Genomic DNA, 57,671 nt, shown 5'->3' on the forward strand with positions numbered 1-57,671 from the left:
ATACTCTTCTTAAATTTAAAAATACCCTTCTTAATTTCAAAATATTCTTCATCACTTTTCAAGCTCAAGTGTATTGCACCGATTTTTAGATCCTCAGTTCGGGCTCAACTCTTATAAATCTGCAAAGGTCGTTGGTTCAAATCCAGCTCCCGCAACCAATTTAAATCACTTTCAAATAGTAATACTCTTCTTAAATTTAAAAATACCCTTCTTAATTTCAAAATATTCTTCATCACTTTTCAAGCTCAAGTGTATTGCGTCGATTTTTAGATCCTCAGTTCGGGCTCAACCCTAATAAATCTGCAAAGGTCGTCGGTTCAAATCCAGCTCCCGCAACCAATATAAATCACTTTCAAATAGTAATACTCTTCCTCAATTTCAAAATATCCTTCTTAAACTTCCAAATATCCTCATTAAATTTCAAAAAACTTCTAATAATTTTACTTGCTAAAGCCGTATTTAAATCGCTTTCAAAAGTTTTATTACCTAAAGTGCTTGTTCAATATCGATAATCAAATCTTCTACGTTTTCTAACCCAACTGAAATCCGTAATAAATTATCGGTTATCCCCGCTTCTGCTCTCGCTTCGGGGGTGTAGGGTGAATGAGTCATTGATGCAGGATGCTGAATAAGTGACTCCGCATCGCCCAAACTCACGGCTATCGTGAACAGTTTTAATTTATTTACAAAGTTAATCGCATCTTGTTCGGACCCTATTAATTCAAAAGCGATTACCCCACCCGCTCGACGCATTTGTTTGCCGACATATTTAAAGCCTTGATGATTTTCAAGCCCGGGATAAAAAACACTGCTTACTTTTGTATGTTGATTAAGGTAAACAGCCAACTTTTCAGCATTGTCACAATGACGGCTTAACCTGACATCTAAGGTTTTTAATCCTCTTAAAATTAGCCATGCATCATGGGGCGAAATAACACCGCCAAAGTCTTTAAGAATTTGGTATTTTAATTGATGAATATGCGCTTCACTTCCACAAACAATGCCTGCAATGACATCCCCATGACCATTTAAGTATTTGGTTGCACTGTGGATCACCATATCAATACCCAAAGTCAGCGGCTGTTGCAATAAAGGCGTCATAAAGGTGTTATCAACAATACTTATCAAATTATTGCGCTTTGCAATAGCTGCTATTGCGGTTAAATCAAATACTTGTAAATGCGGATTGACAGGGCTCTCACAAAATACCAATTTAGTATTAGGCTGAATTGCCGCTTCAATTGCTAAGGGATCAGAAAAGTCTACAAATGTTGTATCCACGCCATACCGTTTTAGTTGGCTACTCAACAAAGCAAAAGTGCAACCATACACCGCATTTGATGAAATTAAATGATCGCCAGCCTCCAGATGAGTCATTAACGCCGCTGAAACAGCAGCCATGCCTGAGGCACATGCAGCGGCAGATTCTGCCCCTTCAAGTAAGGCCATTTTACGTTCTAACTCTGCGGTAGTAGGGTTACCAAGACGCGTATAAATGTAGCCTTGTTCGTCACCGGCAAACCTGGCTCCGCCCTGCTGGGCATTGTCAAACACGAAGGTGGCACTTTGATAAAGTGGCGTGACTAATGCGCCAAACGCTTCCTTTATATGACCACCATGAATCGCTACTGTGGCTGGTTTCCATTGATCTGGCATCTCGCTCTCCCAGGCCCACATATGAATTTAAATTATTTTACTATGTGTGTGGACAGGAATTTAAGATAGCGCGCTGAAAATTTTAACCAATAGTTTAGCGATTATTCATATTGAACACATTGTAAACACAATGTTACATCACAACCAAGAATGGCGCGCAAGATGTTGTTTTTACATATTTAAAGTTTTAGATTGTGACTGCGGTTATAAACAATGAGTCAACGAGGATTCTAGTGGTTATAGTGATTAGTGATTTGCACAGTGCTTTAATAATAATGACAGATAACATACAACTGATGTGATGAAACAAGATCACCAGCAACAACATGTATACTGGTAATCCCTTGCTGATAATTTAAATTTCAACTTAAATTAGCGATTTAAATTATCGGCTTAATTTAGTGATGCTTTTAAGCGCAACATACCTTCGTCAATACTGATCAGCGCTTCATAACCTAAATCGTTTTTAGCGGCGCTAATATCAAAATAATGACAGGTGGATAATTGTCTTGCGACAAACCTTGTCATAATCGGCTCTTGCTGTTTACCAAGTATTTTATAGATGGTTTCTAATACCACACCCGCGCTATACGCCACACCAGCAGGAACTCGTTTCGTCACTGGAGCAATATCAACACAGGCTAAAATGTTATTGAGCATGGCCGCCATAGTGATAGGTTCATCGTTACTTAAAAAATATGCCTTACCTGCACTCTTAGCTTGTTGCGTTAAGTCTACTGCCGCAAGAATATGCGCATAAGCGGCATTATCAACATAAATGGTATCAACCAGTTTATCTTGTTTACCCACCAACTTTAGCTTGCCGATTTTCGCCCGCGCTATCACTCTAGGCACCAAGTGTGGATCTTCAGGTCCCCAAATTAAATGCGGTCTTAATGCGGTGGTTTTCAACTGCGGCCCATTGGCTTCTAGCACCATTTTTTCGGCAATGGCTTTAGAGTGACCATAAAAGTTTAAAAAGCTAGCGGCATAAGGGGAAGATTCATCAATACCGGCTTCATCTTCACCCGCAAAGGTGACACTTGGAGTACTGGTGTAAACCACATGATTGATCTTTAATGCTTTACACGCACGCAGGATATTAGCGGTTCCATTAACGTTAGGGGCAAAATAGCTATCTCTATCGCCCCAAACACCCGCTTTTGACGCCACATGAAACACTAAATCACAATCTTGCATCGCCGCTGCTAGCGCATCTGAATCGCTAATATCACCTTGATACATGTTAACGCCCATCGCCGTTAATGCAGGATATTCACCACGAGCAAAACCATTAACTTCAATGCCTGCTGCTCGCAGACGAGTACAAATCGCTTTACCTAAAAAACCACCTGCCCCGGTGACAAATACTTTGTTAACCCGACTTTTAAGCGCAGCTAAGGCTGCCTGTTCTGGCTTTAATAACATTTCGAGTTCAAGCATGTATTTACCTAATTGAGAACGCTAATAAAAATTGATTGTTGGCAAACATTTCAGCAACGATTTGCACTATTCTTTCCACTGTTTTTGAGCCCAAACAGCTAATTTTTCTCTGAATATTTTCGCGTTGTGTCTGACATCCACAGGAAAATCTGGATGAATTAAAAAACGTGAAATACCCATTGTATGTGTATGTTTTTCAGCGATATCAACTAACTCTTGGTATAGCGCTTTACTGTTTGAGCAAGTCATGGCTTTATCAAGTTCGACACATAACAGTGGTTCAATATTGCCATTAATGACAATATTCACCAGTGCTGAACGTTTTACTTGTTTATGGGTGTTAAATACCCGCTCACAGGGAATTGAAAAATAACGTTTACTAAGGCTACCTTTTAGAGTTTGATCAACTCGATGGGCCTTGCGGCCACACATCCATAATTGCCCTAATTCATCCAAGTAACCGACATCACCCATGCGGTGTCGAATACCGTCAGCATCAGTAATTTTGGCCAGCTTAGTTGCACTATCGCGATGATAATACTCACGACTTACCATCGGCCCTTTTACGACGATTTCACCAATCTTTCCTACAGGTAAAATATCGGCTTCATCCCAATGGCTGATAACTGACTCAGTAATATCGATAATGCTAATCTCAACACCATCAATGGCTTTACCCACACAAATACCTTTACCAGCATCAGTTGCGGCGGTGGTATCAAACAGCTCGCTGCTTGGCATCATGCTAATCGGCAAAGACTCTGTCGCCCCATAAGAGTTGAGCACCTCAACTCCTGTTGCTAACATTTTGCTAAAACGCTTTATTGATGAGATGGTTGCTGGCGCCCCTGCTGAAATAACTCTTTGCACGCTTGGTAATGTAAATGCTTGGTTTTGGGCTGCGGTTTTAGTTTCAGCAGCGGCGCCTAAGCGCTCCAGCAATGCCGGATTAACAAACATATTAGTACATTGATATTTCTCAATCGCTGCGAATAAATACTCAGGATTAGCGGTTATGGGTTTACTGGCGTCCATCGCTGGCACAATAGATGCCATACCCAGTGCAGGGCCAAATAATGAAAATAATGGAAAAGTCGCTAAGTCGCGCTCACCGGGCTTAATGCCGTAATCATGTTTAAGGGCGCTAATTTGCGCTTCAAACATGCCATGGGAATACACCACACCTTTTGGGGTGCCTGTACTGCCACTGGTAAATAAAATTGCCGCCATTTGATCATCACACAGTGTGACCATGGGGTAAGCTTTGGCAAATGATCCACTAACCTGTGGCAAGGCGTCAATACTCACTGCGCCTGATAACCAACGCTGAATACTACTGCCGCCCACATTTAAGCAAAGCTTAACCGAAGATTTACCCCAACCTAATATTCTTCTGGCAATATGGGCTTTAGGGATACCAATAAACACATCGGGTTGTGACTCTTCAAAACATTGTTTTAAGTTTTTAACCCCCATACCGGGATCGACCAGAATAGGAATTACGCCCGCTTTAAATAACGCAAACGTTAGCACGAAAAAATCAATGCTTGGGGTCACCATCAACACAGCTTTCATGCCAGCTTGAAGGCCAAAGGCATTTAAACGATAGGCAATATCATCAGATTGTTGGTTTAGGGAGCCAAAATCGACGTCTTGATAAGTTAAAGCGTGAGAGGCTTGATTGGCAGATGTCGCTGTTTGCACCGCGACAGCTAATTGAGAAGGAAAGTTATTTGCCGCATCTTGTAAATGCCGACAGATGTTAGCCGTTTTTAATGTCATAAGCCTGATGTCATTGGTTTATAACTTGGGCGTGAATAATGAGTATTTCATCACGCCCAAGGTCGCTGTTTAGCTTTGCTGGTTGTTAGCCATAAAGTTCTGAATAAGCCCGATGACATCTTCGCTAGCATCTTCAAGAATATAATGACCACAGTCATCAAACTCTCTTACTTGCGCATGGGGCATATATTGACGCCACTTTGCTAAAAAGTGCTTATCAAATACAAAATCCTGTAGTCCCCAACAAATCAGTGTTGGCACTTCAGAGAATTTAGATAAACTATCAGCAATATTTGAAACTAACTCATAGTTACGATCTTCAGGCTTTAACGGAATATCCTGCACAAAACGTAAGGTTGAAATACGGTTTTTCCAGCTATTAAATGGCGCAACGTAGGCTTCGCGCACTGCTTTGACCATTGGCTGACGTTTAACACCCACATAGGATGCAATGGATGAAAAGGCATTAAAGCCTCTGACCAAAAACGTCCCTAAAATAGTTTCGCGGCAAACCCATAATGCCCAAGGAAAAGGCTTAGATTCAGGTAAGTGAAATGCTGCTGTGTTTAAAAATACTAAGCGCTTAATGCGCTCAGGATAACGGGCAGCATAGCCCATACCAATCATTCCGCCCCAGTCATGAACCACTAAGGTGATGTTTTCTTTGACATCTAAATGATCTAACAGCGCTTCTAAATCATCAATACGATTTTCTAATGTGTAATCGTATTGTGGGTCATCAGGTTTATCCGATAAACCACAACCAATATGATCAGGCACAATACACTGATAATTGGTGCTTAATGCACTGACTAAGTTACGGTAGTAATAACTCCAGCTTGGATTTCCATGAACCATAACCACTGGCTCACCCTGGCCTTCATTAACATAATGCAGTTTGTTACCACTGCGGTCTAAATAATGGCTATCAAAAGGCAACAGATTTTCTAACATGATGCTTCCTACAATTTTATAATACTTATTCTATAACCAGCGAAATGATTACCACTTGATGCCTAGCATCATACAGTTCAACCCGCTGCCTATGCCTAGAAAGCTCACTTGATCGCCTAATTTTAAAAAGCCTTGGTCGTGGGCCATCGCCGCTGTTACTGGCAGCGAAACCGTGCCCATATTGCCCAAGGTTTCATAAGTTGGAAATTCTTTTTCATGAGGAATATTGAGAGCATTTAACACTTGTTTGCGGTTTGATGCGCCCACTTGATGACAAATCACTTTATCAACTTGATCCACTAACCACTCACGCTGAGTTAAGAAGTGTTCCCAAGTATGCTTAGCCAGATCAACCCCTTCTTTAAGTAAGGTGACGGCATCGGTACGCATAAACTCACGATATAACTTTTGACTGGTTTCTTGTAGGCCCCACTGACATAACTCGTGATGCTCAGGCGCCGATAAGTGGCTGGCACCTAATAGCTGATGATTACGAGTATTTTTAAGCGGTAAGCTACCGTCAGTTAAGATAACCGCAATCGCACCAGAGCCACCGGTTAAGGTCGCTAGCGATTGGGCAAAATTCTGCATTGTCGGCTCATTGAGCATATTGTCGATAGTGACTTCAACAATATCGCGCGCCGATTCACAAGATACCACCATACCGGCTTTAATTTGTCCAAGCTCAATACGGTTAGCGATATCTAAAATGCCAGAAAGCACACCTAAACAAGCGTTACTGATATCGTAAATCGCGGTATCTTTAGACACACCAAGCTCTGCAGCCACGCGGCACGCGGTTGCGGGCTCATGTTGGTCACGGCACACGCCTGTGTAAACAACTGCCCCTAAATCACTGACATTGATACCTGTTTCAGCAACCGCTTTACGGGCAGCACTGATAGCGCCGTCAGATAAACGATAACCTTTTGGCCACCAGCGACGTTCCTTAATACCGGTTAAAGCGGCTAATTGCCCCATTGGAATACGAAACTTTTGATAAAGCGGCGCAAGACGAGATTCTAGGTCTAGACTAGACACCACTTGGGGTGCTAACTCATAGGCCATACTATTAATAAAAACGCGGGAATATTTCATGAAACCGTATCAATCGCTCACTTTAAGGCCGCCTTAGGCAACCGAATTTATTGGTATTTGCTACTAACCCGCCATTTGAACAAGAAAAGCTTCAATATTCAATACAAAACCACAATTAGTAATATATAAATCTACCAAAGCCGCAGTTTATCGCTGGGGTATTAACTGTATCACTAAAGGGGTTAATCAAGAGGATTTAAAATAAAAACTATTAAACAGTACCTTAGAAAACTATTCGAACAGAATTATTTAATTAGGTTAATTTTTCAGCTTGAATTAACCAATTCCTTGGTGTGATTTCGTTTGCACAAAATTCAACCATGGTAACTTGATAACCCTGCTGTTGTAAAAAGCACATTCTATCCAGTAATAACCACTGCTCTAAAGCGTGCCTAAACAGGTGCGCGACTAGATCGATACGCTGAGTTAGCCTTTGCCTAGCTACCCCTTGAGCAAGATAGGCATCAAAGTCGGTTACAGCGCCGATATTGACTTGTTTTTGCGCCCCAGCCCAATAACAAAAATCACTAAATGATGCCGATAACTGGCTTCGTTTAACACTGGGGATCGGCAGATAGCGATCATTACCGCTAATATCTCGCTGCAAGCTATCAAAGCCTAAGCGCCAAGCAATTTCTTGATGTCGTAATGCTTGCTGCTTGTCATTGGCAATCACACTTTGCTGCAGCGGCAACTGTAAATCATGTCGCGATAGCTTAAGGCCACTGTTTTTTGCAGCATGGGATAGCGGCTGATAGTAATTAGCTTGAATAAGATGATAACAACAAGGTGAAAACGAGATTTGTTTGGTGTTTGCTTGAGCGGCTAACTCCAGCAGCCTAACATGTAAATCACCACAGGCATGTAACGCAATGGCATGTTGCTCTGAACTTAGCGGGTTGGCCCCTAATGTACTATTGGCTAAGTTAAACACATCAACACAATGAAACTGCTGCGACAATTGCCACTTGTCTGCAAACTGCTGGCCTTGCTCACACAAGCTTTGTTGCCACTCTAAACTGCTAACCTTAACTTGATGGGTTTTAGCAATATAACGTCCCAAATGGCCTTTACCTGCACACCATTCAACAATCGGGTTTCCTTTAGGAATATGCGCTGAAAAAGCAGTAATTTGCTGCCACTTTCGGCCTTTGATATGGGCGCTGAAATGGCTAAGCTCAGTGTCAGACAGGCCTATTTCTACAGCGTGTGCTTCAAACGATTTGGGTTCTGGTCTCGTTAACGATACATCACCATTTGTCGATGTGCTTAACATCGCGGCTAAGCCATCAATTTTCATCCCCAACTGCTGCATATCTTGCATCAATGACGGCAGTAACGCCGATACCAATGCCCCTTGAGCTACATCTAGTGCCTCTATGTCAGTATCAGCAATGGCCCAAACCTTTGCGGCTAAGCAAGGAAACTGCTCAGACCAAGGTAATTGCTGACAATCAAAGGCTTTCACTTGCCACAAACTATTTAGCTTTAGTAAGCACTCGCTAAGCTGGCCTAGCTTGGCGCTATTGTCGCTACAATTGTTAGCGTCTGTCGCGCAGTTCATGGCAATCTGTGTGCTCATTGGCATCCTATGGTTTATTGGTGTGATTGATGGTTTACACCATCATTAAGCACTCTCACTACTCACTACCTGCGACTTTGATAGCTGATTTAGGGTTAGATTTGGGTTCAGACTTTCGAACCGCCATGCGTTTACCTAACCAAACCCCCATAGCTAGAGGCGCAAAAAATATCGCAATTAAGAATAAAATGAAATACACAATCACACTTTTAATTAACTCAATCACTTGGGCAAACACTAATTCAACGGTTTTTTGGGTTAGTGCATCTAAATCTTGAATAGCAGCGCTGCGTTCATCAGCAATCATTTGCGCTAACGCTTCTCGCTCGTGAACAATAATTAAGGCTAGTGATTCACGCTCTTTTGATAACTGCTGCAGTTTATCATCTGTGACATCACTCAGTTGATCTAATAATGGCGCCAGCTCCACTCGCATATCACCGGCAAGCATGGTCATCATTTCAGGGGTTTGCTGCATTAACTGCTGAAATTTTTTGGTGGTTTCACTGATATTTTTAAGGGCTAATTCTATATCAGCGGCGCTAACATCAGCATGAAGTGCATATAACTCGGCTTTCCAGCCAAGAATTTTTGGCATCTGCTCAGTGGTCATCGCCATACGATCAGACATATCACTCATCACCTCAGGCATTGAACCAAAAGTGGTAATGGCTTCAAACTCTGAAATATTGCTAAAAGCCAACCAAGCATTAAAGGCAGTAGTGCGGGTAAAGGTAATATCCTCAAGCGGATTTTCAGCCACATATTGGCTCACAAACGCTTGATTATTTTTGAACTTTTGGTTGCTAATAAAGCCTTTTACTGTCGAGACGAATTGATCCGCTAATTTTTCACTGCTATCTATCGCGAGCTGCTGTTGTTCACCGAATAACTCACTGCCAGCACCAGTTTCATAAAACTGCTTCATTTGCTCGGTCAACACCCAAGTATCGAGCATTGCCGCTACTGGAGAGGCTTGGAATATAGCCCGCTGCAGGCTTTGCTCAGCGTAAATTTTCCACATTAAGGTGTTAGCTCTAACGTTGTCATCATCGCTATTAGCTGCAATGCGGTCTGCGGTGGCTTCAATTTCAGCATAAAAGCTATAACTAAATTCACGGCTAAACATACGCATGTTTATCTGCTCTTTAGGTAAGGGTTCAACGCCACTTTCAAGCTTAACTTCTAGCAGTGAACAAGCCGTTAAACTTAAAGATAACAAGCCGATACTCATAAGGCTAAGCAGTTTTTTACAGGTGATAATAAGGGGGTGAAACTGAGCAAACCAGCAACGACTACTCAGGCTAGCAAGATTTTTTACAGCTAAATTAAACCATGATTTCATGGTACTCTCCACGCAATAGCGACACAATAAAGCAGCAAGTTGGCTATTTATTATAGCAAAAAACCAACGAAACACTGACAACAAAGCCATAGTTACAACCAATTAAACTTGCAAATAACTTAATTAATTCAATAAACTATAGCTAGTCGCAGCCTAGTTTTATTTATTTAATTTGTCTATATGGTTTAATCAATAAATGCCAAGACTTTAGAACGGTAAAGGATTAACAATGCACTCACCTTGCGTCGCCAAATGCGGCTTAAATGAAGCAGATTACTGCATGGGCTGTTTTCGCCACATCAATGAAATTGTTGGCTGGGGACAAGCCAGTGAAGAGAAAAAACAAGCGGTATGGCAACAACTGCCACAACGAAAAGAACGAATGAAAGGCGGTAATAATAGCCAGGTCATCAGCCGTGAGAAGTGGTTAAAAGCCCAAGCGGAAATTGAACAGCCTTGAATTGTAAAGCTGAGCAATAAAGCTTTCAGCCAAGCACAAAAAAGCCCATAAATATGGGCTTTTCATCTGAATATCTGTAAACAAAGCTACTTTTTCATCATTGCTTTTAAATCTGCAAATGGATTATAGGTAGCGGCTTCTTGCTTGGTTTCAGTGGTATTGCCATAACGGATCAACTCTTCAAATCGAGAATGTTCATTATCGTGGCAATACAAGCATAACAATTCCCAGTTCGAGCCATCTGACGGGTTGTTATCATGGTTATGATCAACATGGTGTACCGTCAGCTCAGATAAATTCTTATGAGTAAACTCACGTGTACAACGGCCACATATCCAAGGATAGAGTTTTAAGGCTTGTTCACGGTAGCCTTTTTCACGAGTGGCTTTGTAATCTCTGGCTTCTGCTAATACTTTATCTAATTTACTTTGAGTAGCTGACATCGACTTTCCAATTTACTTTCATTACAAAATTACCCCAAGGATAAGCGCTGTTATCGGTTGGGGCAATGTTTTCTATCACAATTGCACTGCTCGAGTAATACTAACATCACTTAAAACAAGCACCACTTAAAACAAGCACCGCTTAAAACAAGCAGCCGCTAGTAAGTCACTAACTCTGAATTAGACAAATGCTGGTAGTGTAAATAGCGTTCATATTGATTAACGATATCTGCAATAATTTGCTCTTGAGTATAACCCATCACATCGTAATGCTGACCGCCGTGCTCTAAGAACACTTCCACCCGATAATAGTCTTGCTCACTAGCAAAGCCTTCGACATCGGCACCATTCATGGTAAATGCTCGAATACGCAGCCCATAAGCAAACTGCAGGGTTTCGTTGTTACCGATCAATAAACGTACCCTTTCATCATCTTGGGTGATGACAGCAGGCATATTTTTAGCTAAAAATATTTGTCTGACTTGTTCAAGTCCCGGTTTGGCGATGTTATCTAAAAATCGCTGCGCATCTTCTTGACTGGGGTGAGAGACCAGTACATCAATACGATCTTCCCAGCTCATGTTGGCTTTAGCAAATTGCACACTGGTATTGTGTTGCTGCACACTTTCTAATTTCAAGCGATCATCTTGTAAGGCTTTATACAAGCCAAGGCACATCAATAGCATCACAATCATGATTGGCATTGCACTGGCAATCGCTGCTGTTTGTAACGCTTGTAAGCCACCAGCGAGTAATAATACGCTCGCGACAACACCTTGCAGTATCGCCCAAAAAACTCGCTGGCCTACTGGCGCTTGTTCATTACCGCCTGAGGTCAAGTTATCAATCACTAACGAGCCGGAATCTGATGAAGTAACAAAAAATGTTACCACTAAGAATATGGCAATGATGGACAATACTGATGAAAATGGTAGATGCTCAAAAAATCGAAACAAGGCCACCGATACATCATTAGAAACCGCATCCGATAGATAACTCGCCCCATGGTTTCTAATCATATCAATGGCGCTATTACCAAATACTGTCATCCATAGGAAAGTGATGCCAGTTGGGAAAAATAACACCCCGACTAAGAATTCTCGAATAGTGCGCCCACGACTGACACGAGCAATAAAAGTACCTACAAATGGCGACCATGAGATCCACCAGCCCCAATACAATAATGTCCAGCCACCAAGCCAATCATCTTTTTGCTCGTAGGCGTATAAGTTAAAGGTTTTACCCACAATATCACTTAAATAACCACCGGTATTTTGAACAAATGCTTGCAGTAACAGCACTGTTGGTCCAAGAACTAAAACTGCCACAAGCAATAGAAGTGCTAACGCAAGGTTAAGCTCACTTAAACGTTTAACGCCTCTATCTAAGCCTGCAAAAACAGAAACCGTTGCTATCGCGGTAATCGCCATAATGATAATAATTTGCACAGTGATGTTATTTGGCAAACCATCAATTAAATAACTTAAGCCTGAATTGACCTGTAGCACCCCAAAGCCCAATGAGGTTGCTACGCCAAACATGGTGCCGATCACCGCAAACGTATCAACCGCGTGCCCTATAGGGCCATAGATACGCTCGCCAATGAGTGGATATAAGGCAGAACGTGGCAGTAAAGGCAGTTTATGACGATATGAGAAATACGCTAAGCTTAAAGCCACTACGGCATAGATTGACCAAATATGGATGCCATAATGGTAAAAAGTAATCTTCATGGCATCTTTTGCAGCCTCCAGTGACTCAGGCGTTGCATCAGGTGGGGCTAAATAATGCATCACTGGCTCTGCCACGCCAAAGAACATTAATCCAATACCCATCCCTGCAGAAAACAGCATAGATACCCAGCTTTTAAAGCTGTAGTCAGGCACGGAATGATCTGGGCCTAGTTTGATGTCACCAAAACGGCTCATCATGACAAAAATAATAAAGATGAGAAAAATAGCCACCCCAACAATATACAACCAGCCCGCTTTAACTTCTAACCAACTTTGAATGGCTTTAAAAAATTGGCTAGCTTCATTTGGCCAAACGGCACAAATAAATACCATGACAAAAATAAGCAATACTGAAGGGAAGAAAACCGGAGGGTTAACACTCGCTTTCTTAAACATGATTGAGACCTGTAAATAGGATAATGAACACAGCTACATAGGTAACAATTGCGCTGACAATTGCATAAGTATAGGCTGGTTCTATTGGATTGCGTTTAACGTAATCATTGAGGGGTAAATTTGTACTCGCGCGCATTGGGATTAAAAAGCACTATTTCTTAGTTGCTGAAGTGCTATTATCTGACGCCAAAGTTTCATTAGCTGACGCTTCATCGCTAGTTGCATTGCCGCTAGCATTTGCGTTTATATCACTATTGGCATTAGCGTTTATATCACTATTGGCATTAGCGTTTATATCACTATTGGCATTAGCGTTTGTATTAGTATTGGCATTAGCAATCGAGATCCCCGCAGTTAAGTTAAAGCGCATGGCATCTTCAAATGACCAATCGACTTCAATTAAATCTTCACGCTTGACTAAACTCGTCACCCCAGCCATTTGGTAGCTAAGCTGAAACAATACTGGCACCCAATCACCTTCAGGTAGGGCTTCAGTAAGCGGTTTAGGCGCCTGTTGATTCATGATAAAGCCAACCACATAACCGCCATTGGCTTGCTTGATCAATACGGTTTTTTGATTCTTTGGCTTACCGTCTCGTTTCATTAAGTTCGCAATATCACGAATACTGCCATAGACAGATTTAAACAGCGGGAACTTCATTAATTGACGCTCAAGCCAAGCGTATAACCAAGCAAATGGGCTAAATGAAAATAACAGCCCTGAAATAAACACTAACACTGCCACCAAAATAAACCCGGCGCCGACAAAGCTGTTTTCTAAATTAACAATATCCAGTAGTAAATGGCCTAAACCATCTAAAGAAATAAATAATGACCAGAATAACCACAGACTCAGTGCCATTGGCAGTAAGTTAGTTAAACCACGAGAAAGGGTGTTTTTCATTGAGCCTACAAAACGAACGAGGAATTACAGAAATTTTAACACAGTTTGCTAATGCTCCAGCCTATTTAGCCCCCTTGTTGAGCAAAGGCTAATTAACTTTTGTGAGTTGGCTCACAGCATTAGCACTACCAGCATAAAAGTGACAGCAATAAAAAAGTCCCATTAACCATAATGAGACTGTTATTTTTTGCTTGCAGGCAAACATAGCTTACATATTTAGATCTTTTTCCATCTCTTCATAGGAAGTATGGCGAACATCTTTACCTTTAACGAAATAGATAATGTACTCACAAATGTTTTTACAGCGGTCCCCCACACGCTCAACCGCCCGCGCAGCCCAAAGTACATCTAACACACCAGGAATTGAGCGAGGATCTTCCATCATATAGGTCATTAACTGACGAATAATCCCTTCATATTCTTTGTCTAGTTTGGCATCTTCTTTGTGTAACTCTAAGGCATTATCAGCATCCATACGTGCAAGCGCGTCCAGTGTCGAATGCAAGGTACGGGTTGCATGGCGACCCATGTTTTCAATACTCACCAATAATGGCTGTTGATTGTTTAAACGTTTATCTAATGCTGCTTTTGCGATACGTACACAAGCATCACCAATACGCTCTAAATCAGTAATAGTTTTAGTTATGGTGATAATTAAACGTAAGTCACTTGCCGCTGGTTGGCGCTTAGCAATAATGCGGGTGCATTCTTCATCAATTGACACTTCCATGCCATTTACGCGGTGATCGCCATTAATCACTTTTTGGGCAAGCTCGGCATCTAAGCTACCAAGAGCATCAAGGGCTTGTTCAAGTTGGCGCTCAACTAAACCGCCCATGGCCAAAACACGGTTACGAATATCTTCTAATTCAGCATTAAACTGTCCAGAAATATGCTTATTTAAACTTTTGTTTTCCATTACTTTATTACCTTAATTATCTCTGACTTTCTCACCAATGACTTGCCATAAGCGCCAGCTTACTCACTTCGTTATTATTAACCGTAACGACCTGTGATGTAATCTTCGGTTTTACGCTTTTGCGGCGTGGTGAAAATGGTATTGGTATCCGCATATTCAATCAACTCGCCCATGTACATAAAGGCGGTTTGATCAGAAACCCGCGCCGCTTGTTGCATGTTATGGGTCACTATCACTACTGTGTATTTCGATTTAAGCTCAGTGATCAGCTCTTCGATGGTTAAGGTTGAAATAGGATCCAGTGCTGATGTGGGCTCATCAAGCAATAACACTTCAGGCTCAATAGCAATAGCGCGAGCAATAACCAAACGTTGTTGCTGACCACCCGATAGGCCAAAAGCATTATCGTGTAAGCGATCTTTCACTTCATCCCAAATCGCAGCGCCACGTAATGACATTTCAGCAGCTTCGTCTAGTTCGCGGCGATTACTCACCCCTTGTAGGCGTAAGCCATAAACCACATTCTCATAAATTGATTTAGGAAATGGGTTTGGGCGCTGGAAAACCATACCGACATTTCGACGCAACTGAGCGACATCAACATTTTTGTCATAAATATTTTGCCCGTTCAGTAAGATTTCACCACTGATTTTACAGGTTTCAACCAAGTCATTCATGCGGTTAATACAACGCAGTAAGGTTGATTTACCACAACCACTTGGGCCAATAAAGGCGGTGACTTGTTTTTTAGGAATTTTCATTCCAACGTTATATAACGCCTGCTTATCACCATAACGTAAATCAAGGTTACGAATTTCTAGGGCAGTATCCTGTGCGGGTAAGTTTGCTAAATCAATAATGTTAGATTTAGTTGCGCGTTGATCAATTGAAATCATTTTTGTATTTTCCTCAGGATATCGCTAATTAATGTTCTAGCGAACGGAATTTTTCACGTAAGTGATTACGTACACTAATTGCTGTTAAGTTAAGTGTCACAATCACAGATACTAATAAGAATGAAGTCGCGTAAACCAATGGTCTCGCCGCTTCAACGTTAGGGCTTTGAAAGCCAACGTCATAAATATGGAACCCAAGATGCATAAACTTACGTTCTAAATGCACAAACGGGAAGTTCATATCAATCGGTAATGTCGGCGCCAGTTTTACCACGCCCACTAACATCAGTGGTGCTACCTCACCTGCTGCTCGGGCGACCGCAAGAATAAGTCCGGTCATAATCGCAGGGCTTGCCATTGGAATAACAATGCGCCATAAGGTTTCAAATTTGGTTGCCCCTAAGGCTAAGCTGCCTTGACGCACGGCACTTGGAATACGGCTTAAGCCCTCTTCCGTAGATACAATCACCACAGGTAAAGTTAAGATAGCCAAGGTTAAGGCTGACCAAATCACCCCTGGTGAACCAAACGTTGGCGCAGGCAATGCTTCAGGGTAAAACAGCTGATCTAACGAACCACCAAGCATATACACAAAGAAGCCCAAACCAAATACACCATAAACGATTGATGGCACACCGGCTAAGTTAATCACCGCAATACGGATCATCTTAGTAATTGGCCCTTTTTTGGCGTACTCATGTAAATAAATTGCCGCGATTACGCCAAATGGGGTCACGATAACCGCCATGAGCATCACCATAAATACCGTACCAAAAATAGCAGGGAACACGCCGCCTTCGGTGTTAGCTTCACGTGGGTCTTGGCTAATAAAACGCCCCATACCCACAAACCAATGACCGAGTTTATCGACGATGTTCATGTGATTGACATAGCTAACATCAAGCACGCTATCAAGTTTTAAGGTGACCTCTTCACCGCGCATATCACGCACAACCACTGAATCTCGCGCCGCTTTGTCGCGCAGGGCAAATAAGTCTTTTTCCATGACTAAGTAGTCTTGGTTTAACTGCTCTGCTTGGGCGTCCATCTCAGCTTTAATCGCTGGAGTGAGTTTGCCATCGAGTTCATATTTACGCTCTTTTAGGCGCAAACGCTCTAAGGCATAGTTCACTGAACCAATTTCAGACTTTTGCAGTGCCAGCGCCTCATCAGCAATATCAACTGCACGCTTGATATGTGCTACTAACGAAGTTTCAATGGCCTCGCCGGTAATATTTAAGCGCTTACCGTCTTCAATGACCGCAATTGGATAACCGTAAAAGTTACCATTTTTAGCCCTTTCGAGCATGGCCACATCAGCTGGCTTTTCACGGCTGACGATATCGGTGCCGAGGATCCAGCGAAAATCTAAGCCAACGAATTCACGGTTACCGGTTTTAACTAAGTAACGAGTCACAAACTCGCCAGGATGTTCATCAAACTGATGACCCGCTGCAATTAAACGTTCAGTGGGCACTTCTTCACGGTCGTAGATTTCACCAATTAGGGTTGTTTTAACGCCATTATTGTCTTCTAGCTGCCACTGATAAATATCGGCAGGCCAGAAGTAACTTAAGCCGCGCCACGCAATCAATAACAACAAACCCAGTACTGCAATCAAACAAATGCTCACCGCACCGCCAGTCATCCAAATCCATGGAGAACCTGATTTAAACCACTTACCCATTGCACAAACCTCTCAAGGCGATTGGCGAAATATTAAAAACTCTGTTCATCTTCATTCCTTAAAGTGAGCTATAACGTTCACGTAGACGTTGGCGTACCACTTCAGCAATGGTGTTAAAGACAAAGGTGAATACAAACAACACAAATGCCGCAAGGAATAGCACACGGTAATGGGAACTACCAATGGCAGACTCTGGCATCTCGACGGCGATATTTGCCGCTAGAGTACGCATCCCTTCAAACACACTCCACTCAAGGATTGCGGTGTTACCTGTTGCCATTAATACAATCATGGTCTCCCCCACTGCGCGGCCTAAACCCATCATGATGGCAGAGAAAATACCTGGGCTTGCCGTAAGCAGCACCACGCGGGTTAAGGTCTGCCAGTTAGTCGCGCCCAGTGCCAGTGAACCATTTGATAAATGACGTGGCACTGAGAAAATCGCATCTTCAGCAATGGAGAAAATTGTTGGAATAACCGCAAAACCCATCGCAATACCCACAACAAAGGCGTTGCGTTGATCGAATGTAATGCCTAAATCATTGGTAATGAACTGACGGGTATTACCATCAAAGAAGGCGATTTCGATTACAGGGCTAATCTCAAATGAGAACCAACCCACAAACAAAATCACTGGAATTAACATGATCTCTTGATAGGTTTCAGGTAGGCGTTGCTTCCATTTCGCTGGCAATTTACTCCAGGTAAATGCACTGACTAAAATACTGGTGGGCAGTAATGTGAGTAACACTAAAATGCCCGGTAAGTGATCTTCAATCAATGGCGCTAACCAAAGGCCAGCTAAGAAGCCTAAAATTACTGTCGGCAGTGCTTCCATGATTTCAATGGTCGGCTTAACCACGCCGCGCACTTTTGGCGACATAAAGTAGGCGGTATAAATCGCCCCTGCAATGGCCAGTGGCACGGCAAATAACATTGCATAAAATGCCGCTTTCATGGTGCCAAAAGCTAACGGCATTAAGCTTAATTTTGCTTCAAAATCATCTGAGCCCGAGGTTGACTGCCATACATATTGTGGCTCTGGGTAACCTTCGTACCAGACCTTTTCCCACAAAGCACTCCAAGACACTTCAGGGTGAGCATTATCAACCGCGAAAATGTTGAGCTTATTATTAGCTTCAACCACTAAGGCGTTTGAACGAGGGCTAAATGCCATCGCGCCCGGGTTGGCGATATCAAATGTTTCAGTGAATAAGTTGCGCTGACTGGTGGTATAAAGCAGTGATAGCTCACCTTCAGGGCTGACTACCGCAAAACTTTTACGGTAAAACTCTGTCGTCATGGCTCCGACTTTAGCGTCATTGTCAAAGTGTCTTATTTTTTGATACAAACGACCACTGCGACCACTGACTTGGAAATACTGGTCAATTAAGCCATTATCATAACTGACTAAAATTGAACTAGCACCTGCTAGCAGCATCACTTTCGACACCACTGACTTACCATTTTTCACATCGATAACTTGCAACAAGCTAGGTTCGTCACTATTGCGAATATCATAAATAAACAGTTTATTCGATGTTGGCAGGATCAATTGACGATGATCCGGTGTCATTAAGGCCGTAAAGGCATTATTGGGTGCATCTTTGATATAGGTTAAATCTGAATACCATTCGATTTCTTCAGTCATCATGTTTTCTTCGCCTTCAAGGCGACTTAGCTTCCACGAGCCATTGTCATCTTGATAAGCAAAACCAACACGATTATCGATATAATCAAAAACCAGATTGTTAAGGGCTTGGCCTTCATCCACCATAATCGGTGTTTCACCCAGTGGATAACGTAATCTTGGGGTAATGGTGCGCTTGTTATCTGGGTAAGTTACTCCAAAATCCACCCCGACGATTAATGCTTCACCAGTGCTTAAGCCTAAGGCAAAACGTTGCTCGTTAGGTTTAGCTTTAGCGCTACTAACAACCGTTGCGCCCTTAGGAAGCTTAGGTTTGAAGCTGGTGATTAACTGACGCCCTGCAACTGAATAAAAATCAACTTGGCCATCGACTAATACCCGATAAGCAATTTCATTTTGCTCATCACTGCCGACCATTAAGGTCGCGACCTCAGTTTGTTGATAGCTGATGGTTGAAATAGGCTCAACATCGGCGCCATCAAATATAGGTTTAATCACATACAATAAATAAAAGAAAATCAGCAACAAAGCGACAAATACCATGGTGCCACCCACAGTGACACCCACTTCAGCTGCCTTATCCATAAACGCTCTACGGCTGGTTTGTCTGTTTACTAACAAACTCTTCGCCGCAGAACCAGGCTGACTTACCTGACTTTCCATTAAGAACCTCTATAATTAATCGTTAACGATATTTCGCTATGATTGTTTGATTCGCTGTGTTACTAACTAAACGGTGCTTTTTACTTAAGCGAACTGTTTTTTCTTTAAGCAAATTGCCAGTTTTAAAACAGCTATTTAGCTTGTGTTTATGGCAGACTATAAATGCCATATTTTATTGAGCTGAATTATATGACGTCTTTATGACAGTAGTGTTACAGCAGATTTATTTGTTAAAATTTTGGGAGTTTATTTTATGCTTCATTACCTGATAACCCTTCAAGCACCTGATAGAAAAGGATTAGTTGAACAAATCGCCAATGTAATAAGTCGTCATAACGGTAACTGGCTGGACTCAGAAATGCGTCATATTGATGGCATTTTTGCGGCAATATTACAGTTAGAAGTATCAGCCCTTAAATGGGACGCATTATTAGATGCTTTAGAGTGCATTGACGGCCTAACCTGCAGCTTTAATAAAACCAGCCAAACCCCTGTACCAATAAAACGTCTCAGCTTCAATTTAGTCGCTTATGACCGTGAAGGCTTAGTGCTGGAAATCTCAAATAAGATCAATGCCCTTGGGATCAACATCGAGCAATTTAGTAGCAAACAAGAAACTGCTGGTCACACAGGCATCGCCTTGTTCAGGGCTACAATGGGCTTGGGGTTATCAGATCCATGCCAAGAAGAGCAACTTACTGACTCTTTGTATGAGTTAGGTGATGATGTGGTATTAGATAAGCTCAGTAAAAGCGCTTAATAGTCAATATTTTTCAAGGCACTTGAACAGCATATTCAGAAGTATTGAAAGCTTGAGATGCAAAATAATCAGTCATGGCCAAGTCCATGACTTTTTATCCCCTACTTGAGCGTATTTAAGGAGTATTTCTCCCTAAAGCCAATCTAAAAAAGCGGTTAATCTAACGGGCATTCATCTGGTAGACTGCATGACATAATCAACAATAACACCACAATATAAGAGAATACCGATGTTAGGCACCTTATCAAAAATGCGCACTCACCTTAATGAACAAGATGAAGTGCAGTACGAACTGCCGGTTGGCGATAATAGCGTTGCGCTAAACCCATTAATAGGTAAAACCCTAACCCTTAGCCATACAGGCAATATTTTCTGTTGTAATTGCGGTAAAAAAACCAAGAAGAGCTACTCTCAGGGCCACTGCTATGTGTGCATGCAAAAGCTGGCAAGCTGTGATTTATGCATCATGAAACCTGAAACCTGCCATTTTGATCAAGGTACTTGCCGTGAGCCAGAATGGGCGCAAACTCATTGTTTTGTGCCTCACTTTGTTTACCTATCAAATACTTCAGGCATCAAAGTCGGCATTACCCGTTACACCCAAATCCCCACGCGTTGGATTGACCAAGGTGCCACCCAAGGGCTACCTATTTTCAAGGTCTCAACTCGCCAATTGTCAGGTTTAGTGGAAGTTGAGTTTGCTAAACTCATCAATGATAAAACTAATTGGCAAGCCATGTTAAAGGGCAATGCTGATGATGTTGATTTAGTAGAAATGGCTCAGCAATTAATGCCTGAAGTAGAGCAGAGACTCGTTGAACTGCAGCAAGAAAACCCTGATTTTGTTATCGAAAGGCTCGATAATTCGATACAAAGCATTCATTTCCCTATCACTGAATTTCCTAAAAAAGTTAAGTCGCATAACTTTGATAAAACACCTGAGGTCACCGGGGTTTTACAAGGTATCAAAGGCCAGTACTTAATCTTTGACACTGGGGTGATTAACATCAGAAAGTTTTCATCTTACGAAGTAGAAATCGCGCAATAGCCAGTCACCTTGCGTTAATTCTTCATATAAATGTGATTGTTTAGATTAATACTAACAGCTTGCTTTAACAAAAAAGCCGCCGACATCACTGTCGGCGGTTTTTAGTTTTTGGACGCAATTGCTTAATTAAAGCCTTGTTAATTATTAAATAATTCAGTAGCTGTCATTATGTGGGATAGCTCTTAGCATCATGGTGGTTAATTTATCAAAGCGTTGTTCTCGATTTTGAACCGGTTTATCTGTTTCAGTGAAACCTTGAGCAAGTACACGCCAAATAGGTTGTTGACTATTAGGAATAAATATCGCTACAAGTACAGAACCCTTTTCAAACTCGTCATCTATCCCTGCTGTTGATAGTCCAGCGACTAAGCCAGCCTTGTCCATAATTTCTTTATCGCTCATTTCAGACTCTAACGCCATGCCAAAACCTATGACCATACTTGGCGACTGCGCTTCACTCACCAATGAATAGCCTTTTTTATCCATAATTTTAGTAATAGATTGGCGCATATGGCGGATCAGTTCTTCATCATCTAGCTTATTAGCAGTATGAACACTAAACATCGTTGGATGCCAAGCAAAGGTTTTGCCATAAGGCGATATTGCGCCTAAATCACCAGTGGTAACCATAGTAACACTTGTTGGCACATGGACTTCTGTGGCCTCTTTACTGGTGCAGCCAGTTAAGAAAATCAATAATAAACTCACCCATAAAAAATGTTGTTTCTTTATCATTTACGCCTCAACTATCTATTTGAACCAGATTGGTAGTTTAGAAGGTTACAAAACCTCTTATTAATATAAATCTACCATATAAACCATAACCTAACCTGACTGAAATTCAACGAGATCACAAACTTAATAGCCAGTATTCACCATCCAAGCACTTATAAAACAAAACACAGGCGTAACACCAGCGCCACTCAAACCCATCATTTAGCAAACCAATGTAACTCACAAAAAATGCTGGCATTGTCATTCGCATCATTCAGGGATTAATTTTCACTAGGTTACTGTTTAAATTAAGGCTAATATGCAGTTCAAAAATCTTTTATCCTAACCCCCAAAACAAAACCTTATATGGAATTAATTTTTACTATTGCATTATTCGCCTTTTCAGCCGGTATAACCCCTGGGCCAAACAATATTATGTTGATGACCTCAGGAGTGAACTTTGGTGTTAAACGTAGTATTCCCCACTTGATGGGTATTTCTTTGGGCTTTCCGACCATGATACTGGCCATTGGTCTGGGGTTAAGTAGCTTATTTCAAACCTACCCCATCATGCACCAAATTATAAAAGTCGTTGGGATCACTTACTTACTTTACCTTTCTTGGCTAATTGCTAACAACAACAGTAATTTAGAAGGTAAACAAACCAGTAAACCCTTTAGCTTTATACAAGCTGCAGCCTTTCAATGGGTCAATCCTAAAGGCTGGATAATTGCAATTGGTACCATTGCGACTTTCACGAACATTGAGCAACCGTTAACACCTCAAGTGCTCACTATTGCCATGGTCTTTTTATGTATCGCACTGCCCTGTGGCTCTGTGTGGCTAAGTTTTGGGGTTGGGCTGAAAAAGTTATTAAAAAATCAACGACAGCAACGCATTTTCAATGTTTCGATGGCAGTGTTATTAGTGCTGTCGATCATTCCGATGATCCTACCCAATAGTTAACCCAAGTAGTAACAATAGGTTTATATGTCTGAAATTAGCCAAGTCGAATTAGAAACTGCCAACTGGGTTTCTAAAGTGATTATGAAATACAATATTTGTCCTTTTGCCCGCCGTGAAATCGAACGCAATAGCATTCGCTATTTCACTTGTGAACAAACCAAAGTAAAGCAGGTAATGAAGGATTTTTTAACTGAATGTCAGTATTTGGATGAAAATCCACAAGCAGAAACCACACTGTTTATCTTGCCTCGTGGCTTTGAAGGGTTTTACAGCTATCTTGATATTGTTGACTTGGCCAATGACAAGTTACTTGAGCATGACTATGAAGGGGTATATCAGTTAGCAAGTTTTCACCCTGACTATTGTTTTGAGGGAGAGCCCCAAGACAGCGCAGCAAACTATACCAATCGTGCGCCTTATCCAACCATCCATATTATTCGCGAAGCCAGTATGGAAGCCGCCTTAGCCGAATATAACGAACCTGAAACCATACCAGAGCGTAATATTGCTTTTGCAGAAAGAAAAGGCAGCGACTTTTTTGAAGCGTTATTAAAGCAGTGCAAACAGAGTTAGCACTGCTAAGGGCCGCTAGAAGGCTTCATTGACGTTAAAGTAAAAGCCGCTGTCACCATCACCAAACGCTAAATCTAGGCGTAAATTGACTTTAGGCTTAACCTCTAAACGATAACCGATACCAATATTAGGCAGTAACTCATCAAAGGACAGTTCGCCCACTTTGTCTGCAATACTGCCTGCACCAACCCAATAAACCATGCCGTGCCTGCCAGTTAAATGTTGTCGATACTCCACCTGAGCCAGCAGCATTTGTTTGTCACGATAGCGACCAGTGGTGTAGCCCCGTAATGAATTACCTCCACCGATTTTAGATAGCTGATCCCAAGGTACATCGCCGTGGGTGAAGCGTCCGCGTACTTGCCATGCTATGGTGTCATCATCAAGGATTGGATAATAGGCACTGTATAAAGCGTTATAGACTTCAAAGTCGTGCTTGCCGCCAAAATCTTCGCGATACACGCCAATCTCAAACTGACTAATGCTCCCCTGCTGCGGGTTAAGCACATGATCGCGGGTATCATAGTTAATTAATAAATTGACCCCAACATTACGAGAAACTTCTTGTAAAGGGTCAACATCCACATCAATTGAGACCACATCAACATCCGTGGCCTTTGCATAGGTAAAATCAAAACCTGCTCCCACAAAACTATGGGCGGATATGCGCTGCAGGAACATAGGGTTAACTTGAAATGTTTGACTATTAAATTCAACCCGATTTAAGTCTTGCTGGTTAAATTCATAACCTACGCCGTAGTACACATCCGGTATGTCATACACATTGGCATTTAAATAAAGACGTTGGTTATCGCCATTAAAAAAGGTTTTATTTTCAATCCCGACCCCTAGCGCGCCATTGATTGAGGCTAAACCATTAATAACCAAAGAAGATAAATCACTTACAGTATCCTCTGGGTCGACTTGATATAGCCCAACCACAGATATCCCAACACCTAAACTCATTTCAGGGTTATAAAATGGCCCAGGTAAATAGCTAAAATCAATGCCCTTATCTGGATCAAACTCACCATCGGCACCGAGGTTAGTCAGTAGGTTTTCAAACCAGCCTTGATCTTCAGCTTCATCGGTTATGGTTTCAAGCTGATCAGCGCCAACCAATACCGCCTCTCCTTCGCTTGTTGTTATTGGCGCTGACGTTTCTGGCTTTATTGTTGAATTTACTTGTGAATTTATTTCTGCGTTGGCAGAAATAGCCGCATTCGCCTCCGTTAATGGGGCAGCAATAGCGGCATTGATGGCAAAAAAGCTGGCACAATTTACAATCAGTAGGCGAGTAACAAACGGACTAATTATTTTCATTTAACAGCGCACCTATTGCTGGTTCAATTGTGGCAGCGTCATTAATAGCTGCACCAGTGTCTGCAGCATTTTGAGGCTCTGTTTGTTCGCGAGTGTCTGGCAAGTCATCTAGCGGCGTTTGTTGATGGGTCAAATGAGGGTTTTCAGCTAAATGCTGCTTTAACAACTTATAATCCTCACGTTCATCATATTTAGCAATCTCTACAAACTGCAAATGGGTAAAGCCATCAAGCCATAATTCTTCTGGTACGTGGCTAAATGAACCTGCAAACTTTTTATCTACACTAATGTGCTGCACAGCCACTTCATCAAAGTTAATCCCAAAAAGCTCAACGGCTAATGATAAGTGTTGTGGTGATGCAGGCGCGTCGTAAACTGCTGCTACCTTGTCCCATTGATCACTCGCCTGAGCTTGCTCTTTACTGACCAAATAAGGTGATTGTTTGTCGCCGAGTAGGTAATGACGTTTAAGTAATACGAATTTATTTGGTAGTGGCTCGTTTGAGTCCCACCAGTCACCATCGATTGCCCTAAAGAGCGCATTGGTTTGCTCTTTAGATAAAGGCTCCAACCAAGCCAATGTGGCCGCTAACCAACCCGTCATATGATAATCATATTGCTGCTTGGTCATGGCTAAATTGTTGGTCAGGATTGCTAACGCAATTTTGGCTCCCAGCATGTTTGAATATAAATCTTCTAACGAATAAGCCGATACCGCTTCTGTCCATAAGGCAAAACTGCGATAACCATGCCACTGGGATATTTCATGGGCTTCAGCCATAGTAAAGGCTAAGCGTACCGCCATGGCCGCCGCTAACTCCCAACGGTCATCTGCCGATAAATAACTCACATCAAAAGCGGCAAGTTCAAAGGTTCTATGGCCAATTTCTAATGGTAATTCAATTGACTGTGCCTGACCCAGTTTAGGCTGAATAAGATAAAACAGGGCAATAGCATTATCAGCGGTATCACGCACATGGGCTAAATCAATAAAGCCGCCTTTACGGGTATAAAGCATGCCATTGTTTTCCATGCTCTTACCGCTATCAGGTGAGCCTTTTTCATAACTAAATGTACCGGCATCAAATGCATGTGCGCCAATATCCTCAAGCGCTACTGTGTTAGCGTGACGATAAAAAGGGATCGGTAATAACCCCATAGCGACTTTTTGGTCAAAACCAAAAGCACAACAAGGTCTGACACTGGCGGGCATTGAAAGTGCTGCATTTTCAGGAAGGGTAATATCTCTGACTAAGGCATTATCAGGTATATCATCTAAAGCGGCACTGACCGCAATATCTGTGGGTAATGCGCGCACTTGCCACTCATTACTAGAGCAAGCGCCTAAGGTCATAACTAAGCCTAAAAATGATATCGCTACGGGAATTTTTATGATTTTCATTGAATAAAAGCCCTGATTTCTTTATTAATTTGTTTAGGAAAGTCATTACTCAATCCGTGAACACCGTCAGGTATAACTATGATAGGTGCATTTAAAAACTCAGCAAAACGACGACCGTTATCTAATGGGAACACCACATCCTTTTCCCCCCAAATTAAGATGGTTGACGGTAAAGAGTCGGCAAATTCGTCGGGGTTTAATTGATCCCGATAAGCCGGCAAGGTGGTAATAAGAGATTCTTTTTGTGGCAGAGAGTCGGCAAAGTAATATTCATAAACCTGCTGGTCGATGAACGCTGGCATCCATGGATAATCAACGAAAGTTTTTTCAAGTAAACGTCTTACTTCAGGGCCATTTTTAGGCACAAACACCGCTTCAGGCACATCGGCACCAAAACGCTTAGTCATTGCTAGCATATCCTCATCTGAAAATATCAGTCCAGGACTTGCTAGCATCACCACCTTATCCACTTTGGGCTCGTGGATCATTAAATCAAAAGTGACAAAACCACCAAAAGAAATACCCACCAGGTTAACGCTGCTTAACGCTAATTGGCTTATCAACTGTTGCATAGCTTGGGTTTCACTACTGATAGTGGCAGGTGCAGCGCTATAGGACTCACCAAACCACAGTAAATCCGGCACTATCACTTGATAATCCTCACTCAAGTCGAGCATCATTTCATACCAGCTGGTCATGCCATTACCACCAAAACCGTGTAGTAATAATAAAGTGGGTTTAGCGCTATCGCCCCCTTGCCAGTAATGTAACTCGCCTCCCTCAGTCAATGACATTTGATGACGCTCAAAACCGTTTTTGAGCAAATTGTTTTGTTGGTGATCATCAACCATGGCAACAATGCTGCAGCCACTAAGCAATAGCGCAAAAAAACTAAGGATTATGAGTCTCATCAATATTAAAACCTATATCCAATACCTGCCATAAAACTAGTACGAGTACCAATACCGCCCTCAAGCAGTAAATCAAACCCTTTACCCAACTCAATTTGGCCACCAATTAAACCATTCCATTTATCGGCTAAATGTTGGTTAACTTCGAATTTAGCACCAGGAATAGGCACGCCAATATCCTGTAAAAAACCACTGAAGGTTTGCTCAACATTTTGGTACATTCCGCCAATCCAAATTTGGGTATCGTGACCACGGATATTAAAACGGTAGCCAACTCTTGGTGAAACAACAATTGAACTGATTTCACCTTCTAAAATATCTAAATCTGTATTGGTATAATTAACATCGAGCAAGGCAAACCAGTTACCAATACCGCCAACAATGGTGCCACCGGCGCCATAGGTTAAGCCTTCAAAATTTAAGGCAAAGTCAAAAGGAGCGGTTTCTACCGGCTTAAATGGAGGAGGAAGATCTAAGTTGACCGTGACATTTGCAATACTACTACCTGAGGTTTTACCAATAATGCCGTATAAATTTAAAAAAGGCAGCACCCACATATCAGCACGAAAGGTAATTGTTTCTGACTCTTGAATCGCTTCACTGCCTTTAATTGAGACAATTTCATCAAGCAGACCTAATCCCGAGAAACTGACATTTTCTACCACCAATGGCTGATCCATATTCATATAGGTCACCCCTATGCCATACGGCTTAGGTAACTCATAGCCTAAATCAATGGCATCTTGTGCCCAAATAGGAAAAACTCGGTCATATTTAGGCTGAACTTCGATAGCTTCATCCGCAGCTTCTGTAACCGACTCGTTAACGGACGCATTCACGTTTGCTTGAGTGGCAAAAGCAGTAAAACCTAAAAAAATACCTGATAAAACTCTTAACATCATGTAGGGATATCCTTGAATAACCATGATTCTTTAATAGGCTATAAACTGAATAAATTCAACTTTAGCTATTATAGTGTACTGACAATAAAGCGTTGATATTTTGTACAAAAAATACCAAGCTGCGCATAGTAGAGACGGATGCTGAATTTATATTAAAAGCCGTCAATATAAAAATAAATTCATTTAAACATAAGCACTTAATACGCAATTTCTCCATCAGGTTTACAGTCATAATGTTTTTGAATATAAAAACAAACAAATCTATAACAAACCTAATAACCTTGTTGAGACGCGATTGTTAGAAATGGTTATTAATTAACGCTGCAACTCATTGTCGCAGCCTCTGAAATCGTAATTACCACTCTTTTATGAATTTCAAAATTAGTAATATAACCGCACTCACCTGCGATGATCTCGCCACTATCAAGCTCTATGTGATAACGATATGCGCCATCTAACTGCGCTAAATCATAATACAGGGTGTTAGTATGCATGGCGGCGATGTCACCAAAGTCTAAGCGGCTATGGGGAAGTTTTACCACCGCGGATTCAACACCTTGAGCTGATTGATTACTGATGGTCAAACTGGGACTGAGATATAAGTACGACCAATATATTAATAAAATAAGCCCGCATAATAATATCGACACTTTGGCAAATAGTGCCCTCCAGCCAGTCACGACCTTAAGTTTATTACCCTTTGCAAAAACCATTTAGACTTTGGTTCCTTTCACTGTAAACACTAAAGGCACTGAGTTACCTTTAACAATAGAATGAAACTGATTAGGCGCTTGCTCTATCAAATTTTCAAAGCAGTTATAGGGGCTAAATGGATACTCGTTAAGACTATCAATTCTGATCCCTGCTTTGATTAGCGCATTAATAACATCACTTAATGAATGCGGCCAAGTCAGCATAGTTTGTGGTGTCGAAGTTGTTGATTGCGGTGAAGATGCAGACTCGAAATTACCATGTGATTCGGTATAACTACCCTCAACCACCACATCAGCCTCAGTTTTATGAAAATAACTATAACCTTCTAAAACATCCTGTAGTGGATGAAACTCAGCCATATAAAAACAGCCACCCTGCTTTAAACTCTTGGCAATGATATTTGCCCAACGATCAAGACAAGGTAGCCAACAAATGGTGCCGTAAGATGTGAACACAATATCAAAATCAGTGACTTTCTTACCGGTGAATTGGGGTAAACTTTGATCGCCAAATTGATACACATCTGCGCAAATAAACTCGGCTTTTAGCTCACATTGCAATGCAAGAGCATTGGCTTTAGCAATAGCGACATCTGATAAATCAACCGCTGTAACAATGGCACCTTTACGAACCCAAGATAAACTATCAAGACCAAAATGGCATTGCAGGTGTAATAAAGATTTTCCACTAACATCAGTAAGTTCAGCGGTTTCAATTTCGGTTAATGAAGATTTTCCCTTCAAAAAACCAGCCACATCATAAAATGATGAATCGAAATGCACTTTTGCTCTTTCATTCCAAGCAAGCTTGTTAATTGAAACATAATCCTGCATAAAAACCTTGTAAGTCATTATTAATATTGTTTATTTTCCACAACATACCATCTGTAATTACTGGCTAGCTAACTACGCACCAAATAAGTCACAACCAGAACACAATTTACAAACATTATGCCTAAAAATATTTCTTACGGATATAAAAAAAGCCGACAATTAATTGTCGGCTAAAAGGGGAATGACTCGATTTATTAACTTAGAGTAAACTTCTGCACTTGTTGTGACATTTCCGCCGCATCTTCTAACAAAGTTTCATTTAGCTGGCTCAAAGATGTCGCTATAGTTTGTGTTTGGCTATAAATTTCACTGATTTGCATGGCATTTCTATTCACCTCTTCTGCCACTGCAGCTTGCTCATGTGTCGCAGAAGCAATTTGTTGGTTCATGCTTTCAATGGTATCAATATGGCTAACAATTTGATGCAACTCATTACCTGCCGCTTCAACTTCAATGACGCTTTCATCAGCGCTCAGCATGCCTCGTTGCATCGTTTGCACCGCTAATTGCGCGCCCGTTTTTAATCGTTCGGTCATGCGTTTAATATCATCTGTTGATGACTGTGTTCTTTGGGCGAGGGTTCTCACCTCATCAGCAACAACAGCAAAACCACGTCCTTGCTCGCCCGCCCTTGCTGCTTCAATTGCTGCATTAAGTGCAAGTAAATTCGTTTGTTCTGAAATAGCACTAATGACTTCTAAAATGCCCGCAATAGACTGAACATCTTGATCTAAGGTCTTTATCGCTATTGATGCTTCGTTGATTTCACCTGCAAGGTGTTTAATTGAAGTAACCGTTTTTGAAACACCAACATTACCGATATTTGCCTCTTTATTGGCTAAAGTTGACGCATCAGATGCTTCTACGGCATTGGCTGCAATTTGCGTCACTGTAGCACTCATTTCCGTCATCGCAGAGGCTACCTGTTCAGCTTCTAAGTGGCCTTGTTCAATATCTTGTCTCATGCTGCTTGCATAGCTATTAACTTGCTCAACCACATTAACCAGCTGGCTGGCATTGTGTCTCACTTGAGTAATCACAGTTTCAAAATCTGCCATCATCCCATTGAAGGCTTTCGCTAGCTCACCAAACTCATCGGTTGAGTCGTGATCAATTCTCGTGCTCAAATCAAAGTTATTACCAGCATGGCTAACCTTATTAAATAATTGATTTAAACTGCGACTTAAATATCTAGAGACCGATAGACTTAGCCAAACTAGTAATAATACCGATACCGTTAATGCAATGAGCGAGCTCCACATTTGTTGACTAGCCGTGCTCAATTTGTGCTGGGTAAGTGTTACGAGTTCGGTGGCGAGGTATTGTTCAAATTTAGCCAATAGATTAATTCGGTTAGTGGATGTTTTAAACCAAACTTCAGGATGTTGATTTTTAATCTCTTCAGCATTTTGTGAAAATGCAATTTGTCGTATGGCATTAACAGCATTAACTTCTTTTGAACGGTTATCTTGTTCAAACCGCGTTAATGCCAAATCTGTCGCCATAGTGCTAAAGCGTTCAGCATAGGTATTTTGCTCAGCCACTAAGGTCACAAACTTTGCATAACCACCCGCTTTAAAACCTTGCTGTCCAAAGGTCGAACTTAATACCGCTCGCTCAATACCCGCACGTTCTTTTAGTTGTAAAAACGCCCCGAATGAAGCGAGTTTCAAAGACAACTCACTGATGGTACTTTGCATAGCGGTTTCATCAACCACGGATAATAGGGTTTTATTTAAATCTGAATAATATTTCACTTCTTCAGCCACTGAGATGCTTAGATTATCTACTGAGCGGCGGATACTTTGAAGTTGTTGTAATTGCGAGTCTATTTCTCTTAATGTTGAACTGATTTTTGCAGGAAAGTGATCTGCAGCTGGAATACTCGAAAAGTTAGACACTTGTTGGTCTGTCATTGAGCGTTGCTGAGGTAAATCCTGAGCAAATGATTGACCTTTAGAGCCCAGAAAACCTGCACTCATGCCACGCTCCTTTTGTAATTCATGTACTAGGGCGCTGTTGATAACGGCAAGTTCACTTAACGAAAGTACCGTATTAAGCTCTGTTTGTATTTCATATTTATTGTGCACAAACATGCCACCATAAATTAAACAGATTAACAGTGGAGGAATAATTAATAGTGAAAGTTTGAGTCGAGTATTGAGATCGATAATCCATTTCATGACAGCTGTGACCCTTAAGAAGTGTGTTATGTTTCTAATTGAAATTACATTCATTAATGTAACTACAGCGACAGGATTTTCTAAAATATGTATTCTAAAATTCTAAAATTTATAATTATCTTTTTTAGGCAAAAAAAAACCTGTAAATCGCTTTACAGGTTTTCGGCTTAATGTAAAAAACTTTAATTAATTATCCTTCAACGCCTTTACTGGCAAGGAACTCATCATAAGTACCTTTAAAGTCATTGATGCCATCAGCAGTAATTTCAATGATGCGTGTTGCTAGTGACGATACAAATGCACGGTCATGAGACACAAACATTAATGTACCTTCATACAATTCTAATGCATTGTTTAATGACTCGATTGATTCCATGTCCATGTGGTTAGTTGGTTCATCAAGTAATAAGATATTTGGCTTTTGCATGATGAGCTTACCAAAGTACATACGACCCTTTTCACCACCAGATAACACTTTAACTGATTTTTTAATGTCGTCTGAGCCAAATAACATGCGGCCTAAGATGCCACGTACTGATTGGTCGTCATCTTCAGGTTTACGCCATTGGCTCATCCAGTCAAATAAGGTCATATCATTAGCAAAATCAGCTTCATGATCCTGCGCGTAATAACCAATGTTACTGTTTTCAGACCATTGAACCGTACCTGCATCTTGCGGGATGTCATGCACTAAAGTACGTAATAAGGTGGTTTTACCCACACCGTTATCACCTAAGATAGCAACACGCTCGCCAACTTCAACCATCAGGTCAAGTTTGCTGAATAATGGCTTATCAAAGCCTTTCGCTAATTGCTCAACCACTAAAGCATTACGGAATAATTTCTTTTCTTGCTCAAAACGAATGAACGGATTCACACGGCTTGAAGCCTTGATATCCTCAAGCTTAATCTTGTCAATTTGCTTAGCACGAGATGTTGCTTGCTTAGCTTTTGAAGCGTTAGCAGAGAATCGTGCTACGAAACCTTGTAGCTCAGCAATTTGGGCTTTTTTCTTAGCATTGTCAGATTGTAAACGCTCACGAGCTTGCTGGGCTGCCATCATGTATTCATCGTAGTTACCTGGGTAAACACGTAGTTCACCGTAATCGATGTCAGCCATATGGGTACAAACTGAGTTCAAGAAGTAACGGTCATGGGAAATAATCACCATGGTACTGTTACGTTGGTTAAGCATTTCTTGTAACCAGCGAATGGTGTCGATGTCCAAGTTGTTGGTTGGTTCGTCAAGTAGCAAAATATCTGGATCAGAGAACAAGGCTTGAGCCAAAAGTACACGCAGTTTAAAACCTGGTGCGATTTCACTCATTAGGCCAAAGTGCTGGTCTACACCAATACCTACGCCCATTAATAAATCACCAGCACGAGATTCAGCGGTATAACCGTCCATCTCAGCAAATTCCATTTCAAGCTCAGCGACTTTAATGCCGTCTTCTTCACTCATTTCTGCGAGTGAATAAATGCGGTCACGCTCTTGCTTCACTTCCCACAACTCTTTGTGGCCCATGATAACGGTATCAACCACTGAGAACTCTTCATAAGCAAATTGATCTTGATTCAATTTACCAAAACGTTCACCAGGATCGATTGATACATTACCGCTTGTTGGCTCAAGATCGCCAGTAAGGATCTTCATGAAGGTTGACTTACCACAACCGTTTGCACCAATTAGACCGTAGCGATTACCGCCACCGAATTTGACAGAGATATTTTCAAATAACGGCTTGCTGCCGAACTGCATGGTGATGTTGTTGCTGTATATCACGTAGGAGATTCCATTAGTTTTTGGACGAAAAATTGTCGCGATTATACATTATTCGACTCAAGCTTTACAGCCAGAATATTGATTGATTTATTTTTGCCTATTTGTCAGATTGTTGCAGTAGCTATACTCATGATTAACTCAAGATGTAATCTAAACTGAGCTAACGTTAGCCTTTCACAATTTCGATTAATCTTGTAATAAACAACTTAACTGATTCAGCCGTTTCAAACTTAAAAGCTAAACCATAGTGGCTTTCTTTTAAGCTTTTATGGCGACGAGTCGGGAAACGGGTCATCTGCGCATTATGGTGATAGTCATATTGTGCATGTACCCCGTCTAATGTGGCTAACTCACCAGAGAACACTTCAAAAGCCGGGCGAATAATGAGTACCGGAGTGTTGCTGTCAATATGTAAATACACCGGCTCTTTAAGCTTAGGCAGCATGTATTCGGTAACATTACTAATGGTGAAATTGGTACGGCAATCTAATTCATTTAATGCTGTGCGCATATCTTCTTGGCTAATAATCATTTCTTTTCGCTTGAGTAGTAAGGGCAATGACGCTAACTGTAATGCCAAATCAACAAAAAGCCTCGAAGTTTCGTTCGAGGCTTAGATATAAATCACTGACTTAGATTAAGTTTAACTGGGTTAAAATATAATCCAAACCACCAGTAATTGCTGCCACTTGGGCATCATTACATTCTTGGTCATTGACCAATGGGCTATCAGGATACACTTCAGTGGTGGTATTATAGTGATTGTTTGTCATCCCCGCACATAAGCCAAGCTTTTTAGTTGGGTAGTTAATGACCCCAAACTGCTCAATATCAACACCAATTAACTGACCATTATCATCTGGGGCAATATGGGTTACTTTGGCTACCGACTCAATAATCGCCTGTTGAAAGTCAGGAGTTGGATTTTCTGAGTCACCAACCAAATAAAAACCATCTGGAATAACGCCTTTTTCATAGTCTTTGCCATCACGAGCTGATAATGCGGGGCGAAATTCTAGCTCGTCAGTATCTGTGGTTTCATGCAAATCAATATGGGCATAAACGTCACCAAGGCTAGCTACAAATGCCATTAAATCTGCCGATTCATTGGCTGGGCTGTCAGCATAAAAAGAACGGTTTGGGTCCACTGCGTATGGGTTCCAGCGATTAATTGTTTCATAACCCCATGGGCTCACACACGGCGCTACCGCAATATTAAAGTATTGGCTGTAATGCTCAGCCTGAGTCGCTAAAAACTGAATCGCGCCATGTACGCCACTGGTTTCATAACCATGAACACCGCCAGTTACTAAGATAGTTTTTTTGCTGCTATCCCAATGTTTAGATTTAAATGCAAATAGCGGATATTTGTCGGCATCATAAGCTAGAGCACCATATTGCACTTGTTCAAAGCGTGAGGCTAAAGGCGCTAATTTTGTTAGCACTTCTTGTTGATAGCTACGTTTAATGGTTACTTGGGCAAGCCACTGGGCCTTTTCTTGTGCATTCCAAGGTTTGCCTGGGGTGCCAATGGGGAAACTTGACATAAAAAATACCTTATTTGCTGTCTTTCTCTTATTCATTGCTTTGAATCCTATCGCAATGTCAGCACAATTTCTATTTAAGTGGTGGTTCATTTGCGGATAACAGGGTGTTCGCAGCTAGGTAAATGATAACCACAAACGTCAGTAACGAAAACTGCCATTAGGGCTAAATACCCATTGCCGCCAATAAAATAAGCTATCTGCCTGTTGCGGTTATAACGCGAGGAGTTATTTATTGGTAAAGGTAAATTTGTTTTTAAGCCAACTAAGACTGGCAATTTGCTGTGTTTTCGTTAGGCCAAAGTAAATACAAACCCATGGGCAAATTAATAAAAACCAAGGTAATGCTGCTGTTGGTACGCCACTAAAAAAGAAATACAAAAAGCCGCCATACATGACGATAACCCCAATAATGCCCACCACTAACATGACTTTTTTCATCAAACTTTCTAAGCGTACAATATTCACAACTATCCTTACTGTCATTGAGCACTGCCGAGGTGCAGCTTTATTTCGATTGAAATAAACTAAGGCAAAAAATATAACCACAGGGTAACATTTTTAGAAACCCAGAAAAACTTATCTCTTTGCTTTTGTGCTCGCCTAAGCTGTAACCCGCCACCTAAATTAACCAATATAAATAAACGCTTATAATCTTGTGTGCGCATACTTGCGGTTCAAAAACAAAAAATCCCTACCAGAAAACCGGCAGGGATTAATACTATTAATGAGCCAATATTATTATCGCTACTGCGACTAATATTGTTATAGCTAATGCGACTAATATTGTTATCGCTAATGCGACTTAAAGGCGAATACCGCCATCAATTTCAAACACACGGCCATTAACGTAATCATTCTCAACGATAAATTTAACCGTTGATGCGATTTCTTCAGCTTGACCTAAACGCCCAACTGGCACCATTTTCTCCATTCGCTCTAGGGCTTCTGGTTTCATTGCTGCGGTCATTTCAGTGGCAATCACACCAGGTGCTACCGCTGCGCTACGGATATTATAACGGGCTAGTTCTTTCGCCCAACCTACGCTCATGGCAGCCACACCCGCTTTAGAAGCTGAGTAGTTAGACTGACCCATGTTGCCTGCTTTAGCGACACTTGAGATATTAATAATCACCCCAGGCTGCGCGGTTTCAATCATCACAGCCGCAGCTTCACGGCCACACAGGAAAGTACCGGTTAAGTTGACATTGATAACTGACTGGAATTGCTCATATGACATACGGTCAGTAACCTTGCCATCTTTTGCCTTAACCATTAAGCCATCACGCAAGATCCCAGCGTTGTTGATAAGAATATTAACCTGACCAAAATCTTCACGGATGAAATTAAACCCCGCCACCACATCTTCTTCATCGGTGATATCTAACGCATAGCCTTGCACTTCAGTACTTGCACCTAAATCAGCACAAGCACGTTCTAGCTTTTCTTGATCAACATCGATAAGTGCTAATCTTGCGCCTTGGGCGGCAAACTCTTGCGCCATAGCCAGACCTAACCCACCTGCACCGCCAGTAATGACAACAACTTTATCTTTAATTTCCATTAACTGGATCCTTTCTCTATTTATTTAGTGTTTTGCATACTCACATTCCGGCGCGGTTGAATGGCTCAACCAGCCTTCAAGCAGCTGTTATTTATCTTCATCTGCTTTAGCAAACTGTTCAAAAATACTTGAAAAATCACGGCGACCATTGCCTTGACGGGCATGGTTAACATATAAACTGCGCGCCAATGCCCCCATAGGAGTGCTGGAATTCGATGCCAGCGATGCTTGCTGTGACAAGCCTAAATCTTTCACCATCAAATCAACCATAAAGCCGCCCTGATAATCATTTGAAGAAGGCACATTGTCCATTACATCAGGGCACGGGTTGTATTTTTCGAGGGTCCAGTTGCCGCCGCTACTGACTTTCATGATATCAGATAACACTTTAGGGTCTAAACCATTATCAATACCTAGCTGCAAAGATTCACTGGTGCCGACCATTAATACTGATAACAGCATATTATTACAGATTTTGGCAATTTGGCCTGCGCCTGCCGCACCTGCATGAAAAATATTAGCCCCCATAACCGTTAATACTGTTTGCGCTTTATCATAGGCGTTATCACTGCCACCACAAATGAATGTTAGTGTGCCAGCGGCTGCGCCCGCTGTGCCGCCTGACACTGGCGCATCCATAAACTCAATGCCTTTGGCTGCAGCTTGTGCCCCAACCGTTTGCGCCGTGCCTGCATCTATGGTGGAGCAATCAATTAATATGGCATCTTTAGCGACCACATCCAGTAAGCCTTTGTTGTCATCATCGCCAATATATAAACTGTGTACATGCTTACCTGCAGGCAACATGGTAATGATATAATCTGCTGCTGCCGCTGCGCCGCAAGCGGTTTTTGCGCTTAACGCGCCCTGTTTAGTTAATGCCTCAACCGCCGCTGGTACTAAATCAAATACCGTGACTGTCATGCCTGCTTTAATTAAATTGGCTGCCATTGGGCCGCCCATATTACCTAAACCAATAAATGCTACTGTTGCCATGATAAGTTCCTTTTAGATGTCTTTTAGCTAGATGCCTTTAACTTAGATGCCTTTTACTTAGATGCCTTTTAACGGATGGTCATCGGCTTGCCAAGGTGATGTCAGCAATTGGGTCACTGCTTCTGCGGTCACTTCACTTGCATGACTAAATCGCCATTGTGGATTGCGATCTTTATCAATGAGTAATGCCCTTACCCCTTCACAAAAATCGCCATAGGAGCAGCAATTGACGCTAATACCTAGCTCCCACTTAAAGCACTCTGCTAATGTTTTATTCGTACCTAAGTTGGCTTGAGCAAAAATTAAAAACCAACTTAATGGGCTACCTTTTAAAGCCGTTTTTTGAGCCCGTTTAAGCCAATCTAATTCAGTGTCTAAACTGGTGAGTTGATGATGCACCTCTTCAATTTCACCCGACATTAATTGATCAATCTCAGTTTGAAATTGCTCAAGTGGGCTTTGGCCTATTTTAGCTGTGGTATTTTGTTGCTGGGTATTTAACACCATACTTAGCTGCTGATGATTTAACTCAGCATCATCGCTCCAACTGACGTCAGCAAGGGCATCAAATAACGGCTGTTTATCATCGCTTGCTAAAAAGTGATTGCCCAGTCCAACATGCAAAGCATCGGCGGCGTTCATGTTATAAGCGGTTAAGCCTAAAAATAAGCCTAATTTACCCGGCATACGATTTAAGAAATAACTGCCGCCTACATCAGGGTACAAACCTATGGATATTTCAGGCATGGCAATGCGGCTTCGCTCTGTCACCACTCGGTGACTGCCACCCGCCATTAGCCCTAAACCGCCGCCCATAACAATGCCATCGCCCCACACCAGCACTGGTTTACCATACTGATGTAGTAAATAATCTAATTGATACTCTTGGGTGAAAAAATCGCATGCTTCTGCAGTCATGGTATTAGGATTAGCAATCGATGCATGATAAATCGCCCTGACATCACCGCCAGCGCAAAAGGCTTTATCCCCTGCGCCATCAAGCACAACAAAAGCAATATCATCATTTTGCTGCCAAGCAAGCAGCTGCTTGGTCATGGCCTTGACCATGTCTAAATTCAAGGCATTTAAGGCCTTTTCAATATTAAGGGTTACCACCCCAATTGATTTACCAGACAGGGTCCCTAGAGTTTGAAATATTACATCTTGAGTCATTAGCTATTATTCCAATTCAGTATATTGTTTTACAGCTTATTAAGGCTTACTTTCCGGTAATCCAAGCTATCATTGCGACTAGGGTAAATACCCATGTTGGCTAATTTCATTAGCCAACATAAAGCGCTTGGCTAGTAACTGTTACAAAATAGCGTGCGCATTTTCATCTAGCAAACGACGAGCAATAATTAAGCGCATGATTTCATTAGTGCCTTCAAGTATTTGATGTACCCGCACATCTCTAAAATGACGCTCTAATGGGTACTCACGAATATAGCCATAACCGCCGTGAAGTTGCAGGGCGTTATCACACACTTGAAAACCAATGTCGGTAGCAAATCGTTTTGCCATTGCGCAGTAAGCTGTGGCTTCTGGATCTTTTGAATCTAATTTGAAAGCAGCTAAGCGCACCAACTGCCTTGCAGCGACTAACTCTGTCGCCATATCAGCTAACTTAAACTGTAATCCTTGAAATGCCGCAATGGGCTTACCAAACTGCTTACGTTCATTCATGTATTCTGTGGCACGGCTCAGCGCAGCTTGCGCTGTACCGATAGAACAAGTGGCGATATTAATACGACCGCCATCGAGGCCCTTCATGGCAAAAGTGAAACCTTGGCCTTCTTCACCGAGTAAATTAGCCACTGGCACGCGGACATTTTCAAAGGTTATTGAACGTGTTGGCTGGGCATTCCAGCCCATTTTGTCTTCGGCTTTACCATAGCTTACACCAGCAGTATCTGCTGGAATAGCTATAGCTGAAATACCTTTTGCGCCCGCTTCGCCTGTACGGCACATCACTACTAATAGCTCAGTTTCACCCGCACCAGAAATAAACACTTTTGAGCCATTAATGATGTAATCATCACCATCACGAACCGCTTTAGTCGCAAGTGATGCAGCGTCACTGCCTGCACCCGGCTCTGTTAGGCAATATGATGCGAGTAATCGACCTGTGGTTAGACCTTCAGACCACTGCTGGCGCAATGTTTCACTACCCCAAGTGGTGACCATCCATGTGGCCATATTATGAATAGTCAACATGGCGGTAGTTGCTGTGCAGCCTTGTGATAACTCTTCAAAAATAATCGACGAATCTAATCGGCTTAGCCCCATTCCACCTTCTGACTCAGGCGAATACAAAGAGCAAAAACCTAGCTCGCCAGCCTTGTGAATTACATCCTTTGGAAAGTGATGCTCTTCATCCCATTTTGCGGCAAAGGGTGCCAGCTCATCTGCGGCAAATTGACGGGCTAATTCTGCGAATTGGCGTTGGTCTTCGGTTAAATTAAAGTCCATGGTGTTAATCCTTTTACTATGACTCTTTAGGTCATTTTATGGCTAAACAATCCTGTGCTTTTATGTGAGCGTGTTTGCAAAAACTGAGTGACTTTTGCAAACTGATTTTTACTAAATGCTTATAGCTAACCGCATTTTAGTTACACGCTATTTGGTTACACGCACAGTGATCATTAAGTGAGTCTTGTGGTTTGCTTGTCTGAATAATTAACTGGTCTTCTCCCATCAGAAGACCAGTACATTTACTTAAGATTGATGCTCATATTCGGGCCACTCACCACTTCGTCATCAAACCATCGTGAAGTGATGGTTTTAGTTTCAGTGTAAAAACGCACCGCTTGTTTACCGTAAGCGTGCTGATCGCCATAGAAACTGCCTTTCCAACCGGTAAATGAGAAGAATGGTAATGGCACAGGAATTGGCACGTTTATGCCCACTTGGCCCACTTCGATGTGGTGTTGATACTTACGCGCTGCACCGCCGGATGCGGTAAAAATTGAAGTGCCGTTACCATATGGACTGTTATTGACTAACTCAATGGCGTCATCAAGGTTGTCAGCTTCCATGCAGCACAATACAGGACCGAAGATCTCTTCTTTATAAATGCTCATATCGGTAGTGACTTTGTCGAACATGGTTGGACCAATCCAGTTACCTGACTCATAGCCCTCAACCGTAAAGTCGCTACCATCGAGTAAACAGTCCGCGCCTTCAGCTTTACCTTGGGCAATAAGCTTAAGTACACGCTCTTTGGCAGCGGGGCTAATAACTGGGCCATAGGCGGCATTGTCATCATTCCATAAACCTGGGCGTACTTTTGCTAGTGCTTCTTTAAGTTCTGGGATCCACTCTTTAGCAGCGCCAACAAATACTGCCACTGAAATCGCCATACAACGTTGACCAGCAGCGCCAACTGATGCGCCAACCATGTTATTGATCACTTGCTGCTTATTAGCATCAGGCATGATCACGCAGTGGTTTTTCGCGCCTGCAAAGGCTTGAACACGCTTTAAGTTATCAGTAGCCGTTTTGTAAATGTATTGCCCTACAGCCACAGAACCAACAAATGAAATCGCTTTAATGTCAGGATCTGCCAACAAAATATCCACCGCGGTTTTATCACCATGAATAAGCTGCAGCACGCCTTTGGGCGCGCCCGCTTCAACAAACAATTCAACTAAACGCTGCGGCGTCATTGGATCTTGTTCTGAAGGCTTTAAAATAAAGGTATTACCGCAAGCAATCGCTAACGGGAACATCCATAACGGGATCATCGCCGGGAAGTTAAACGGGGTAATACCCGCACACACCCCTAATGGCTGGGTGTAGCTATAAGTATCAATATTACGCGCCACATTCTCAACGGTTTCGCCCATTAACATTGAGGCGATATTACAAGCATGCTCTGCCACTTCAATACCACGCCAAACATCACCTTTTGCATCTTCAAAGGTTTTACCGGTTTCTTGGGCCAGAATAGTGGCGATTTCATCGTGATGCTCTTTTAAAAGGTGTTGATAACGGAGCATTACGCGAGCACGCTCTGACACAGGTACTTCTTTCCACGTAGTGAATGCTTGTTTTGCACTGTCTATGGCTTGATTAACTTCTGCAACCGTAGCAGCGTTAATATTGGCAATAACGCTGTTGTTAGCTGGGTTAGTAACATCAATGTTTTGACTACCTGTACCTTCGGTGAATTCACCGGCAATATAATGTTTAACTTGTATGGTCATCTTGCTTCCTAAATCCTGTTACAGATTATTGTTGAGCCCCAAAGCTCTTGAGTAATAATAAGCACCAACCAAGCTGTTATTGTTAGCATCACTCTATGATGATTATTTGCCATAGCCTTTACTGGTGCTTATTTGTTGTTAATAACGCCAACATCAAAAGTGACGCAATTAACAACGAGTCTTGTTAAATCTTAATCAATTACAACGAGGTTAAACTTCAATCGCCATAGCAGTTGCTTCGCCGCCGCCAATACATAATGACGCCACACCTTTAGCGGTGCCTTTAGCCAAACCTTTAGCTTGTAGCGCATGGATGAGGGTCACTAATACACGGGCGCCAGAACAACCAATTGGATGACCTAATGCACACGCTCCGCCATAGATGTTCACTTTATTGGCATCAAGTTGTAGCTCTTGGATTGCTAACATTGTCACCATGGCAAAGGCTTCGTTGATTTCAAATAAATCAACATCTGTTTTTGCCCAGTTAACCTTGTCGAATAATTTGTTCATCGCGCCCACTGGCGCTGTGGTAAACATTGATGGCTCTTGTGAGTGAGTGCTATGGCCTTTAATCGTGGCCATCACTTCCAAGCCTAATGACGCTGCCTTTTCTCGGGTCATTAGCATTACTGCTGCGGCGCCATCAGAAATCGAGCTTGAGTTGGCGGCGGTAATGGTGCCGTCTTTAGTAAATGCGGGGCGCAATGTCGGGATTTTTTCAGGGCGGACATTGCCAGGTTGCTCATCGGTATCAACGGTCACATCTCCACGGCGATTTGCAATGGTAATTGGCACAATTTCAGCTTTAAACGCACCTGAATCAATCGCTTTATTGGCTTTTTCAAGTGAGCTTAAGGCAAAGTTATCCATTTGCTCGCGGGTGAGGCCGAAATCATCTGCAGTTTTTTGCGCGAATGTGCCCATAGCGCCGCCAGTGTAGGCATCTTCTAATCCATCAAGAAACATATGGTCTAACACTTTGCCATGCCCCATACGCATACCGCCGCGCGCTTTATCAAGTAAATATGGCGCTTGACTCATACTTTCCATACCACCAGCAATAACCACTTCGCTGCTGCCAGACTTAATTGCATCATGAGCTAACATCACGGTTTTCATGCCTGAACCACAAACCTTATTCACGGTTGTTGCGCCAACACTCAAAGGTAGGTCAGCGCCCAATGTCGCTTGTCTTGCTGGCGCTTGACCTAAGCCTGCCGGTAATACACAACCCATAAACACTTCATCAATTAAATCAGTATTGATTTGAGTTTGATTGACTAAGCCTTTAATTGCATTGGCCGCTAAGGTTGGCGCTGGTACGGCTGATAGTGCGCCTTGAAAGCCCCCCATTGGGGTGCGTTTAGCTGCAACAATGACAATATCTTGGGGTGATTGGTCTGTACTCATAACTTCTCCGGTCTAAACTGCTGGTAAGTAAGCGGACAAAATCAGCAAAAATGTGATCTAGTTCAACTATAAAATAATAGTTACACTCTGACGTTTACGCTAACGTAAAGCAAGTGGTTTGAATGTGATTATCAATAGTGAATATTTTATGAGTGTCACTGAAGATTTACATCAAGCGTAAAGCCCTGATTTAAAATAGCTAAAATGTAATAAATCCCACTAAAAAAGTCATAGCCAGCGTTAAATTATCAAGGTGTTTTTGAGGAGATTTGCCATAAAAAAGGGCGATATCGAAAACGATATCGCCCTTTTTATTAATACTTGTAGCATGATGTTTGGCCGAATTTACGCCATATTTTGTTTAAACACCTTAATCAATCTGTGATTAGCTTTTCAATTCCCACGGCGTTCTTGCGCTCATATCTGATAAATCATAAGGCGTAAGCTGGTAAACATAGTAGTTAAGCCAGTTGCTCACTAACAAACTGCCATGACTGTGCCAGCGAGCAATGGGCTCTTGGCTTGGATCATTATCACGATAGTAGTTGCTCGGTATATTAGGGTTGATACCTAAGCCAACATCTCGCTGATATTCATCATTTAAAGTAGGTTTTTGATACTCAGGATGCCCCATCACAAACAGGTTACGATTATTGCGGCTAAGCACAATATAGGCCCCAGCTTCAGCAGATTCAGCTAGCACTTCAACATCAGAATGTTGGTGTAAATCGTTAATATTCACTTCAGCATAACGTGAATGCGGCGCAAAAAACTCATCATCAAAACCGCGTAGTAATGGATGCGGCTCGTTGGTACGACTATGGTTAAACACCCCCGAACGCTTTTGCTCAAGTAAACTGCGATTAATACCATATAAATGAAACAAACCTGCATGCGCCGCCCAGCATAGAAACAATACTGAAGTAACATGTTCTTGAGACCAATCAATAATTTCTTTAATGTGATCCCAATACACCACATCTTCAAAATCCAGCTGCCCAAGTGGCGCACCGGTAATAATTAACCCATCATAATTGTTCGTTTTAACCGCTTCAAAATCCCGATAAAAAGCATTCATATGATCGACAGAAGTATGCTTAGATGCTTTGTCATGAATACGCAATAGGTCAACATCCACTTGCAGCGGGGTATTACCTAATAAGCGCAATAGCTGGGTTTCGGTTTCAATTTTATTGGGCATTAAATTTAGAATTAATACCCGCATAGGTCGAATATCTTGATTTGCAGCGCGAGTTTCCGACATCACAAAGATATTTTCAGACTCTAAGATTTCAGCTGCAGGTAAATCATCTGGAATTCTAACCGGCATAGGAGCACCTTTTTAATACAAAATAACCCAGTGCATAGCCATGAAACGACTAGCCACCGACTTTATTAACAATCACATTTATGGGCTGTGTCTCATTGACATCAATGCTATACGCTTGCGTATTGATAAACCACAGCTTGCCATTTACTTCTATTCGCGCCCCAATTGAGTAACTATGACCAGCAATAAATTGGTCTGCAGCTATTTGAAACTCAAATGCTTGCGGCGCGTTCACTTGTTGGTACACTTTTTCAGCGATAACAATCGCTTTGGTATCTTGCAAAGACACATCCTTCACTTGCACCGTGAGTATTGCGTTGTCTGGCAATGCCATGCGCTCGCGATAACTCACATCACCACTTATAGACACTAAATGATCTACAGAGCTGCAGCCGAATAATCCGCCTAGCAGCATTAAAGAAATACATGCTTTGCTGATAAATGCTTTGATGATGTTCATATATCCTGTCCTTATAATACATTAAGACTTCCAGAAGTCTATACGTCTCATATTGAATAATATTCTTGCTTGTTATCCCTCGCAGTTGTTTTTATCATAGGCCATCATTTCGTCGTCTAAAAGCACATGACTACAGCAAACGCAATAATAGTGGGCGCTAGCTCACACCTTAGTAAAGAAATCGCCCGTCAATTAGCCGAGCAGAAAGTTTCTCTAGTGCTATTTGTACAAGATCCCGATGCCATGGCCGAGTTTGCCGCAAGCTTACCGACAAAAGTTGATGTGCTACCGTTAGATATTGAAAATCCAACAGCCATTATCAGCCAGCTTGAAAAAGTATGGTTAAGCCTTGAAGGCGCGCATTTAGTGTTAGTGAATACTGGACTTAATGGCTACAGTGAAGCACTGCCTTGGGAAATCGAACAAGATATCATTGACGTCAATGTGCGTGGTTTTGCCGTAATTTGTAATACCACCTTTCGATTAATGCGCGAGCAAGGCTATGGTCAAATTGCTGCAATCAACTCTATTGCCGGTTTACGTGGCGGCCCAAGTGTGGCCTATCATGCATCAAAAGCCTTTGCAGAAAATTACCTTGAAGGCTTAAGCATGCATGCGCAGCGATTAAAGTTACCAATCACTATTACCGATATTCAGCTAGGCCTATTGGATAAAGCTGCAATGCAGAAAAGTAAACTGTGGTTGCCGCCATTGCCAAAAGTGGCTAAACAAATTGTCAGCGCGATGCAAAAAGGCAAGCGCAAAGTCTATGTCACTAAACGCTGGCGCTTAGTGGCTTGGTTAACCTTACTTTTACCTGAGTTTATTTATAATACTCGCCATTGGAAGGTTAAAAAGAAAAAGTAGCTTATTCCGTTATTAGCTCACATAAAAAAACAGGAGCTTAGCTCCTGTTTTTTTATGATCTAAATATTGTTCAAATATTAGAAGGTGTAACCAATACTGACCATGTATACCCATGGGTCAATATCAGTTTCAACTGAAATAGCATCTTCACCTAAATTGAATTTAACATCCGTTGAGATATCAGCGTACCAAACCGATGCATTTACTAACCAGTTATCATTAAATTGATAATCAAGCCCAACTTGTGCCGCTAAGCCCCAAGAGTTACTCATGCTTAAATCAGTTAATGCGCCGTCTAAGTCATTGGTAAACTCGTTATCAAAAAAGTTAGTAAAGTTAACACCAACACCAATGTAAGGACGTAATTTAGATTGGCCATTACTAAAGTAATACTGCGCCACTAAGGTTGGTGGTAAATGCTTAGTTTCAGCAATTTTACCTAACTCACCAAGAGAAACATCATGACTAAAAGGAGTTGCTGCCAATAATTCTAAACCCCAATTATCAGTTAGCATGTAACCAAAATTTAAGCCGACTTGGGTATTATCATCGACTGTAAACTCTGCAACATTAGCAACAACTGGACTAGACTCATTTGGCACAACCGCTACCGCACCAACACGAAAGATAAAATCACCAGCTTGATGAGCAACCGCAGCTGAAGAAACACCTGCAGATAATAAACTGGCAGCAACTAGACTAAGGGCTATTTTTTTATTCATTATGACAACTCCATGTGTACAACATAATTAGCGCTTTCGATAAACACCTTTAACAATTGCCGCTACACTGCCAGATAAAACCTTTAACAATCTTGATCCAGATCAACAAAGCTATTTACATCAAACTAGGTATAACGCTTTATTGACTTAGATCACATTTAGCTTGAACTTTGTCTACTAAGAAGCTTTTAAAATGCCAGTTTAACTGATGAAAACGTTGGTTTTTTAACCAGGCACTTTCATGAGCAAAGCATGAGCCTGATATTAACTAAGCAATAACCATTTACCTTTTTGTAACATTTAATAGCGGTATTGCTTGTTAAGCAATCCTATAAAAATTCTGCCTATTAAAGCCTGTCTATAAAAAGACTCATAAAATAAACGCCGCTGCCAATGATTAAAAGATAAACCCCCTCAATTGTTGTTACAAAGGTGCTACCCTTGAACAAAATACCTTTACCTTTGTTTATAGGCTGTAATTATCTTTCAATGACACAAATATGGATAACATCACTGTTTAGCCTCACGCTGTTTATTGCAGCTGATTTAGCTGCATCACAGCCCAAGGACATCGCTAATGCTATCTTTGATAATGAGCCCATCTCTGATGATAAGCCTACCTCTGAAAAGACCATCACCGACAAAAAATCACCTTTGAATGAAACCCAGTCAGATGATGAAGTCGAGCCATCAGCTTGTTATAGCCGTTCACAAACTGATGAGAAAATTGATAAGGCTTTTGATTATCTCAACACCAAATTCTGCCAACCGGCCATTTGGTTTGACAGCTTCTTTGTCGATGATCGCATTGAAGATGATGCCAGAGCTGGCACGATTGTCCGTTGGTATAATGATTTTTCCTATTATGAAAAAGAAGGTTTTAAATATCATGCTAACGTCAATGCGCGGGTTAATTTACCTGGAGTCACTAAAAAGCTAAAACTCATTTTTGATTCAACTGGAGAAGATGATCCATTTTCATTTATACGCAGCCCTGACGATAACAACGACAGGGAATTTAGCTTACGCTATGACTGGCTAGCTCGAAATAGAAGTAGTTTTAATATAAAGCTCAGTTTTAAGCCTAAAATCGAAGCTCGTTATCGCTATACCTATCCTATTTCAGAAAATACCATCAGCCGCATCACCCAAAAGCTGTATCAAGAGAAAAATCTCACTGGTGAGTCTACTGAATTCGATATTGAACACTCTTTTAACGATGATTTTTTATTGCGCTGGAGTGCTGCGTTCCAATATGAAACTAACGATAATGGTTGGGAGCTAGGCTCAGGTCTGCAGTTATATCAATATATCAGTGATAAACAAGCCATTAGTTATCAAGCCCACATACACGGCGTCGACCAGCCTTATAAATATATTGATAGTGCAAAAATTGGCTTAACTTACCGACAAAACTTTGTCCGAGATTGGTTGTTTTTTGCCATCACGCCTGAATATACTTGGACTAAAGATGATGAAGTGCGCATCAATCAAGTGGTGCTAACCTTTACCATAGAGTTTTTATTTCAAAATATTTAACTCTATGCCTATTAGCTAAACCACCGCCAAGAGGACAAGATGATGAATGAAAAATTTATAAAATTTGATGTGTTTGGTAAGTCCTTGTCAATTAAGCGCCAAGATAGACAAAGTGATCAGCCCCAATGGCTACTGTTTCGTGATTCAGGCACCGGGCTTAGATCGCGCATCCATGAGGTCATCATTCCACCTGAGCTTAAAGAAACAGAGCTTGCAGGTTATCTTGATGATATTTTCCATGAAAATGCCACTGCAAAACATTCACAAGTGTTAAAGCTGACATAAAAAAATGACATAAAAATGACATAAAAGGTGCAGCTAAAGGCTATAACTTAAACTCAAGAGCTAATTGACTAGTGATAAATGACAAGGGGTTACGGGGGGGTTAGAGCTCAAGTGAAAGCTTAGGATATTGCTTAAACCAAGGTTTACTGGCAACACGCTCCATAAACACATGTTTATCGGCATTGGGGTTATAGCTCACCGATAGGCTAAATAGGTTTTCATAACCAAATAATGCCTTTAGCACTAACTTGCCATCATTATCCAGTTTTACCGCTACCGCTGTTTGTTGCTCAGGCCAATAACACATCGCATCAAGGGTTGATGTATAGGCTGGGTGATGATTCCTTTTATGCATTCTGGCTTGGTTTTTCACCGACCAAGGCAGTTTTATCCGCTCAGATAATGCTTTTTCGATTAACTTATCACGATAGGCACTGGTTTGTTTGCTGCAATAATAAATCACATCAATATCAGTTAACGCACTGGGCGCTATTTGATGCTGTTTATCCCACACTAAATTACGCACAAACCCTGCAGCAATGTACCAATCTGTAATATTAAGCTCAGTAAAAAGCGCTGCAACTTGCTGCAAGGCACTAATGCGCATCTTGTCTGCTACAATCCAATTTTTTAACTGAGCTTCATAGTCCATATTTTACTCGAGCTTATCTAAAAAATGCTGGGTTAACTGGCATCATCTTGCTGCTCAGGCGCAGCTGCAGCAAAGGCTGGGTGAGCCTGACATGTGTGCCAAATCCGCACAATATTAGGGTATGCAGATAAATCTACGTTGAAGCGATAGGCATTGTAAACCTGAGGGATAAGACAAATATCTGCCAAGCTTGGACTGTCGCCAAAACTAAATTTACCAGAGTGAACAGCTAATTGCTTTTCTAGCGCCGCAAAACCTAAATGGATCCAATGATGATACCAGTTCATTTTGTCTTCTTCAGATACGCCCATGTCTTTAACGAGATACTGTAATACCCGTAAGTTGTCCAGTGGGTGAACTTCACAAGCGATCAATTGCGCCATGGCACGCACTACGGCTCTATTTTTAGCCCCTTGTGGCAATAAACTATATTGCGGATATTGCTCTTCTAAATACTCAATAATTGCCAATGACTGGGTTAAATTAAACTCTCCATGGTCATCTTCATCAACCAATGCCGGAACCAAATGCTGTGGGTTCAATTGGGCAAACATATCACTATGCTGCTCACCGCCATTTTTGACTAAATGCACTGAAATTTGCTCTGCATCCAGCTGCTTAAGATTAAGCGCGATACGCACCCGATATGCCGCACTGGAGCGCCAATAACCATATAATTTCATTGTATATCCTTATCAAATTAACTGAGTTAGCATTGATGATATAAAAAAAGCAATAACGTTAGACGCTATTGCTTTTTATCACAGCAAACACTTATTTAAGCTTTGTATTCAACCACTTTTTGATCGATAGAACCAAAGATTGAGTTATCTTGATCATCAAACATTTCAATTCTTACTGTATCGCCAAAACGCATAAATGGCGTTGAAGCTTTACCGTCTGCAATGATTTCTAGCATGCGTTTTTCAGCTAAACAGCTAGAACCGGCACTGCGATCATAATTTGAAATAGTACCAGAACCAATCACAGCTCCCGCTGCCAATGGACGGGTCTTAGCAACATGAGCGACCAATTGACTAAAGTTAAACGTCATATCTACGCCCGCATTAGGACGACCAAATAAATCACCATTTAAATGAGTTACCAATGGTAAGTGCACTTTGCTATCTTGCCATCTGTCACCTAATTCATCAGGGGTAATCGCCACTGGCGAAAACGCACTTGAAGGCTTTGATTGGAAAAAGCCAAACCCTTTCGCTAACTCCCCAGGTATAAGATTACGTAACGATACGTCATTCACTAGCATCAATAATTTGATGTGCTGGGCAGCGTTATCTGCATCTACGCCCATTTTAACGTCGTCAGTGACCACTGCGATTTCTGACTCGAAATCAATACCGTACTCTTCACTGGCCATTTCAATATCGGCTTTTGGCGCGATAAAGCAATCTGAGCCACCTTGATATACTAATGGATCAGTCCAAAACGTTGCTGGCATTTCTGCGCCGCGCGCTTTACGAACCAATTCAACGTGGTTGACGTATGCACTGCCATCAGCCCATTGATATGCACGAGGCAATGGCGATAAACATTTAGCTTCATCAAAATCAACGGCGTTGTCCATCATACCGGCATTTAATGCTTCATATAATTCTTGTAATTGCGGGTTTAATAAATCCCAAGCATCTAATAATTGCTGCATAGTATGCGCAATAGCAGGTACGGCAACGGCTTTGGTTAAATCTTTACTGACCAACATCAGTTGGCCATCACGGCGACCGTTGTTATAACTTGCAAGTTTCATTTTGACTCCTAGATGGGTACAAATAATGTTGCTACTACTCAAGACAATGTGATTACAAGACGTGCTAACTGGCTTGGCAATTCGATTAAATCAAATATGCTACCTGTAAAGCGCCTATGCTGAGTAATAACAACTAAAATAGCGTTGTTAACGATACAAATACCCTAAGCTTAACCGAATTAATATAGCGTGAGATAAATCACACTTTGTATGCTTGAGAGTTAAATTGTAAAGGTTTCAATACAGAATGAGATCCCAGTATCAGAATGCGGATCTCAGGCTGGTAAACCTCAAAATGCCAGTGGCTTACTGACATTTTGATGGCATGAAATCGTTACACTAAAAATAACCGCTACGATTAATTAACGTTTTTTAGATATTTTGTAGTCGCGCAGCTTGTTAGCAATAGCGGTGTGAGAAACTCCCAGCTTTTTAGCTAATTGACGGGTACTTGGATAAGCTGGATATAAGCGCCTTAATAAGCTCGCCTCATATTCTTTCATGGCTTGATCTAAGCTGCCTTCAAACTCTTCATCAAAGTAGCCAAAGCCTTCAGCATAAGAAGGTAACTTAAGTTGCTCAACGGTTAGTTCTGCCGAGCCATCCCACATCGATACCGCTCTAAAAATAGCGTTTTTAAGCTGACGCACATTACCTGGCCAGGCATAGGTGAACAAGTAGTCCCGACATGATGCTGAAATACGTCGTAATGGACTCGATAACTGCTGGCTATAATGCTCTAAAAACATTTCAGTGAGCGGAATAACATCCACTTTACGTTCACGGAGCGACGGCATGTGATAACTAAGTACATGAATGCGATAGTAAAGATCTTCTCTGAATTCACCTGATTGGCACAGTTCTGCCAAGTTCTTTTGGGTAGAACAAATTATACGTACATCAGCGCGCACTTCTTCATCGCCGCCAATGCGTCTAAAAGTGCCATCTTGTAGTAAACGCAATAGTTTTACTTGAGCAGCTTTTGACATTTCGGCAATTTCATCTAAGAAAACAGTGCCACCTTTCGCCTCTTCAAACAAGCCACGTTTTACCACTTGGCCATTTGACACAAAGCCAAACAATTCTTCTTCTGCCACGCTATCTGGTAATGCAGCGCAGTTAATAGCAATAAAGGCGTGCTCTCGGCGCATACTGGCATCATGGCTCGCTTTGGCCATCAACTCTTTACCAGTACCCGTTTCACCAGTTATTAATAACGGTGCATCCAGTTGGGCCATACGTTTGGCTTGTTTAAGCACATCTTTCATTTTATCGCTAACGGCCAACACATTATCAAAGCCTGTGGTTTGATTTTGCAGCGCATTAAATTGCTTACCGACACGGGCTGGTGATTTTAGCGACACCACCGCGCCCGCTAAAATACTGGCATTGTTTTCATCAGGTAAATAGATAGGCAGCATTTCGGCTAAATATTCATTATTACCAATTTGCACCCGAGTGGCTTGCGCTAATACAGGGGCTTCAGTTAACCAGCGAGAAAAGTTAAATCCTTGCACCCAATGATTAAGCGATTCATCAATCACTTCATGCTCTTGCATATTAAGGGTTAATAATGCGGATTCATTAACAATACGAATACGGCCTTTAGCATTAATTGAAAAAACGGAGTCTGGCAGGGTTTGTAATAAGGTTTTGAGCGCGTAATGTTCTTGCTCGGAGGGCATAAACGATACGGTACGAACATCATGGACGCTTTCTACTTTGCGAATTAAAGGCATTAATTCACTTAAGGTTTCAAAGCCAATTTCGGCAAACTGTAGGTACAAAAAGCCTCTATTGCTGGCATCAATTGCAATTAAGTTAATGCCATAGTTTTCTAGCACTTCTAGAATATCTTTCGCAAGGCCGATACGATCTAAACAACTGACTTCCAAACGCATAAACAACTATTCCCTATTATATTGTTTTCTGGAATATCCGAGGACTCGATTCTGACCATGTCAGGGTGCCCTTCTTAATTTGTGAGCGATACGTTAAAAGGTTATCGGGCGCGTGGCAAGTGTTGTTTACAGCATAATTGTAACAGAGGACGTGCTAAAACAGGTTACGTTAACGTAACCTGCTGATATAATTAACTAAGATTTTAGTTAATTAACTGGTCGGTTTTCGCCGCCATAATGAAATCATTCTTATGAAGACCTTTAATGGAATGTGACCACCAAGTCACTGTCACTTTGCCCCATTCAGTTAAGATCCCCGGATGGTGAAAATCAGCTTCAGCAACATCAGCGAGTTTATTGGTGAATTCCATCGCCAGTTTGAAGTTTTTAAACTTAAAAACTCGCTCTAATTGATTAATACCATCACGGTTTTCAACGGTCCACTGGGGTACCATTTGACTAAATTCAACCAGCTCTTGCTCGGTTACTTTTGGGGCATCTATTTGGCAAGCCTCACATTTTAGTTCGGATAAATCTGACATAACAGCTCCTGTATTATCACACTAGTTTAATCTAGTGTTTATATTATTAATGTATAAATGAATGACTAGTTTTAACGAGTCCCTAAACGGCTATTGGCTTGGGTTTTGGGGCAAATTTAGCCGCAAACAAACCTAGCTGCCGTGCTTTAGCGACTTCAGCCATAATATCCATTCGAGTGATTTCATCTAAAAAGTCGATATTGTCGATAACGTAATAAATCGGCTGCATAATATCTATTCGATATGGGGTTCTCAGCACATCCAGTAGCTCAAAAGGCTTACGCTCCGGTTTATCACTTAATGCGTATAAGGTTTCACCTGGCGAGCTTAATATACCGCCACCATAGATATTAAGTTGATCATCTTTGGCTTTCATTAAACCAAACTCGACCGTAAACCAATATAACCTCGCTAAAAACACCCGTTCTTCTTTAGATGCCGCCAAACCTAATTGGCCATAAATATGCGAAAAATGTGCAAATGACGGATTGGTTAATAACGGGCAATGACCAAATATTTCATGAAAAATATCAGGTTCTTGTAGGTAGTCGAACTCTTCTTTTGAGCGAATAAAGGTCGCCACAGGAAACTGCTTATTGGCCAACAATTCAAAAAATTTACCGAATGAAATAAGTGCCGGCACTCCTGAAGTTTGCCAGCCTGTAGATGCAAGTAACACCTTATCGATTTCTTTTAATTGCGGTACCCGATTCGTGGGCATAGCTAAAGCATCAAGGCCATGCATATATGCCTCGCAAGCTCTGCCTGGCATATTGTTCACTTGGCGCTGATATAACTGATGCCAAATGTCATGTTCTTCATCGGTATATTGGATGTAACCCTGACTATCAGGGATCTTCGCGGTGTAATTTGTTACTTTGCTCATAAGTGCCACTTTACGTAAACTTCACTCCCTTCATAGTGTGCTAAGGATCACATTTTGTTAACTGCTTGGGGTTTTATTCTTCAGTGATTTGACAGTACAATTCGTAAACAAAACGCTACATTAGCAGTTTCTACTAAACTTAACTTAATAAAATTAGTCATATAAACTGCCACCTTTAAATTACAAAGTGGCCAACAACTCATCTCCCGATTCTGTCTTAAGTCAATGGATAAAACTTTTAAGCTTTAAACAGGTTAAAGCTTGATACCTTTTTTAGTGAGCTTGATAACTTAAGTAGAATAAAATCCAAGCAATTAACTCGCTTTACTTTGGCGCTATAGTTAAACTTTTAAGTAGACTGTCATTTTTGCATTCAATTTTATGTCATCCACAGTTAAGGACATTTCATGGCAATTTTAGTCACTGGCGGAGCCGGATATATAGGAAGCCACACTGTAGTTGAACTGTTAAATGCTAATCAACAGGTTATCATTGTCGATAATTTATCCAACGCCAATGTCATCGCCTTATCTCGCATTGAACAAATTACCGGTAAAAGCTGCATTTTTTATCAAGGCAGTGTGCTAAATAAAGCGCTATTACATAAAATATTTACTGATCATGTCATTGAATCAGTAATTCATTTTGCTGGTTTAAAAGCGGAGGCTGATTCAGTGTGTAAGCCATTGCAGTATTATGAAACTAATGTCACCGGCACAATAATTTTGTGCCAAGTCATGGCGGAACATCAGGTGAAAAAGTTAGTTTTTAGCTCTTCAGCTACGGTATACGGCATCCCTGATGGCTTGCCTATTAAAGAAACCGATTCAACCGGAGCCACGAACCCTTATGGTCAGTCAAAGCTGATGGTGGAACAACTACTGGCTGACTTACATACTGCTGATAATCAATGGGATATCACTATTTTACGCTACTTCAACCCAGTTGGTGCTCACCCAAGCGGACTGATCGGTGAAGATCCTAGCGATATTCCGAATAATCTTATGCCTTATATATGCCAAGTGGCTGTGGGCAAGCTAAAAGAATTACAGGTGTTTGGTAATGATTATCTTACCCCTGACGGCACAGGTGTACGAGATTACATCCATGTGGTTGATTTAGCCCAAGGCCACCTAAAAGCATTAGCTAAGCTCAACAGTAATTCAGGCATTGCCACCTACAATTTAGGCACAGGCCGTGGGTACAGCGTTATCGAAATTATTAATACCTTTGAGCAAATAACCGGTAAAGCGATACCCTATTGCTTTAGTGCTCGTAGAGAGGGCGATCTTGCGGCATACTTTGCTGACGTGTCTCACGCGAAAACGGCATTAGATTGGCACGCTGAGCTGTCCCTTGAAACCATGGTTGAATCTAGCTGGCATTGGCAATCTAAAAATCCTGACGGCTACCGAAGTTAAGGGGTTAGTTGACATAGTTTTTTGAGCCTATTTATTTAAGCCCTGTAGATATTTACTAGCTAACTTTAGTCTCATTAATGTTAGCCTTGTTATTGTTAGCCAAAAATAGTGGAAGAAGTATGAGTCAGTCAGTCAATCACAGCCGCAGAAACCTATTTCGCAGACGTAAAATTGATGCCCAAAGACCGCCTTGGGTTAAGTCTGATATTGAGTTCACTGACGAATGTACTCGCTGTAATGCCTGCATCGATGCCTGCGAAACTAAGGTAATCATTAAAGGTGATGGTGGTTTTCCTGAAATATCATTCACAAACGACGAGTGCACATTCTGTCAGCAATGCGCCACAGTATGCAAAGAGCCCATTTTTGATCTTTCTCAACTCACGCCTTGGAACATAAAAGCCGGCGTCAATGACAGCTGTTTAACCTATCAAGGCGTATGGTGTCAAAACTGTAAAGATGCCTGCGATCCCGCAGCAATAAGCTTTAAGATGGCCATTGGCCAAGTACCCAAACCTATGATTGATCTTGAGGCTTGTACAGGCTGCGGCGCTTGTGTTGCCCCCTGCCCATCAGCTTCTATCAGTGTCATTGAGCTTAACGTTACGAGTTAATGCTGTTTTAGCTAAGCTGTATCAATAAACTGTGTCAATAAGTCTTGGTAGTCAAAAAAGTCTTAATAGTCAAAATTTAATTGTTTTTTTTGCGATTAATTGTCGCTATATTAAATGTTAAATACTAACAACAAAATAAATTTAACCGCATAATTATCCTGGTCATTGCGGTCAAAAATGCATAAAGAGAGCGAATATGTTTAGTAAAAAAAGTCCCACAAGTAACCTGAGTTTTATTGCCAATGATTGTGAATTAAGCGGTAATATCAAAGTTAACGGCGACGTACTTATTGCAGGGAAAGTTGATGGCGAAATTCGCGCTTCTGGTAACATAACGGTTGAAGCTACTGGGGTTGTCACCGGTGGTGTTGTTTGTGTGGAAGCGACGGTTTCTGGCTTAATGACAGGTAATATTAATTGCGAAAAACTCACCATTACCAATACCGGAACTTTTGATGGTGAAGTGTACAGTAAGCGTATGGAAATTTTAGATAACGGTCAGTTCCTTGGTTATCGAAAAGCTTACGATAAACAAAGCAAAGCATTAGAAAATAATGAAAAATTGGTTTCCACTGTTGAAACTGAAAAAGAAAAGCCTCAACTCACTGCAGCTGTATCGGCATAGTCAATTTCAGCGTTTGGCTTATCCTTCATGAATATTTAAAACGAATGCCAAACATCGACGTTTGGCATTCGTTCAATAAGTTATTATTTAATAATTAAACACATCTCTTTTTGTAAGCACTTTTAATTAGCGCTTTGGCTATAAGTTAGCAATATCTACAAATAATCGCTTTAGGGCTTAATAGATTGCTGCTGCCATTGCCGCAGTAAGCTGACAAACTCCGCTGGCGCTCTATCTAGGCTATCAATAGATAAATAAAGGTGAAACCCGAGTTGAGCATCTAAGGTTTGGCAGCGATGGCCAAACATGGCTAATACGCCACGATAACGCTCACCATTAACCACTAATGGGGTAAATTCAGCGCCGACATAGGTTTCAAGGCTTTGTAAGTCTTCATCTTGAGTCGCTGCTGTCATGAGTAACGGCCGCTGCTCAGTCAATAACCCGGTGGCTAACCTTGGGGAGATACAATCTAAAATCGGATTGATGTGTTTGAGTTTAATGCCAATATACGGCAGTTCAATTAACTCAAGATTTTGGGTCACCCGTGACACGTCAATACGCTGCACATTATCCCAAGCTACGTGCACTGTGCCGCGGCCATGATAATAAT

52 protein-coding genes and 1 pseudogene (1 of these 53 running past the window's edge) are annotated in these 57,671 nt (G+C 41.6%); 11 read left to right on the plus strand and 42 right to left on the minus strand.

Features of this window, described 5'->3' with window-relative positions:
* Positions 1-486: 486 nt before the first annotated feature.
* The 7 genes from megL to Q4591_RS15295 all read right to left on the minus strand — a co-directional run bounded on the left by megL (position 487) and on the right by Q4591_RS15295 (position 9,860).
* Positions 487-1,656, minus strand: a complete 1,170-nt coding sequence (megL, locus tag Q4591_RS15265) for a methionine gamma-lyase (protein ID WP_102437665.1) — start codon at positions 1,654-1,656, stop codon at positions 487-489.
* 393 nt (positions 1,657-2,049) lie between these two features.
* Positions 2,050-3,099 (minus strand): 2-alkyl-3-oxoalkanoate reductase, encoded by a 1,050-nt coding sequence (gene oleD / locus Q4591_RS15270; protein WP_102437667.1) that lies wholly within the window; start codon positions 3,097-3,099, stop codon positions 2,050-2,052.
* 66 nt (positions 3,100-3,165) lie between these two features.
* Positions 3,166-4,881, minus strand: coding sequence for an olefin beta-lactone synthetase (gene oleC / locus Q4591_RS15275; protein ID WP_303413950.1), 1,716 nt, complete (start codon positions 4,879-4,881; stop codon positions 3,166-3,168).
* Positions 4,882-4,950: 69 nt separating this feature from the next.
* Positions 4,951-5,835 (minus strand): alpha/beta fold hydrolase, encoded by an 885-nt coding sequence (locus Q4591_RS15280; protein WP_303461760.1) that lies wholly within the window; start codon positions 5,833-5,835, stop codon positions 4,951-4,953.
* A gap of 48 nt (positions 5,836-5,883) precedes the next feature.
* Complete coding sequence (locus tag Q4591_RS15285) at positions 5,884-6,933, minus strand: 3-oxoacyl-ACP synthase III (RefSeq protein ID WP_076539890.1); 1,050 nt, start codon at positions 6,931-6,933, stop codon at positions 5,884-5,886.
* A gap of 253 nt (positions 6,934-7,186) precedes the next feature.
* Positions 7,187-8,497: a methyltransferase gene (locus tag Q4591_RS15290; protein ID WP_102476875.1), complete on the minus strand. Its 1,311-nt coding sequence runs from the start codon at positions 8,495-8,497 to the stop codon at positions 7,187-7,189.
* Positions 8,498-8,573: 76 nt separating this feature from the next.
* A complete protein-coding gene (locus tag Q4591_RS15295) occupies positions 8,574-9,860 on the minus strand; it encodes a chemotaxis protein (protein WP_347230786.1) in 1,287 nt (428 codons plus the stop codon).
* 229 nt (positions 9,861-10,089) lie between these two features.
* Here Q4591_RS15295 and Q4591_RS15300 point away from each other — a divergent pair, with 229 nt between their 5' ends.
* A complete protein-coding gene (locus Q4591_RS15300; protein WP_303461762.1) occupies positions 10,090-10,320 on the plus strand; it encodes a DUF1289 domain-containing protein in 231 nt (76 codons plus the stop codon).
* An 86-nt stretch (positions 10,321-10,406) separates the two neighbouring features.
* On the opposite strand, the gene Q4591_RS15305 is transcribed toward Q4591_RS15300, so the two are convergent.
* From Q4591_RS15305 to Q4591_RS15335, 7 genes and pseudogenes are all read right to left on the minus strand, one after another.
* Positions 10,407-10,763, minus strand: coding sequence for a YajD family HNH nuclease (locus Q4591_RS15305; protein ID WP_076539886.1), 357 nt, complete (start codon positions 10,761-10,763; stop codon positions 10,407-10,409).
* Positions 10,764-10,921: 158 nt separating this feature from the next.
* Entirely contained in the window at positions 10,922-12,892 is a 1,971-nt protein-coding gene (locus Q4591_RS15310; RefSeq protein WP_102437675.1) for a BCCT family transporter, read from the minus strand.
* A 340-nt stretch (positions 12,893-13,232) separates the two neighbouring features.
* Positions 13,233-13,796, minus strand: a pseudogene (locus tag Q4591_RS15315) (DUF502 domain-containing protein); the annotation flags it as partial.
* Positions 13,797-14,004: 208 nt separating this feature from the next.
* Positions 14,005-14,715 carry a phosphate signaling complex protein PhoU gene (gene phoU, locus Q4591_RS15320; protein ID WP_102437679.1) on the minus strand — a complete coding sequence of 237 codons (711 nt, stop codon included), beginning with the start codon at positions 14,713-14,715 and terminating at the stop codon, positions 14,005-14,007.
* A 77-nt stretch (positions 14,716-14,792) separates the two neighbouring features.
* Positions 14,793-15,611, minus strand: a complete 819-nt coding sequence (pstB, locus tag Q4591_RS15325) for a phosphate ABC transporter ATP-binding protein PstB (protein ID WP_102437681.1) — start codon at positions 15,609-15,611, stop codon at positions 14,793-14,795.
* A 28-nt stretch (positions 15,612-15,639) separates the two neighbouring features.
* On the minus strand, positions 15,640-17,298 hold the full coding sequence (gene pstA / locus Q4591_RS15330) for a phosphate ABC transporter permease PstA (protein ID WP_102437683.1): 1,659 nt from the start codon (positions 17,296-17,298) through the stop codon (positions 15,640-15,642).
* 58 nt (positions 17,299-17,356) lie between these two features.
* On the minus strand, positions 17,357-19,612 hold the full coding sequence (locus Q4591_RS15335) for an ABC transporter permease subunit (protein ID WP_102475668.1): 2,256 nt from the start codon (positions 19,610-19,612) through the stop codon (positions 17,357-17,359).
* A gap of 253 nt (positions 19,613-19,865) precedes the next feature.
* Here Q4591_RS15335 and Q4591_RS15340 point away from each other — a divergent pair, with 253 nt between their 5' ends.
* The gene (locus Q4591_RS15340) at positions 19,866-20,372 is read left to right on the plus strand and encodes a glycine cleavage system protein R (RefSeq protein ID WP_102437687.1); all 507 of its coding nucleotides are present in this window, start codon (positions 19,866-19,868) and stop codon (positions 20,370-20,372) included.
* Positions 20,373-20,601: 229 nt separating this feature from the next.
* Positions 20,602-21,420, plus strand: coding sequence for a DUF2797 domain-containing protein (locus tag Q4591_RS15345; protein ID WP_102437689.1), 819 nt, complete (start codon positions 20,602-20,604; stop codon positions 21,418-21,420).
* Between the two features lie 153 nt (positions 21,421-21,573).
* Here the strand turns inward: Q4591_RS15345 and Q4591_RS15350 are convergent, their stop codons facing one another.
* The gene (locus Q4591_RS15350; RefSeq protein ID WP_303461765.1) at positions 21,574-22,155 is read right to left on the minus strand and encodes a DUF4136 domain-containing protein; all 582 of its coding nucleotides are present in this window, start codon (positions 22,153-22,155) and stop codon (positions 21,574-21,576) included.
* Between the two features lie 345 nt (positions 22,156-22,500).
* Between Q4591_RS15350 and Q4591_RS15355 the strand changes: the two genes are divergently transcribed.
* Both Q4591_RS15355 and Q4591_RS15360 read left to right on the plus strand, forming a co-directional pair.
* Positions 22,501-23,100 (plus strand): LysE family translocator, encoded by a 600-nt coding sequence (locus tag Q4591_RS15355; RefSeq protein ID WP_102437693.1) that lies wholly within the window; start codon positions 22,501-22,503, stop codon positions 23,098-23,100.
* A gap of 24 nt (positions 23,101-23,124) precedes the next feature.
* On the plus strand, positions 23,125-23,673 hold the full coding sequence (locus Q4591_RS15360) for a DUF1415 domain-containing protein (protein ID WP_102437695.1): 549 nt from the start codon (positions 23,125-23,127) through the stop codon (positions 23,671-23,673).
* A 15-nt stretch (positions 23,674-23,688) separates the two neighbouring features.
* Here Q4591_RS15360 and Q4591_RS15365 read toward each other — a convergent pair whose 3' ends face one another.
* From Q4591_RS15365 to Q4591_RS15455, 19 genes are all read right to left on the minus strand, one after another.
* Positions 23,689-24,996, minus strand: a complete 1,308-nt coding sequence (locus tag Q4591_RS15365; RefSeq protein WP_102437697.1) for a BamA/TamA family outer membrane protein — start codon at positions 24,994-24,996, stop codon at positions 23,689-23,691.
* Complete coding sequence (locus Q4591_RS15370; protein ID WP_198589253.1) at positions 24,983-26,398, minus strand: DUF4056 domain-containing protein; 1,416 nt, start codon at positions 26,396-26,398, stop codon at positions 24,983-24,985. Before Q4591_RS15370 ends, Q4591_RS15365 begins: the two co-directional genes overlap by 14 nt.
* Positions 26,395-27,309, minus strand: coding sequence for an alpha/beta fold hydrolase (locus Q4591_RS15375; RefSeq protein ID WP_102437699.1), 915 nt, complete (start codon positions 27,307-27,309; stop codon positions 26,395-26,397). The genes Q4591_RS15370 and Q4591_RS15375 overlap by 4 nt, the downstream gene beginning before the upstream one ends.
* Positions 27,310-27,314: 5 nt before the next feature.
* Positions 27,315-28,211: a virulence protein gene (locus Q4591_RS15380; protein ID WP_303461767.1), complete on the minus strand. Its 897-nt coding sequence runs from the start codon at positions 28,209-28,211 to the stop codon at positions 27,315-27,317.
* 311 nt (positions 28,212-28,522) lie between these two features.
* Complete coding sequence (locus tag Q4591_RS15385; protein ID WP_102437701.1) at positions 28,523-28,924, minus strand: hypothetical protein; 402 nt, start codon at positions 28,922-28,924, stop codon at positions 28,523-28,525.
* Entirely contained in the window at positions 28,925-29,758 is an 834-nt protein-coding gene (locus tag Q4591_RS15390; RefSeq protein WP_303461770.1) for a class I SAM-dependent methyltransferase, read from the minus strand.
* Between the two features lie 194 nt (positions 29,759-29,952).
* Positions 29,953-31,941 carry a methyl-accepting chemotaxis protein gene (locus tag Q4591_RS15395; protein ID WP_303461772.1) on the minus strand — a complete coding sequence of 663 codons (1,989 nt, stop codon included), beginning with the start codon at positions 31,939-31,941 and terminating at the stop codon, positions 29,953-29,955.
* 190 nt (positions 31,942-32,131) lie between these two features.
* Positions 32,132-33,724 (minus strand): ABC-F family ATPase, encoded by a 1,593-nt coding sequence (locus Q4591_RS15400; RefSeq protein WP_102437707.1) that lies wholly within the window; start codon positions 33,722-33,724, stop codon positions 32,132-32,134.
* 166 nt (positions 33,725-33,890) lie between these two features.
* The gene (locus Q4591_RS15405) at positions 33,891-34,235 is read right to left on the minus strand and encodes a hypothetical protein (protein WP_102437760.1); all 345 of its coding nucleotides are present in this window, start codon (positions 34,233-34,235) and stop codon (positions 33,891-33,893) included.
* Positions 34,236-34,356: 121 nt separating this feature from the next.
* Positions 34,357-35,307 carry a M14 family metallocarboxypeptidase gene (locus Q4591_RS15410; protein ID WP_241904128.1) on the minus strand — a complete coding sequence of 317 codons (951 nt, stop codon included), beginning with the start codon at positions 35,305-35,307 and terminating at the stop codon, positions 34,357-34,359.
* A 189-nt stretch (positions 35,308-35,496) separates the two neighbouring features.
* Positions 35,497-35,697 (minus strand): hypothetical protein, encoded by a 201-nt coding sequence (locus tag Q4591_RS15415; protein WP_102437762.1) that lies wholly within the window; start codon positions 35,695-35,697, stop codon positions 35,497-35,499.
* Between the two features lie 376 nt (positions 35,698-36,073).
* The gene (locus tag Q4591_RS15420) at positions 36,074-36,832 is read right to left on the minus strand and encodes an SDR family oxidoreductase (protein ID WP_076539852.1); all 759 of its coding nucleotides are present in this window, start codon (positions 36,830-36,832) and stop codon (positions 36,074-36,076) included.
* Positions 36,833-36,919: 87 nt separating this feature from the next.
* A complete protein-coding gene (mmsB, locus tag Q4591_RS15425; RefSeq protein ID WP_102437711.1) occupies positions 36,920-37,828 on the minus strand; it encodes a 3-hydroxyisobutyrate dehydrogenase in 909 nt (302 codons plus the stop codon).
* A gap of 57 nt (positions 37,829-37,885) precedes the next feature.
* Complete coding sequence (locus Q4591_RS15430; protein WP_303461774.1) at positions 37,886-39,001, minus strand: enoyl-CoA hydratase/isomerase family protein; 1,116 nt, start codon at positions 38,999-39,001, stop codon at positions 37,886-37,888.
* Between the two features lie 141 nt (positions 39,002-39,142).
* Positions 39,143-40,300 carry an acyl-CoA dehydrogenase family protein gene (locus Q4591_RS15435; protein WP_102475676.1) on the minus strand — a complete coding sequence of 386 codons (1,158 nt, stop codon included), beginning with the start codon at positions 40,298-40,300 and terminating at the stop codon, positions 39,143-39,145.
* A 242-nt stretch (positions 40,301-40,542) separates the two neighbouring features.
* A complete protein-coding gene (locus Q4591_RS15440; RefSeq protein WP_102519013.1) occupies positions 40,543-42,036 on the minus strand; it encodes a CoA-acylating methylmalonate-semialdehyde dehydrogenase in 1,494 nt (497 codons plus the stop codon).
* A gap of 210 nt (positions 42,037-42,246) precedes the next feature.
* Positions 42,247-43,449 carry a thiolase family protein gene (locus tag Q4591_RS15445; protein WP_303461776.1) on the minus strand — a complete coding sequence of 401 codons (1,203 nt, stop codon included), beginning with the start codon at positions 43,447-43,449 and terminating at the stop codon, positions 42,247-42,249.
* 385 nt (positions 43,450-43,834) lie between these two features.
* Positions 43,835-44,779, minus strand: a complete 945-nt coding sequence (gene metA, locus Q4591_RS15450; protein WP_102532228.1) for a homoserine O-succinyltransferase — start codon at positions 44,777-44,779, stop codon at positions 43,835-43,837.
* A gap of 49 nt (positions 44,780-44,828) precedes the next feature.
* Positions 44,829-45,239 (minus strand): YbaY family lipoprotein, encoded by a 411-nt coding sequence (locus Q4591_RS15455; RefSeq protein ID WP_102475679.1) that lies wholly within the window; start codon positions 45,237-45,239, stop codon positions 44,829-44,831.
* 126 nt (positions 45,240-45,365) lie between these two features.
* Between Q4591_RS15455 and Q4591_RS15460 the strand changes: the two genes are divergently transcribed.
* A complete protein-coding gene (locus Q4591_RS15460) occupies positions 45,366-46,106 on the plus strand; it encodes an SDR family oxidoreductase (RefSeq protein ID WP_303461779.1) in 741 nt (246 codons plus the stop codon).
* 77 nt (positions 46,107-46,183) lie between these two features.
* Here Q4591_RS15460 and ompW read toward each other — a convergent pair whose 3' ends face one another.
* Positions 46,184-46,828, minus strand: a complete 645-nt coding sequence (gene ompW / locus Q4591_RS15465; RefSeq protein ID WP_303461781.1) for an outer membrane protein OmpW — start codon at positions 46,826-46,828, stop codon at positions 46,184-46,186.
* 441 nt (positions 46,829-47,269) lie between these two features.
* Here ompW and Q4591_RS15470 point away from each other — a divergent pair, with 441 nt between their 5' ends.
* Both Q4591_RS15470 and Q4591_RS15475 read left to right on the plus strand, forming a co-directional pair.
* Complete coding sequence (locus Q4591_RS15470; protein ID WP_303461783.1) at positions 47,270-48,367, plus strand: hypothetical protein; 1,098 nt, start codon at positions 47,270-47,272, stop codon at positions 48,365-48,367.
* Positions 48,368-48,406: 39 nt separating this feature from the next.
* Entirely contained in the window at positions 48,407-48,652 is a 246-nt protein-coding gene (locus Q4591_RS15475; RefSeq protein WP_241903501.1) for a hypothetical protein, read from the plus strand.
* A 100-nt stretch (positions 48,653-48,752) separates the two neighbouring features.
* Here the strand turns inward: Q4591_RS15475 and Q4591_RS15480 are convergent, their stop codons facing one another.
* The 6 genes from Q4591_RS15480 to phhA form a co-directional block, all read right to left on the minus strand.
* Entirely contained in the window at positions 48,753-49,304 is a 552-nt protein-coding gene (locus tag Q4591_RS15480) for a nucleotidyltransferase family protein (RefSeq protein ID WP_102532224.1), read from the minus strand.
* 32 nt (positions 49,305-49,336) lie between these two features.
* The gene (gene maiA / locus Q4591_RS15485) at positions 49,337-49,987 is read right to left on the minus strand and encodes a maleylacetoacetate isomerase (protein ID WP_102437733.1); all 651 of its coding nucleotides are present in this window, start codon (positions 49,985-49,987) and stop codon (positions 49,337-49,339) included.
* A 95-nt stretch (positions 49,988-50,082) separates the two neighbouring features.
* The gene (locus Q4591_RS15490; protein WP_076539825.1) at positions 50,083-51,069 is read right to left on the minus strand and encodes a fumarylacetoacetate hydrolase family protein; all 987 of its coding nucleotides are present in this window, start codon (positions 51,067-51,069) and stop codon (positions 50,083-50,085) included.
* A 362-nt stretch (positions 51,070-51,431) separates the two neighbouring features.
* The gene (gene tyrR, locus Q4591_RS15495) at positions 51,432-52,970 is read right to left on the minus strand and encodes a transcriptional regulator TyrR (protein ID WP_102437737.1); all 1,539 of its coding nucleotides are present in this window, start codon (positions 52,968-52,970) and stop codon (positions 51,432-51,434) included.
* Positions 52,971-53,173: 203 nt separating this feature from the next.
* Positions 53,174-53,512 carry a 4a-hydroxytetrahydrobiopterin dehydratase gene (locus Q4591_RS15500; RefSeq protein ID WP_102437739.1) on the minus strand — a complete coding sequence of 113 codons (339 nt, stop codon included), beginning with the start codon at positions 53,510-53,512 and terminating at the stop codon, positions 53,174-53,176.
* A gap of 82 nt (positions 53,513-53,594) precedes the next feature.
* Complete coding sequence (phhA, locus tag Q4591_RS15505; protein WP_303461787.1) at positions 53,595-54,398, minus strand: phenylalanine 4-monooxygenase; 804 nt, start codon at positions 54,396-54,398, stop codon at positions 53,595-53,597.
* Positions 54,399-54,805: 407 nt separating this feature from the next.
* Here phhA and galE point away from each other — a divergent pair, with 407 nt between their 5' ends.
* The 3 genes from galE (at position 54,806) to Q4591_RS15520 (ending at position 57,058) form a co-directional block, all read left to right on the plus strand.
* Positions 54,806-55,819 carry a UDP-glucose 4-epimerase GalE gene (gene galE, locus Q4591_RS15510; RefSeq protein WP_303461789.1) on the plus strand — a complete coding sequence of 338 codons (1,014 nt, stop codon included), beginning with the start codon at positions 54,806-54,808 and terminating at the stop codon, positions 55,817-55,819.
* Positions 55,820-55,938: 119 nt separating this feature from the next.
* Positions 55,939-56,433: a ferredoxin-type protein NapF gene (napF, locus tag Q4591_RS15515; protein WP_303461791.1), complete on the plus strand. Its 495-nt coding sequence runs from the start codon at positions 55,939-55,941 to the stop codon at positions 56,431-56,433.
* A 196-nt stretch (positions 56,434-56,629) separates the two neighbouring features.
* Positions 56,630-57,058: a polymer-forming cytoskeletal protein gene (locus tag Q4591_RS15520; RefSeq protein WP_102437747.1), complete on the plus strand. Its 429-nt coding sequence runs from the start codon at positions 56,630-56,632 to the stop codon at positions 57,056-57,058.
* 170 nt (positions 57,059-57,228) lie between these two features.
* Here the strand turns inward: Q4591_RS15520 and Q4591_RS15525 are convergent, their stop codons facing one another.
* Positions 57,229-57,671: the 3' portion of a DUF2982 domain-containing protein gene (locus tag Q4591_RS15525; protein ID WP_102437749.1), read on the minus strand. 250 nt of this gene lie beyond the right edge of the window; only the last 443 of its 693 coding nucleotides appear in the window; its start codon lies beyond the right edge, outside the window — the gene reads right to left on this strand; the stop codon is at positions 57,229-57,231.

The sequence above is a fragment of the Shewanella sp. 3_MG-2023 genome, from assembly GCF_030548765.1.
GTDB lineage: Bacteria > Pseudomonadota > Gammaproteobacteria > Enterobacterales > Shewanellaceae > Shewanella.

Bases quoted from the DNA above. Each gene is read 5' to 3' on its own strand.
- megL (WP_102437665.1), bottom strand. From the start codon at position 1,656: ATGCCAGATCAATGGAAACCAGCCACAGTAGCGATTCATGGTGGTCAT.
- oleD (WP_102437667.1), bottom strand. From the start codon at position 3,099: ATGCTTGAACTCGAAATGTTATTAAAGCCAGAACAGGCAGCCTTAGCT.
- oleC (WP_303413950.1), bottom strand. From the start codon at position 4,881: ATGACATTAAAAACGGCTAACATCTGTCGGCATTTACAAGATGCGGCA.
- Q4591_RS15280 (WP_303461760.1), bottom strand. From the start codon at position 5,835: ATGTTAGAAAATCTGTTGCCTTTTGATAGCCATTATTTAGACCGCAGT.
- Q4591_RS15285 (WP_076539890.1), bottom strand. From the start codon at position 6,933: ATGAAATATTCCCGCGTTTTTATTAATAGTATGGCCTATGAGTTAGCA.
- Q4591_RS15290 (WP_102476875.1), bottom strand. From the start codon at position 8,497: ATGAACTGCGCGACAGACGCTAACAATTGTAGCGACAATAGCGCCAAG.
- Q4591_RS15295 (WP_347230786.1), bottom strand. From the start codon at position 9,860: ATGAAATCATGGTTTAATTTAGCTGTAAAAAATCTTGCTAGCCTGAGT.
- Q4591_RS15300 (WP_303461762.1), top strand. From the start codon at position 10,090: ATGCACTCACCTTGCGTCGCCAAATGCGGCTTAAATGAAGCAGATTAC.
- Q4591_RS15305 (WP_076539886.1), bottom strand. From the start codon at position 10,763: ATGTCAGCTACTCAAAGTAAATTAGATAAAGTATTAGCAGAAGCCAGA.
- Q4591_RS15310 (WP_102437675.1), bottom strand. From the start codon at position 12,892: ATGTTTAAGAAAGCGAGTGTTAACCCTCCGGTTTTCTTCCCTTCAGTA.
- phoU (WP_102437679.1), bottom strand. From the start codon at position 14,715: ATGGAAAACAAAAGTTTAAATAAGCATATTTCTGGACAGTTTAATGCT.
- pstB (WP_102437681.1), bottom strand. From the start codon at position 15,611: ATGATTTCAATTGATCAACGCGCAACTAAATCTAACATTATTGATTTA.
- pstA (WP_102437683.1), bottom strand. From the start codon at position 17,298: ATGGGTAAGTGGTTTAAATCAGGTTCTCCATGGATTTGGATGACTGGC.
- Q4591_RS15335 (WP_102475668.1), bottom strand. From the start codon at position 19,612: ATGGAAAGTCAGGTAAGTCAGCCTGGTTCTGCGGCGAAGAGTTTGTTA.
- Q4591_RS15340 (WP_102437687.1), top strand. From the start codon at position 19,866: ATGCTTCATTACCTGATAACCCTTCAAGCACCTGATAGAAAAGGATTA.
- Q4591_RS15345 (WP_102437689.1), top strand. From the start codon at position 20,602: ATGTTAGGCACCTTATCAAAAATGCGCACTCACCTTAATGAACAAGAT.
- Q4591_RS15350 (WP_303461765.1), bottom strand. From the start codon at position 22,155: ATGATAAAGAAACAACATTTTTTATGGGTGAGTTTATTATTGATTTTC.
- Q4591_RS15355 (WP_102437693.1), top strand. From the start codon at position 22,501: ATGGAATTAATTTTTACTATTGCATTATTCGCCTTTTCAGCCGGTATA.
- Q4591_RS15360 (WP_102437695.1), top strand. From the start codon at position 23,125: ATGTCTGAAATTAGCCAAGTCGAATTAGAAACTGCCAACTGGGTTTCT.
- Q4591_RS15365 (WP_102437697.1), bottom strand. From the start codon at position 24,996: ATGAAAATAATTAGTCCGTTTGTTACTCGCCTACTGATTGTAAATTGT.
- Q4591_RS15370 (WP_198589253.1), bottom strand. From the start codon at position 26,398: ATGAAAATCATAAAAATTCCCGTAGCGATATCATTTTTAGGCTTAGTT.
- Q4591_RS15375 (WP_102437699.1), bottom strand. From the start codon at position 27,309: ATGAGACTCATAATCCTTAGTTTTTTTGCGCTATTGCTTAGTGGCTGC.
- Q4591_RS15380 (WP_303461767.1), bottom strand. From the start codon at position 28,211: ATGATGTTAAGAGTTTTATCAGGTATTTTTTTAGGTTTTACTGCTTTT.
- Q4591_RS15385 (WP_102437701.1), bottom strand. From the start codon at position 28,924: ATGGTTTTTGCAAAGGGTAATAAACTTAAGGTCGTGACTGGCTGGAGG.
- Q4591_RS15390 (WP_303461770.1), bottom strand. From the start codon at position 29,758: ATGCAGGATTATGTTTCAATTAACAAGCTTGCTTGGAATGAAAGAGCA.
- Q4591_RS15395 (WP_303461772.1), bottom strand. From the start codon at position 31,941: ATGAAATGGATTATCGATCTCAATACTCGACTCAAACTTTCACTATTA.
- Q4591_RS15405 (WP_102437760.1), bottom strand. From the start codon at position 34,235: ATGCGCACAGCATTAAATGAATTAGATTGCCGTACCAATTTCACCATT.
- Q4591_RS15410 (WP_241904128.1), bottom strand. From the start codon at position 35,307: ATGAATAAGAGAAAGACAGCAAATAAGGTATTTTTTATGTCAAGTTTC.
- Q4591_RS15415 (WP_102437762.1), bottom strand. From the start codon at position 35,697: ATGTTAGTGGTGGGCATTATTGGGGTTATCGTCATGTATGGCGGCTTT.
- Q4591_RS15420 (WP_076539852.1), bottom strand. From the start codon at position 36,832: ATGGAAATTAAAGATAAAGTTGTTGTCATTACTGGCGGTGCAGGTGGG.
- mmsB (WP_102437711.1), bottom strand. From the start codon at position 37,828: ATGGCAACAGTAGCATTTATTGGTTTAGGTAATATGGGCGGCCCAATG.
- Q4591_RS15430 (WP_303461774.1), bottom strand. From the start codon at position 39,001: ATGACTCAAGATGTAATATTTCAAACTCTAGGGACCCTGTCTGGTAAA.
- Q4591_RS15435 (WP_102475676.1), bottom strand. From the start codon at position 40,300: ATGGACTTTAATTTAACCGAAGACCAACGCCAATTCGCAGAATTAGCC.
- Q4591_RS15440 (WP_102519013.1), bottom strand. From the start codon at position 42,036: ATGACCATACAAGTTAAACATTATATTGCCGGTGAATTCACCGAAGGT.
- Q4591_RS15445 (WP_303461776.1), bottom strand. From the start codon at position 43,449: ATGAGTACAGACCAATCACCCCAAGATATTGTCATTGTTGCAGCTAAA.
- metA (WP_102532228.1), bottom strand. From the start codon at position 44,779: ATGCCGGTTAGAATTCCAGATGATTTACCTGCAGCTGAAATCTTAGAG.
- Q4591_RS15455 (WP_102475679.1), bottom strand. From the start codon at position 45,239: ATGAACATCATCAAAGCATTTATCAGCAAAGCATGTATTTCTTTAATG.
- Q4591_RS15460 (WP_303461779.1), top strand. From the start codon at position 45,366: ATGACTACAGCAAACGCAATAATAGTGGGCGCTAGCTCACACCTTAGT.
- ompW (WP_303461781.1), bottom strand. From the start codon at position 46,828: ATGAATAAAAAAATAGCCCTTAGTCTAGTTGCTGCCAGTTTATTATCT.
- Q4591_RS15475 (WP_241903501.1), top strand. From the start codon at position 48,407: ATGATGAATGAAAAATTTATAAAATTTGATGTGTTTGGTAAGTCCTTG.
- Q4591_RS15480 (WP_102532224.1), bottom strand. From the start codon at position 49,304: ATGGACTATGAAGCTCAGTTAAAAAATTGGATTGTAGCAGACAAGATG.
- maiA (WP_102437733.1), bottom strand. From the start codon at position 49,987: ATGAAATTATATGGTTATTGGCGCTCCAGTGCGGCATATCGGGTGCGT.
- Q4591_RS15490 (WP_076539825.1), bottom strand. From the start codon at position 51,069: ATGAAACTTGCAAGTTATAACAACGGTCGCCGTGATGGCCAACTGATG.
- tyrR (WP_102437737.1), bottom strand. From the start codon at position 52,970: ATGCGTTTGGAAGTCAGTTGTTTAGATCGTATCGGCCTTGCGAAAGAT.
- Q4591_RS15500 (WP_102437739.1), bottom strand. From the start codon at position 53,512: ATGTCAGATTTATCCGAACTAAAATGTGAGGCTTGCCAAATAGATGCC.
- phhA (WP_303461787.1), bottom strand. From the start codon at position 54,398: ATGAGCAAAGTAACAAATTACACCGCGAAGATCCCTGATAGTCAGGGT.
- galE (WP_303461789.1), top strand. From the start codon at position 54,806: ATGGCAATTTTAGTCACTGGCGGAGCCGGATATATAGGAAGCCACACT.
- napF (WP_303461791.1), top strand. From the start codon at position 55,939: ATGAGTCAGTCAGTCAATCACAGCCGCAGAAACCTATTTCGCAGACGT.
- Q4591_RS15520 (WP_102437747.1), top strand. From the start codon at position 56,630: ATGTTTAGTAAAAAAAGTCCCACAAGTAACCTGAGTTTTATTGCCAAT.